Raw genomic sequence first — 57,671 nt, 5'->3', positions numbered from 1 at the left:
CGCGCGCGCCAGCCTCGTCGGCGTCCTCGTCGGCGGCATGGGCGGCGACAGCCGCCAGGGAGGCAGCCCGTGATCCGTCGCATCATCCTCTCGGGCATCGCCGCCGCGGCGATCGGCGCCGTCTCTCCGGCCCAGGCTCAGACCTGTTACGGCGTCGAGGCGCGCGTGAACATCGCGACCTCGACCCTCACCACCGCGATTACCGGCGCCATCACCACCACCGAGACGGGCCTGATCTCGCAGGAGATCGCCGAGCGCGCCCGGCTCCTGTCGGCCGTCAAGGTGCTCACCGCCCAGTCCGCGGCAGGGTCGGATCAGGTCTCGAACGGCTTCCGTGCCTCGAGCGAGGCGCTGGCCACCACCGTCGTCACGCAGGAGCAGCGCCAGGCCGTCGCGCTCGCCGCCCACCGCTACGGCTCGGTCGGCTATGACCCGTGTGGCTCGAACACCAAGGCGCAGGCCCTCTACACGGCGATGACCGGCTCCACCGCCGCCCGCCAGCAGATCGTCACACCCGTCCGGGCCCAACCCGGCCGGTACGCCGACCCGAAGGACTGGGTCAACGACGTCCGGGCGGGCGACGCCCCCGACGGCGCCGCGCTCTACGGCGGGGATGCCCAGGCAGCCGCGAAATTCATCAACACGGTCGTCGGCCCGCCGGACGAACGTCCGCGCAACGCCGCGGCCACCGCCACCGGCGATCGCGACCGGCTGGAGAAGACCGGGCGCGACACCTACCGCTCGATGACCGCCGTGGTCCTGGCCGACATCGCCGCCGACTACAGGGCCGACGGCCCGATCGCCCAGGCACGCGCGCTCTCCGGGCACTGGCAGGGCAACGATGGTGGCGCCGCGTGGGCGGCCGGCGTCGCCGGCCAGCACGACCGCGGCATCATCCAGGACGCGGTGCGGATGGAGGCGGCCAACCTCGCCCTGCTCGCCCACCAGATCAAGCGCGGCATGCGCACCGAGGCCACCGCCGCGGCGCTGCTGCTCGCCATGGTCAACGCCCGCCTCACGAACAGCATCCCGGCGCCCGGCAGCGGGATGTCCACCCCAGCGAGCTTCCAGGCACCGTGATGAAACAGGTCCTCCTCGCCCTCTCCTCCGCCGCCTTGGCGTGCGCGGCCGTCTCCCCGGCCGCCGCGCAGGTCTGTGCCGTGTTCGACCCGATCTGGTTGGCGGGGCACGAGACCGCAAAGACCACGCTCGGCGCCCGGGTGGCCACCATGGGCACCAACGTCGCGACCCAGCGCAGCATCACTCTCGAGATGCTGCTGTCCGCCATGAAGGTACAGACCGCCCAGACGTCGACCAACGGCGAGCGCGAGGTCAACGTCGTCAGCAACACCCAGCAGGCGGTCGCCTCGACCCTGTCCCAGGTCTCGCAGACCCGCGCCCTCGTCGACGCGCGCGAGCAATACTCGATCGACACCGGCCAGGGCGTGAACGCCTGCGGCTCGATCGATCTGATGAACGCGACCAGCCGCTCCGTGGGCAACGTCGCCAAGAACGGCCGGGAGACCTATCGCAGCCTGGACGTAGCGCCCGGCAAGAACACCCCGATCCAGGAGGCAGCCCGCAATCGGCTCGCGGACCCGACCAAGACCGACGCCGCGGTCTTCTTCGATCCGAGCGCCAGCGACGACGACCGCAAGGCCGTGATCGAGGCGATGGCCGGCCTGCCGATGCCCAAGCCGACCGCTGCCATGCCGGGAGCCGAGGCCGACCTGATGATGCTGCGCGCCCGCCGCGTCGAGGCCCTGCGCTCACCCGCACTCGTCTCGCTCAGCGCCGTGCGGGCGATGTCGTCCACCGACGACCACCAGGCCGGCACCACGGCCGGCTCGCCGCTCGCCCAGCTCGACGCGCTGATCGGCCAGTACGGCGGCGGGCCGCAATACGAGGCGTGGTCGGCCGGCCTCGCCGGCCAGTCCGAGCACGGGCTGCTGATCGAGCTCGCCCGCATGCGCTCGATGTCGCTGTCGCTGCGCCAGCAGCTCATCGAGCAGCAGGCCCGCACCTCGGCCGTCTTCGGCACCATGCTGGCCACCCAGGCCGGCGGCAACCTCTAGGGATTCCCGATGCTCCGCAGGATCATCGCCGCCGGCGGCAGCCTCGGCGTCCTCGCCGCCACGGCAGCCCAGGCACAGACCACCGGCAAGGAGGTGTTCACGCCGGTCCAGAACGACCTGGCGCTCATCAACCTGCGCAAGCTCCTCGGCTGCGTGGTCGACGGGGTGTGGACCGCCGCGACCTGCTCGGACGACCGCCCGCTCACGGTCGCGTTGGGGTATTTCAACGTCGGCTGCCTGATCGTCTCGACGATCCTCGCCTGCTACCTGCTCTATTCGCTCGTCGCCGACACCGCGAACGACGGCCAGGCCTTTGGGCGGAATTCCAGTGCCAAGTACACCATCCTGCGGGTGATGACCGGCGCGATCCTCAGCCTGCCGATCAAGAGCGGGCTGTCGCTGATGCAGATCCTGGTGGTGCAGATCGCCGTGTGGGGATCGGGGTTCGGCGACACCCTCTGGACCCGGGTCGCCAGCACCCAGCTCACCGGCATGTACGGCACCATCGCGCAGCCGACCCAGGCGCTCGGCGATTTCGCCCTGCGCGGCAAGCTCGCCAAGGTGCTCGAAGCACGCCTCTACGGTCACGTCTGCGCTCAGTCGTTGCAGCAATACGCCAACAACGTGTCGGGGCGCGACAATGCGGCCTCGATCGTCTCGCGCACCGCAACCGATACCGGCTTCTTCGGATCGTGGAGCACGCAGACAACGACCTATTATTTTGCCGACACGAACGGGTATTTCCGCAAATCAAACAACCTGTGCGGCTCAGTCGTCTACGAACACCAGAAGATCAACGTCAATCTTGCCAACGCGACGGACGCCAGTACGACGTCGCTCCTGATTGCGCTGGCCGAGCAGCAGAGCCAGCGCGCGTTCCAGGCCGCGATCGGCAGCCTCGACGGTGCCGCGAGCGGGATCGCCACCACCATCATGTCCGGCATCCGCGACGAGGAGGCGATCCAGATCCGCATCAAGGAGGCGGTCGACGCGGCCTATACCCGCGTCAGCCAGAGCCTAACCCAGGGCAACAACGCCCAACTCGATCAAGTCCTGCGCAACTACCTGTCGAACTCGACCGAGAACGGTTGGCTCTCGGCCGCGTTGTGGCAGCGCTCGATGAGCCTCGTCCAGGCCAAGCTCCTCGCCGCATCGGCCGGGCCGAGCGCCTCGGTGACGGCTGTGCCCCCGGCCAGCATCGCGACCTACATGCCCTCGCTCGGCCAGAGCGCGTACTGGCCGCTCGCCCAGGAAGCACAGCGCAACGTCAACTATGTCGGAAAGTTCAGCGGCTTCATCGCCGCCCAAGGCACCGGCAGCGTCGCGCGCATCACCAGCGACGATCCGCTGGCGCAGGCCGACCCGCCGAGCGTGTTCGCCCGGGCGCTCTCGGCGATCTACTCGGGCGTACTCGGGGTCATCGGCCGGCCGGAGAGCACGACCTGGAGGGATCCGATCCTCGAGGTGCAGGAGATCGGACACAGTATCGCGAACTACGGTCTCGCCGCCACGGGAATGGGTGCGGCGTCTGATTTTGTTGGGCTCGGATTAGGTTTCGTCAAGCATCCGATAGCTGAAGCTGGACAACATGCCCTCGAAAAAGCCTCTGGCATGTTCTATTTCCTAGCGACCATTCTGTTTGCAGCCGCATTCATGCTGGTCGGCCTGGTGCCATTCGTGGTCATCGTCCACTTCTTGATGGGTACCTTCGCCTGGTTCCTCGTCGTCGCCGAAGCGATGATCGCAGTGCCGATCTGGCTCCTCACAAAGTTCATGCCGGCCCGCTCGGAATCCTTCGTTGGCAACAGCGGCCAGGGCTACGTGTTCTTCCTCGGTATCCTGCTTCGCCCACCCCTGATCGTCGTCGGGCTCCTCGTTTCGCTCCTGCTGATGCGGGTCGGCATCGACATCGCCAACGTGTTCTTCCGCGGGGCGTTGGCAATGCTCTCGCCCGACGGCACCATCGCCTACGCGATGGTCGGGACCGCCGGACTGTTCGTCTACGCCGTCATCCTGTTCACGATCGTCGTGCTGTCGGCAGGCCAGATCAGTGCCCTACCCGAGACCGTGCTCTCCTGGATCGGGGCGCAGATCGAGCGGCGCACCGGCAGCAGCGCCGCGACGGCCGCGGCCGGCATCATCATGCCGAACTCGCCCAACCAGATCCCGGGCGGCAAGGTGGGCAGAACCGCCGGCGCTCTGGTCTCCGGCACGCGGGCAGGCTCGGGTGCCGCTGGCAGGACCATGCTGTCGTTGATCCGCGGCCGGACCGGACGCTGAGGGAGTGTGATCGATGAACGACGACTCCCCCAAAGAGGTTGCGTGGCATTTCGGGATAGCGACTGCTCTGTCCCTCTCGTTGATTGCTGCGCCGTTCGTGCCCGAAGCGATCCTAGCTTACGCCGGATACCGCTTCCTGCGCCATTTCACCTACGGCTTGCGCACCTGGCGCGCGCCCGGCCGCGTGCCGCACCACCTCGGGCGCCGCGGCTATCGAGACGAGACCACGCGCCGGCGCGGCGATGCTACCTGGCCGATCGGCCTCGCGACCACCGGCCAGGTCTGGCTGCGGCGCGAGGACCTGGTTCAGGGCGTGGCGCTCGAGGGTGACGACCCGGAATGGCAGGCCCTGGCGATCAACACCCTCGTCTACGGAGCCTGTATGAATGGCATGGGCGCCATCATCGTCGAGGGTATTCCCAAGCCCGTCCCACGGTCCGTCCGCCAGGATGCGGACGAGGGCGAAGACGATCGCGACGATCCAGCCTCCAACATGATGCCGGAAATGCTGACCCGGCAGATGGCCCGGGTGGCGCGGCCGTTCGGCCGGGATAACGAGGTCCATGCGATCGACCTCGCCGCCGTGCCGCAGCCTCCCCTGCGGATCGCCGCCTCGACCCTGGCAGCCGCCATCGCGGACTTGCGCCTTGGGGCCGAGGCCGAAGCCCTCCACGGGGCGCTGATGCCGCTCATTGAGCAGGTCGCCCAACTCCGGCAGAAGAATCCGCTCGAACTCTACGCGGCCTTCGTTGATGAGGTCGCGCTCGAGCACCTTGTGGCCGGCAAGTATGAGATCGACCTGCACAACGTCAGCGTCGACGAAGTCAGGTCGCCCGAGGGCGTCGCACTCCTCAAGACGATCCAATCGATCCGCACCATCCCGAAGGACAAACGGGACATCGGTCGCGAAGCGCTCGCGCCTCTCGCGCCCGAGATCGCCGGCCTCAAGAGCGTTTCGATCAAAGAGGGCTTCGAGATCCGCTCCGCCATCTCGGCGCGGGGGATCGTCTGCATCCGCCCCTCATCCCCGCTGACCGCCGCGCTCGTGGTCGCACGCTGCCTAGAGGCTCTGATCGAAGGCGAGCCTGATCACGCCGCGGACAATCTCATCCACGTCGTCTATCCCGAGGACCTGTCGGGGACTTCGGCCCGGCGCCTTCGGGCTGCCGCAGTTAAGGCGGGTGCGATCGGCACTCTCTCCCTCCCGGCGAGACCGCCTGGGCACATCCAGAAGGCCGTCCGAAAAACCACCGCCCTTCGCATCCAGGGCATGGCAGGAACCGGCAACGGAATGGAGAAAGAGGCGAAGGTCATCTCCTCGATCAAGGATTGCTCGTTTGTGCTCGACGTCGAATTGCCCGCAATGCCGAACGTTTGTGATGACCCAGGGACGTTGTGAGGGCTGCGGACGATTGCAGCCTCTTTGAGTAGGATGAGGCATCGCCCTCAAGACGTGTGATGACGGCGATGAGGGTAGCGCAGGGGATCGCCTTGGTCCTGAGCGCGGCGGTGGCGACGACCGTTCGCACGTCCGCCTCGCCCGCGGCCGCTCGACTCAGAGATCTTACGCAAACTGCGCAGGACGGACATCTTCAATACAAAGGAGCGGCGTACGAGGAGATCTGCCGCGAGTCTGTCGCGTCGACCCCGAAGTCGCCGCGGGGGCGGCCAGAGACCTTCGTCTCCACGTCGTGAGCCTGGGAGACCTCCTGCGTCCCCACGCAGGTGTGTTGACCGTATGTTGACGGTCACGGCCGCGCTGGGGATCTGACGCCAACCTGAGGCGCCATCCAGGCGGGGCGCGTGCTCGCTATCGCGCGCTCCGCAGCGCGGCCACCAGCGCGACATTCGCCGCCGCCAGGGCGAGAGCAGCAAGGCGTAGGTAGTTTTCGCGCCGCCATGGCTGATCCCCAGCGTTCTGGACGAAGGCGCGCTGGCCTTTGCGACGTGACCCGGCAGGTCGAGTCGTGCCTCGACGGCTTCCACGGAGGCCACTGAAGGGTTTCATCGCCTCAAGTCAGGCCGGGGTCGCTCCCCGACCCCGTACCGACCGGCCTGGATGCGGCGCGAGGAGGAAGCAATCTGGGTGGGTGATGGGTCGATCTCGGTCTGGCTCAGGGCGCTCTCCTTACTCCAACGCGGCTGCCCCGCGAACGGCGATCCACAGACTCTCCTCCAACTCACGCATCAACCCCGGGCTCGGCCTGACGGGCTGGCTTGCCGCATCAACCCCCTCCCCTGCCGCGCCGACGCAATGGGATCAAGGTCGGTTCGGAACCGCCCAGGGTGAAGCCGTTCTCGGGACGGATGAACCGGTTCTGCACCGCCCTGAACTCCAGGCTGGGATAGGCGTCTTCCATCCGCCCGCGACCGCGTGGCACCGCTCCGGATCCTCGTCGAAGGTCCGCGGAAACAGGATCATGAACAGGGTCGCGGCGGACAAGGGCGGGTCGGTGCGCAGCGGTGTGTGGGCCAGTCGATCCCCTCCAGCAGCATGGCGAGCTGAGCCGGCGTCAGCGCCGCCGCAGCACTGGCGGTGGGCGTCCAGACGAAGACCCTCTTCTCCGGGTGCTTGCCGAACAGGGGTAGGCCCCGGCCGTCCAACTACAGCACCTTGATCAGGTAGCCCTGGCGGCCACGGAACACGAAGGCTTGGTCGAAGAACGGTTCGCGCGCCAGGTGGTCCTGGACGAGGGCGGCCAGACCGTCGAAGCCTTTGCGCATGTTGGGCTGTCCGGCCGCCGTCACCGAGACCTGACGCCTGACCTCAGACCTCGACCGCTTTTGCCAGTGGCACGCACTTGCCGACCAGCATGCCTGGACTGCGTGGTCGGCATCCTCGAGGCTGGAGTGAGATTCTGGAAGCGAGCCATGGCCCGCTGGAGGATTCGATGAGGGCTGCCGACCTTGGCAACGCTCGGCCATACCCCCGCTGCCAGGGAGCCCCTGCCGGCCATCCCTTTGCGAATCGAGACCGCTGTGGCCGCCGATGATACCTGGCACGGTGTTACCTGGTCCTACGTGGAACGATTCGTTGGTCCGCTTCTGGTTTCCGAGGGGCTTCGCGTGCGTGAGGGTTGCGATGTCCGGAAGTCGCTGACCGATGATCTCGGGGCACGGTTCCGATCGCTCTTGGTGTCCGACCTGCCGCGGTCTGCACTGTCTCTGACCGTTCTCGCAACAAAACCTTCTTCGACGATCCCCTCCCCGCTTCCTCGCGAAGACCCGCTGAGCCCATGCCGAACGAAATCGATGTTCCGTGCTGGGACGATCGACGCTGTGCCTGTCGCTCCGAGTGGCTGCAGGCAATGCTCACGAGAATCGCGCTGAGGTATCGATCGAACTCCGTCACAACGGCATTCGCCGATTGGCTCGAATCCCGCTGCGTTTCGCGGTTCTGCCGAAACGCTCGATCGAGCATCGCCTCAACCCCGAGAGCGGGAGCCCGGGGCTGTGCCGGTGGTGATAGCTCAGCTCCGGGCTTTCGCGCCGTGAGCTGCCCTGCTGATCGCGATCCAGAGGCAGGCTCCCCGGTGTTCACAGCCTCGGCGTAACTCGTTTTAGATTCTTCCTTTATGGGTTTGGTGGGCGCAGATTCCTGCGCCCCCGTTTCGTGCAGGGACGTGACCGGTGCGCCGGCGCATTTGAAGCGCGGCGGTTCGATGGCTTCGGTCAGACGGATCGGGGTCGCGCCGGTCTTCGGGTCGACAGCGCCGCGGACGATAAACCCGGCCTTTTCCAAGGCGGCGTAGTGAGCCTGGACGGTTCGCTGCGCGATCCCGAGGTCACTGGCGACGAGGCAGGTCTGTTTCTTGAAAATACGAAGCTTCCCGCAGCGCGCGATCAGATACAGGAGCGTCGTGCGTGCGCCCGGCGACACGAGTTGGCTGATGAATGGGTCGAGTGCGTGCCTGCGGACGTAGCGGATGCCGACGATCCGGGTGCTTCTGGTGCGTTTCTCAGGCGAAGACCGTCGACCGCGCGGCTTCACGCGCGTGTCGCCGAAGCGCGAGGGGATCCCGTCGAACACTCCGCGGACCGCACACCGGACGGCAGCGACACTTTCGTGCTCGAAGGCACTGACCTCGTCCTCAGTGCAGCGTCCGGCCTCAAGCTCCTTGTAAAGCGTTTGACGCCAGAGATTGTGGGTCCACGCTTCTTCCGGAAGCTCGTTCAGCAGCCGAAGCAGCTCTGGCTTGAAGGCCTGGGAGATGAGCACTGTGTCCGCTCCGAAGACGGATTGATCGTCTTGAACGCATCGGGTGCCGGTTCGTCGTTCGATAGAAAGCACTTCGCATGAGGTTTTCGGGGCGCTTCGTAAGGTATTCGGGGCGTATTGCAGTTCACGACTTAAGACGCTGAGTTTTTTGGGGCGTGATGTGAGGTTTTCGAGGCGTGATGATGCGCCGTCGGCGAACCGATTCGGGTGACGATCGGTGGGGAAATGACGAGTGGGTGGACCGATACTTGGCGTGTGAGGTGCGTGCGGCCTGCTCGCAGGTTACGAAAGCCGGTACCGGGCGCGGTCTCGCGCTCCGACCGCCTCGGTCGTGGCCCGTGGATGCCGAACGCTCTCGCAAGCTGAGGTTTTCGGGGCGAGGTCGTGTCCTCGGCGGGGCGCCGACGACGATGGTTTCGCCGCCTGACAGAACTGCCGCGACCGAGGTTTTCGGGGCGCGGCGGTCGGCGTGACAAGGACGTCCGTGCCTCGCCGCAAGGCCGGGGAAAACGCCAGCAATGTCAGCGATCTGGCCGGATACCGCGGATCGCGCCCGAAATGACTCAGGCCAGCCAGCCTGATCGCGCCCCGAATACCTCAAGGGTATGACGGGACCGATAGTGCCCGATCTACCTCAGAGACCCCTGGCTTCAGCGGTTTGACGAAGTGGGCGGTGATCCGGTTGTTCCGACCGTGAAAAGCTCGTCACACTCTGTCCTGGTGTCCTACCAGGCGTCATCGCTGCGGCATGACCATCGCGCCCGAAATACCCCAGCCGTGGCAGGGCGCCGGCGGCCAGCCCTCGGCATCGCTGGCACACATCGGCAGCGCCCCGGATCACCCCAACTTCGTATGGCGCTGCCGATCGCGCCCCGAATTCCTCACCCTCGGTCCCCGATCGCGCCCTGAATACCTCGGTGAAAAACATGCATAACGACCGGCTGTAGGACATTTGGCTTTGACTCGGCGGATGTCCCCCGATCCATTCAGTCTCGGAGGTTTGATCCGATGAGCCTGAGTCGTGTTCCCGCCAAGCGAGCCAAGAACGGTCCGGACGCAGAGCAACCGGCCCAGTTCGCGTTTCTCGACAGCCCGTCCGGTCGGATGACGAAGAGCTTCGGCTTGTGGGATCTGACACCTTGGCAGGTGATCTATACGAGCGCCGAGCTGCGGCAGGGTAATTATCTTGCATCGGTCGAGCGGACGTTCGAAGCGAGAGGGCATACCTATCGTCTCACGCTGAACCCCGCTCGTATCAATCGCAACGGCGTCAAGGTCGAAGAGTATCCCGGCGAACGCGAACACCTGATAGAACTTGCGATCCGAAAGATTGCCATCCAGCAGCGCAAACTTAATCTTGAAGTCAGTGACAAAGACGTCGTGGCCATTAATTTGCAATTTTACGATCTCTATAAAGAACTGCAATCCACAGGACACACTTTCGGATATAAGGAAATTGAGGAAGCCCTCGTCATCCTCAACACTGCCAAGGTAACTATTCAACGTACCGATTACGATGGCGACGGGGAACCTTGGGACCTCATGCTGGGGTCCGCGATCCTGCCCGTCATGAGATTGCGAAAGGCTGGAGCTGCGAACAAGGAGGAGCGCTCTTCCGTATATATCCAGGTCAACCCGCTCCTGGCTGAGGCGATACGCAACCTCGATTTTCATGACTTAAATTACGAAACGTTAATGTCGTTAAAGCCAGTGTCGCGGTACATCTACAAGCGGCTACAGCACGCCTTCGTCTTCGGCGAGAACAACGGATCGCCGACGCTGACGTTGGCAGCGTCGGCCGTGCGCGATGCTTGCGGGCTCAACTACTCCCGGTCTCGCAAGCTGTTCGAGGTGCTTGCAACCTGCTTCGAGGATTTGAAGCGAATGAAGCTGATCGAATCGGTTACGGAAGAGGGAGTTTTCCAGGGCGAAGGTAAGCGGCGCTCTAAAATCGACGCGATGTATTGCATCCTTCCAAGTGCCGATTTTGCCGCGCAGGCCCTTCAAGCTCAGATGAACGTAGTGCGTAATATCGAGGCATTCGAGGTCATCAGCGGCGGTAAGCGTCCCAGCCAGGGATGGATCCAGTCGGCCGATGACCCCAAGCAGGTCCGCGCCAGTCTGCGTACGAAGCGGACAAATCCTGCGGCGCAGACGTCACTTCCTCTTCTCGAGCTCGTTGTCGCTGATCAGCCGACGACATAGATTTTTGTGCCGACGATAAAATTCGCACTGAACTTGTGTCGTGTGATGCACCTTTGAGATCGGACTGCTGGGTGCAGTCTGCGCGGCAGGCGTCATAACTCACGGGTAATTGTTGGTGTGGGCGTTCGTGCTCCCACCCGATTCGGGATGGGGTGATAATGTCGATCAGACGGGCGAAGAGCGTCGCCTTGGTCCTGAGCGCGGCGTTGGCGATGACGGTGCGCACATCCGCCTTGTCTCGGGCGGCCTACATCCCCCGATAGCCGTTCGTCATCTTGCGCTGGACTACCGCTGGCCGCGTTTCGCGCTCGCAGCGTTGTTGGTCTCCACGGTCTCTGTCTGGGGATGGTAGTCGGAGGTCAGGAGTTGGTTGCGCGCCATACATGCGGGTCTGGAGCGCCCGGTCCAGATCACACCTCTCTGGACCTTTCAGGAATGCGTCGAGGTTCCACTGCAACTCGCGCCGCTTGCGCGCCGGGTCGAGGCCGCCAGTTCGGTGAGCCCGCGGGCCAGCCCAAAGGCCTTGTAGAGCCATTCACTCGAGGCGCTGGGCGATCAGGTCGTCTCCCGCCGCGACCGCATAGGCCACGTCGCGGGCGAGGTGCGCCCGGCAGGTCTGTTGACGCTCGCCGTTCCCCCGCTGAACTAAGTATCTGCCGGATGTCCGCACCGCGGGCCGATGCCTGGCCATTGATCAGCCCCCATCGGAGTGCTCCGCTATGAGGTATGGCTTTGAGCTGATGGAGGGCGGACGCGATAGTAACCAAGAAGCACAAGTCGGAAGAGGTCGTGGTCAAGCTGCGGCAAGTGAACGTGCCAGCCTCTTAAGGCCAAAACATGGCTAATCCGATCCTATGAACCAGCGCCGAAGCGAATTCCATCTACTATTTTACTTGTATCATTGATTTAAATTCAGGCGCCCACTCCTGGTCTAGCCTGGGTCCCAATTCGACGTTGATCCACATCGAGGCGATGCCGGGACCAATTATCTCCGCGCCGATCACGGTGGCGCAACCTCCCGATGGTGTGGCGTCGGTCATCGCGTGCGTAGCGGCGCCCGAACCCCATGAGCCTGGTCGCGACGAGGGCCAGCCCGAGGGCGATCGGACGCTCCGAGAGCCCGCCGATAAGGTTGCCGTCGGTGATCAGCAGCCATTGCCGCAGCAAGCGCTCGAAGGTCTGGCCGAGGACGAAGGCGAAAATCCTAGCCGACAGGTCGTAATGCCCGCGCCACAAACGCCCATCACGCCATCGGGGCGCTGATGCCGTACTTCCCGGTCAACCAACGCCTTCACCAAGCGATCGTCGACGGCGCAGGCAACCCGGTCCTGTCGCGGCTCTATGCGATCGAGAGCCGGCGCATCCACCGCTACCGCTTCGCCGGCAACCTCGAGCCGGTCCGGTAGGCTGAGGCCGTGCGCGAGCACGAGGACACCCTATAGGCGCTAACGGTGCGCAACGGACCGCCCATGCGTGTGATCCCGCGGGCCCATCTCGGCAAAGGCGGTCAGGTCGCACGAACGATGCTGCAGTTCGAACTGACCGAAGCCCCCTCCCTGGCAATGTGGCGTCGGCGGTGAGGACCATCGCACGCGCCTACCTGACACGTGCAACCAATCATATTCCTGTATGCAGCATTATTGCATGCAGGTGGCTTCAGTGGCATGACGGACCCGTGGCGCTCAGCCGTTGCGGCGGCTAGTTTCGTCGTAGCCGGCGAGAGGCACCGCCCCGGTCGTGCGAGCCGAGCTGCCGGCCGATCCTCGTTTCTCGACGCATCACGACAGGCCGGACATGGATTACGCGAGCGCTCCCTTCTGGATAGCGGTCCTGCAGGTCGTCTGGATCGACATCCTGCTCTCGGGCGACAACGCCGTGGTGATCGCGATGGCGTGCCGCTCCCTGCCCGAGCGCCAGCGGCGCATCGGCATCCTGCTCGGGGCCGGGACCGCAGTCGCCCTGCGCATCGCGTTCGCCCTCGCCGTGTCGACCCTGCTCGGCGTGCCGTTCCTGCGTATCCTCGGCGGGGTCCTGCTGTTGTGGATTGCCGTCAAGCTGGTGACGGGCGAGGATGAGGAGGCCCACGATCTCGAGCCGAGCCAGACGCTCTGGAGGGCCGTGAGGACGATCGCGATCGCCGATGCGGTGATGAGCCTCGACAACGTGGTGGCGATCGCCGCGGCGTCGAAGGGTCATCCCGAGCTGTTTGTGATCGGCCTGCTGCTATCGATCCCGCTCATCGTGACGGGGGCCTCGCTGATCACTGCGCTTATCCAGCGGTTCCCGGCGGTGATCTGGGCCGGTGCCGGCCTGCTGGGCTGGATCGCCGGGGAGATGATCGTCACCGACCCGCTTATCGCGGGCCGAGTCGCGGCCTTCCCGAACCTCGCCCATTACGGTGCCGCAGCGGCCGGAGCGGTCCTGGTCGTGCTTCTGGGCGCCGTGCTGGCGCGCCGGCGACCCGAGAGCGCCGCGGCGGCGGAAACGGCGGGCTGAGTCCCATTAGGTACAGCGTTTGCCAACAGTGTCGGGCGGTCGGTTCGGGCCGCCCGGGCTTTTCCGAGCGGGCGACCAGGCGGCCGCCCCCCTCGCTGCTCACAGCACGTCCTGCACCCTGTCCCAGGTCGCGTCGAGGTGGCGGGCGATGACCTCGGCGAGGCGGTCGGCATCGCGGGCCTCGAGGGCGGCGATCATCTCCTCGTGCTCGGCCACCGCGCCGGCCCACTTGCGAGGCTCCTCGTTGCCAACGAACCGGATCCGGCGCAGGCGCGACTGGATGCCCTCGTGGGTCGCCGCCAGGAAGGCGTTGCCGGACAGGGCCGCGATCGCCGCGTGGATCGCCTGGTTGCGCTTGTAGTATTCGAGCCTCTGGCGCGAGGCGTAGAAGGCCATCATCTCGTCGTGCAGCCGGCGCAAGGCCGCGATCTCGGCCTCGGTGGCGCGCCGGCAGGCGAGGCGCGCGGCGGTGGTCTCCAGAGCCGCCAGGACGTCCATCATATCGCGCACGTCCCGGGGTGTCAGGCGCCGGACCACCGCGCCTCGTCCCGGCACCAGCTCGATCAGCCCCTCGCTCGCCAGGAACTTCAGCGCCTCGCGTAAGGGAGTGCGCGACACGCCGAGTGCCTGCCCGAGCTGGCCCTCATGGATGCGCGTCTCCGGCGCGAGCTCGCCTTCGATGATGAGATCACGGATCTGTCCTACGAGGTCGTCGTGGAGGGTGCGCCGGCTGACCGGCACGACCTTCGCCAGATGTCCCGTATCCTCGCTGGTCACATCCATCGTCCGCCTCTCGACCCGTGCCCGTGTACCATAGCTGCATACACGGCTGCTATCTGCGTGCATGTGAGGTCCGCCACCGCTGCGGGAGGGCATCGGCATTCTGGTGCTCTGCAACCACACGCGGGATCGCACGCGCCAGCCTCAATTGCATCTTTTATTCCTGCATACAGGATACTTGCACGCGTGAGAGTACCGCGGTATTCCGAGATTGACAGCAGGAGCCATCATGTCCCCGTTGACATTCACCGCGCCGATCCTGGCCGTCGCGATCGGCGATCCGGCCGGCATCGGCCCCGAACTCGCCGCCAAGGCGGTGATGGATCCCGAGATCCGGGCTGCCGCCAGGCTCATCATCGTCGGTGACGCCCGCGTCCTGCAGCAGGGTGCCGCGCAAGCCGGCGTCACCCTCGACGTCGAGGTGCGGCAGCCGGGTCAGGATCTGACGCCCGGCAACCGCCCGGTGCTGCTCGACCTCGGACATCTCGACCCCGAGGCCATCACCCTCGGCAAGGCCCAGCGTGCGGGCGGCGCCTTTGCCCTTCGCAACCTCCGCGAGGCGATCCAACTGGCGGCCTCGGGCGAGGCCGATGCGGTCTGCTTCACGCCGTTCAACAAGGCGGCGATGCGGATGGAGCACCCGCCCTACGACGACGAGATCGGCTACACCGCCGAGGTGCTGGGCTTGGCCGACGTGCCGGCCAAGGAGTTCAACATCCTCGACGGGCTGTGGAACGCCCGCATCACCTCGCACGTGCCGCTCTCGGCCGTGGCCTCGCTCATCACCTACGATGCCGTGCTCGAGGGCCTGCGGCTCACCGACCGCTCGCTCAAGGACAGCGGTTTCCCCACGCCCCGCATTGCGGTAGCGGGCCTCAACCCGCATGCGGGCGACGGCGGCAATTTCGGCCATGAGGACGACGCGATTATCGCGCCCGCGGTCGAGGCCGCCAAGCGCGAGGGGATCGTCGCCGACGGACCGTTCCCGCCCGACACCGTGTTCGTGCGCGCCACCAAGGGGGCCTTCGACGCGGTGCTGACGATGTACCACGACCAGGGCCAGATCGCGATGAAGCTCATCGGCTTCGACCGCGGCGTGACCCTGCTCGGCGGCTTCCCGTTCCCGATCTGCACCCCCGCCCACGGCTCGGCCTACGACATCGCCGGCCAGGGCATCGCCGGCACCGGGGCGACACGCGCGGCCCTGCTGCTCGCCGCCAGGATGGGTGCGCAGCGGCGGGCGGGGGCTGCGGCGGCCTGAACCGCCCGAATATTGGACGGGGGCGCGCCGCCCCCTCCCCCCGAATCGACCAGTGCCGACAAGACCCGCCAACGGGCCGGCATCGACCTCATGGGAGGACACATCATGACGACTCGCGCAGCACGTCTTGCCGTCGCCGGGGCCCTTCTGGCTGCCGCATCCTTCGCGACCTCGGTCCAAGCCGACTGGAAGCCGTCGAAGACGATCGAGTTCGTCGTCACCGGTGGTCCGGGTGGGGGCACCGACCAGTTCGCCCGCACGGTCCAGGCCGCGATCACCAAGAACAAGCTCGCCGACGTCTCCCTCGTCGTCGTCAACAAGGGCGGCGGCTCGGGAGCGGAGGGCTTCATCCAGGGCAAGATGGCGGCCGGTGAGCCGCACAAGCTGATCTTCGGCACGTCCAACGAGTGGATGCTGCCGATGGTGGCCAAGCTCGCCTTCGCCCCCGCCGACCTGAAGCCCGTCGCCGCGATGGCCTTCGACGAGTTCATCCTATGGGGCAAGCCCGGAACCGCCGATGCCGCGGCCTTGCTCGCCTCCGCCAAGGCCGCCCCCGGCGACGTGAAGATGGGCGGCAGCCAGTCGAAGGACGTCGACCAGCTGCTCACTCGCCTCCTGGAGAAGGCGGCGTCCGTGAAGTTCATCTACGTGCCGTTCAAGAGCGGTAACGAGGCGGCGGTGCAGCTCTCCGGTGGCCACATCGACGCCAACACCAACAATCCGAGCGAGAGCGTCGGCCAGTGGAAGGCCGGTACGGTGCGGCCGCTCTGCGTCTTCAGCCCCAAGCGCATGGCAGCCGGCGCGAAGGTCACTGCAACCGAGGGCTGGGGCGACGTGCCGACCTGCCGCGAGGCCGGCCTACCCCTCGAGGAGTACCGGATGCCCAGGACCGTGTTCACGCCGGCTCGCGTCCCGGACGAGGTCACGGCTTACTACGTCGCCCTTCTCGAGAAGGTGCGGGCGACGCCCGAGTGGCGCGACTACATCGAGCGGACCGCCCAGACCGACCGGTTCCTCGACGCCAAGGCGCTTGCAGGCTTCATCACCGCCGACGAGGCGCGGATGCGGGCGACCTTCAAGGACGAAGGCTGGCTGGTTAACTGAGCAGAGGAGCCGTGTTTCCCGCCGGAGATGTCCCATGAACCTCGGTGAACATCCGCTCGTCTCGCGCGCCACGGCCGAAGTCGCGACCGCCGCGATCCTGTTCTGCATCGGCGCCGCGATCGTCGTCGGCGCCCTGGAATTCCAGATCGGCTGGGACGAGAACGGTCCCCAGCCCGGCTACTTCCCGTTCCGCGTCGGGCTCGTGGTGATGCTCGGCGCCCTCGGCTCCGGCGCCACCGCGCTCCTGCACCGGGAGTGGCGCGGCACGGTCTGGCTCACGAACGTCCAATTCCGGCGGGTCGCCTCGTTCTTCGGTCCGGTCGTCGCCTTCGTGGCCCTGGCGAGCGTGCTCGGCCTCTACGCCGCGATGGCGCTCTACCTCGTCTTCACCACCCGCTTCCAGGGCGGTTACGGCTGGGCGAAATCGCTCGGTATCGGGCTCGGTACCGCGGTCGCGTTCTTCGTCCTGTTCGAGTTCCTGTTCGGGCAGCCGCTCCTCAAGGGCCCGATCGAGAGCCTGCTCGGCTTCCACTGAGTCCGGCTCGCCCGGCCCCCGGGTTCCCGTCGGGAATCCCTCTGCGCCCTTTCCCGCCCAATCCGCCCTCGAAGGCACAAAGATGTCGAACATCGAATCCCTCATCCAGGGTTTCGGGGTGGCGTTCACCGCCTACCACCTCGCCCTGATGGTCTGCGGCGTCCTGCTCGGGATCCTGGTTGGGGTGCTACCCGGTCTCGGCGCCCCGAACGGCGTCACCCTGCTCCTGCCCCTGACCTTCTCGATGCAGCCGGTCTCGGCCATCATCCTGCTCGCCTCGATGTACTGGGGAGCGCTGTTCGGCGGTTCGACCACCTCGATCCTGTTCAACATCCCGGGCGAGCCGTCCTCGGTCGCGACGACCTTCGATGGCTACCCGATGGCCAAGCAGGGCCGGGCGACCGAGGCCTTGAGCTACGCGTTCCTGTCGGCCGGGTTCGGGGCGCTGGTCGGCGTCATCGTGATCACGGCCCTGTCGGGCTACGTCGCGCAATTCGCTCTGCGGTTCTCCTCGCCGGAATACTTCGCCGTCTACCTCCTCGCCTTCGCGAGCTTCGTCGGCCTCGCCGGCGCCTCGCCGTTCAAGACCCTGACGGCGATCGCGCTCGGCCTCGGCTTCGCCTCGATCGGCATGGATTCGGTCTCGGGCAGCCTGCGGCTGACTTTTGGGCTCAACGAGCTCCTGCGCGGCGTCAGCTTCCTCGTCGCGGTGATCGGGCTGTTCGGCATCGGCGAATTGCTGATCACAATGGAGGAGGGCCTGCGCTTCGACGGCGTGAAGGCGCGGGTCACGCTGGCCGGCACCCTGCGGGCGGCGGCCGACCTGCCGCGCTACTGGCTGGCACTGCTGCGCTCGGCGGTGATCGGGATCTGGATGGGAATCACCCCGGGCGGGCCGACCGCTGCCTCGTTCATGTCCTACGGCCTCGCCAAGCGGTTCTCGCGCCGGCGCGCGGGCTTCGGCCGCGGCGAGCCCGAGGGCGTGATCTCGCCCGAGACCGCCGACCACGCCGCCGGCTCCTCGGCGATGCTGCCGATGCTGGCCCTCGGCATCCCGGGCTCGGCGACCTCGGCGGTGATGATGGGTGGGCTGATGATCTGGGGCCTCACCCCCGGCCCGACCCTGTTCACCGACCAGCACGACTTCGTCTGGGGCCTGATCGCCTCGATGTATCTCGGCAACGTCGTCGCGGTGGTGCTGGTGCTGGCGACCGTGCCGCTCTTCGCCGCGATCCTGCGCATCCCGTTCGCGATCATCGGCCCGGTCATCATCGCGGTCTGCGTCATCGGCGCCTACACGGTAGCGGGTGCGACCTTCGATCTGTGGCTGATGCTGGCCTTCGGGATCGGTGGCTACGTGTTCAAGAAGCTCGACTATCCCCTGGCGCCGCTCGTCCTCGCGATGGTGCTCGGTGACAAGACCGAGGACGCATTCCGCCAGTCGATGATCCTGTCGCGCGGGTCGCTGTCGATCTTCTGGTCGAACCCGCTCGTCGGCACGCTGACGACGCTCGCCCTGTTGCTCGCCGCCTGGCCGCTGCTCACGCTCCTGGTCCAGCGCCTCGGCGGCGCCCGCCGCCTCGCCTGATCCCTCGGAACACGGACCCGATCGCCATGACCGACACGACCCCGCATAACCCTGCGACCGGGACGGGATCCGGGCGCCGCATCGCCTTCCTGGGCACCGGCCTGATGGGCGCGCCGATGGCCCGCAACATCCTGCGCGCCGGCTACCCCGTCACCGCCTGGAACCGCTCCCGCCCCAAGGCCGAGGCGCTCGTGGGCGCCGGGGTCGCCGGCAGCCCCGCGGAGGCGGTGCGCGAGGCCGACATCGTCGTCCTGATGCTGGAGAACGGCGGCATCGTCGAGGAGGTGCTGTTCGGCTCCGGCGCCGCGCAGGCAATTTCGCCGGCCGCCGTCGTCGTCGACATGAGCTCGATCAAGCCGGCGGAGGCGCAAGACCACGCCGCCCGCCTGGCCGAGCGCGGCATCGCCCACGTCGACGCGCCGGTCTCCGGCGGCACCGTCGGGGCCGAGGCCGGTACCCTCGCCATCATGGCGGGGGGCGAGACCGAGGCTTTCGCAAAGGCCGAGGCCGTGCTCGCCGCGATGGGCCGTCCGGTCCATGTCGGGCCGCACGGCGCAGGCCAGCTCGCCAAGCTCGCCAACCAGATCATCGTCGGGGTGACGATCGGCGCGGTCGCCGAGGCCCTGATGCTCGCCGCCCGCGGCGGCGCCGACCCGGCCAAGGTGCGCGAGGCCCTGCGCGGCGGCTTTGCCGAGAGCCGGATCCTCGACCTGCACGCCGAGCGGATGATCGCGCGGGACTTCACCACGCGGGGCCGCTCGGTCACCCACCTCAAGGACCTCGACAACGCGCTCGATGCCGGGCAGCGCCTCGCACTTGCTAAGACCCCCTACACCGAGCTCACCGCCGGGCTCTTCCGCGATCTGCTGGAGCATGCCGGCGACCTCGACCATTCCGGCCTGCTGGTCGAGTTGGAACGGCGCAACGACCCGGCCCAGGCTTGAGCCTTCCGACCGCCACCGACGAAACGGCCCCCGGATCCCCCGAGACGACCATGATGCACGACGACGACACGCCCCGCGATGGCCGGAAGCCCCTGCGCAGCCAGGCCTGGTTCGGCCGGCAGGACAAGATGGGGTTCTACTACCGCTCGTTCCTCAAGAACTCGGGGCAGCCGCACGACCGGTTCGAGGGCCGGCCGGTGATCGGCATCTGCAACACCTGGTCCGAGCTCAACCCCTGCAACCAGCACTTCCGGGCGCTCGCCGAACATGTCCGCTGGGGCGTGCTCGATGCCGGCGGCTACCCCCTCGAGTTCCCGGTCTCCTCGCTCGGCGAGGTCACCATGCGGCCGACCGCGATGCTGTTTCGCAACCTCGCGGCGATGGACGTCGAGGAGGCGATCCGGGCCCATCCCCTCGACGGCATCGTGCTGCTGATGGGCTGCGACAAGACCACCCCGGCGCTCCTGATGGGCGCGGCCTCGGCGGATCTCCCGACCATCGGCGTGTCGGGCGGGCCGCAGCTGCGCGGCGTCTATCGCGGCCAGCTGATCGGCTCGGGCACCAACATCATCTCGATGTCCGAGCAGCTGCGCGCCGGCGAGGTCACGCTGCGCGATTTCCACGAGGCCGAGGCCGGCATGAACCGCTCAGCCGGCTCCTGCATGACCATGGGCACCGCCTCCACCATGGCCTCGATGGTCGAGGCGCTCGGCGTCAGCCTGCCCGAGAACGCCGCGATCCCCGCCGCCGATGCCCGCCGGAGCCTGCTGGCGCGGCTGTCCGGCCGGCGCATCGTCGAGATGGTCAACGAGGACCTGACTCTGTCGAAGATCCTGACCCGCCAGGCCTTCGAGAACGCGATCCGCACGCTTGCCGCCATCGGCGGCTCGACCAACGCGGTGGTGCATCTCCTCGCCATCGCCGGGCGGATCGGGATCGACCTCACCCTCGACGACTTCGACAGGCTCGGGCGCGACGTGCACTGCCTCGTCGACCTGATGCCGTCCGGCCGCTTCCTGATGGAAGATTTCTACTATGCCGGCGGCCTGCCGGTGGTGCTGCGGGAGCTGAGCGAGCGCGGCCTCCTGCACAAGGACGCGCCGACCGTGAACGGTCGGCCGGTCGGGGAGAACGTCCAGTCGGCGGCCTGCTACAACCGCGAGGTCATCACGCCGTACGAGGCCCCGTTCAAAGCCGAGGCCGGCATCGCCATCCTCACCGGCAACCTCGCGCCGAACGGGGCCGTCATCAAGCCGTCGGCCGCCTCGCCGGAGCTGATGAACCATACCGGCCGGGCCGTGGTGTTCGAATCGGTCGAGGCGATGCACCGCGCGGTCAGCGACGAGGACCTCGACATCGACGCCTCCTGCGTGATGGTGCTCAAGCATTGCGGCCCGAAGGGCTATCCGGGCATGGCCGAGGTCGGCAACATGCCGATCCCCCAGAAGTTGCTGCGCCAGGGCGTGCGCGACATGGTGCGGATCTCCGACGCGCGAATGTCCGGCACCGCCTACGGCACCGTGGTGCTGCACGTCGCGCCCGAGGCCACAGCCGGCGGGCCACTCGCCTTCGTGCAGAATGGCGATCTCATCACCCTCGACGTCGCTGCCCGCTCGCTGCACCTGCATGTCGACGAGGCCGAGCTGGCGCGCCGGCGCGAGGCTTGGGTCCCCCCGGTGCCGCATGCCGAGCGCGGCTATGCCAAGCTCTACATCGACCACGTGCTGCAGGCCGATCGCGGCGCCGACCTCGACTTCCTGGTCGGCCGCACCGGCTCCCCGGTGCCGCGCGACAACCACTGAGAGAGCGACCATGACGATAGCTCCCCGCCCCTATCGCGGCGTCTTCCCCGTCGCCCCGACGATCTTCCACGAAGACGGCACCCTCGACCTCGACGGGCAGCGTCGGGCGATCGACTTCATGATCGAGGCCGGCTCGCACGGCCTGTGCATCCTCGCCAACTTCTCCGAGCAGTTCGTCCTCACCGATGCCGAGCGCGACGCGGTGATGACGGCGGTGCTGGAGCACGTCGCCGGGCGCGTGCCGGTGATCGTTACGACGACCCACTTCGCCACCCATATCTGCGCTGAGCGCTCGCGCCGGGCGCAAGACCTGGGCGCCGCCATGGTGATGATCATGCCGCCCTATCACGGGGCGACGATCCGGGTGACCGAGGCGGGAATCGAGCGGTTCTTCCAGGCGGTCTCCGACGCGATCTCGATCCCGATCATGATCCAGGACGCGCCGGTCTCCGGCACCACGCTGTCGGCCGCCTTCCTGGCGCGGCTCGCCCGCGAGGTCGAGAACGTCTCGTACTTCAAGATCGAGACCGCGCAGGCCGCGGCGAAGCTGCGGACCCTTCTCGAGCTCGGCGGCGACGCGATCGAGGGCCCGTGGGACGGCGAGGAGGCGATCACGCTGCTGGCCGACCTCGATGCCGGCGCGACGGGTGCGATGACCGGCGGCGGCTATCCGGACGGCATCCGCCAGATCCTCGATCCCTACCTCGCCGGGCGGCGCGACGAGGCGGTGCAGGCCTACGGCCGCTGGCTGCCGCTGATCAACTACGAGAACCGCCAGACCGGGCTCGCCGCGGCCAAGATCCTGATGAAGGAAGGCGGCATCATCCGCTCCGACGCGCTGCGCGCGCCCCTCGAACCGGTCCACCCGGCGACCCGAGAGGGTCTGATCGAACTCGCTCGCGAGCGCGATGCCCTTGTGCTGCGCTGGGGCCGCTCACGATCCCTCACGAAATGACCGGTGCCTACGAAGCCGTCCGCCGCCCTCCCCCGTATCTGCCGCCGAACCACATTCGGTCCTGGTGGTGGATGTAGAGCGTCGGCAGCAGGTCGCCGGTGCCGAGTCGGCACACGGCCGCATCCGACTTGGCCGAGAGGTCGAGTACGTCCTCCCGCGTTGGGATCGGTTGTCCCAGAGCCCCAAGGAGCGCTTCACGGTCCGTCTCATTCTTGACGGCCCACAGCTTCCATGAGCTGTCGACGGCGATTCCGAACGGCCAGCAGCCGACGTATAACTTGGGCGAGCCTGGACGGAACGCGGCATGTTGAACGGTCGGCAATCACGACTTCACAGGTTCGCATAGGTCAATCTTTGCGGTCCCACTAGGTCTCAAGGCTTATGGCCGCCAGCGAAGAGTGCTGTTTCCAGGATATCATGATCGATACTGGCACGTGCCGTGCGTGCTGCATCAGCATGATGTGGGCACGATCCAGCAATTGGTCGCGTGGAACTGCCTCACCAAGGCGATGTGTGGCATGCTCTTTAGCGAAAATCTTCGCGAGTTCGGCCACGAGCTCTGAGATCATTTCGAAGCTGTCGTCAGCCTCATGGGACGGAGGAATAGCGCCCATGGACGCGGTGGAGCATGTCAGGTTCTCGAAGTAGTGATGCTGGCGCCGTCTTCGTGGTAAAAAACGGAGAGCCCCGCCGGCCAGAGGCGCAGCGGGGCGATACCGTATCCATACGGCGAAGGACCCAACGCAACGCGGCCCGTGGCGCACCATGAATGAGCGTGGTTAGCAGATCCTCAAGCCGCACCGTGGATCGCCCCGGGTTTCCGTGGAGGCTCCAACTTCTGAGAGGATGGAGCCATGACGAAGCGAACGGCCCCGTTTTCCCTGAGGTGCGCGAGCGCGCGATGCGGATGGTGAACGACCATGAGGGCGAGCACGGCTCGCGGTCGTCGGCCGTTCAGTCGATTGCGGCCAAGATCGGCTGCTCGGGTGAGACACTGAGGAACTGGGTGCGCGAGTCAGATCGTGATCAAGGTGTGTGACCCGCACAGAAGACGTCGTGTTCCTTCAAGTGGTGCAGCTGACCGAAGGCGGGAGTTCCCGCCTGCGCACCCTCACGACGCTGTAGCGGGCGTGATCTCCCGCGGGGGTGGCCATCGGCAGTGACGGGTTAGGATCGGGTTGCCGACACCCACCCCGAACTCAGGAGACCCCGATGACCGATGCCGTTATGAGCCTGCGGGCGCTGGCTGAGACGAGTGCGCACGTAGACGTTCTGCGCGAGGTGATCGGCTTTGCCGCGCAACGTCTGATGGGACGGGAGGTGGGTGGTCTGACCGGCGAGGCCCACGGCGAGAAGAACCTGGAGCAGTCGAGTTGCAGGTCCCGAAGCTCCGGACGGGGAGCTACTTCCCGAGCTTCCTGCAGTAGCGCCGCATGACCGAGAAGGCGCTCACGGCGGTGATCCGAGAGGCCTCCGTCCACGACATCTCGACCCCGCACGGTCGACGACCTGGTCCGGGCCATGGGTGGGACGGGCATCGCCAAGATCTAGGTCAGTCGGCTGTGCCAGGAGATCAATGACCGCGTGAACGCCTTCCTGAAATGGCCGATCGAAGGCGAGTAGCCCTACCTTTGAATCGACGCCACCTACGTGAAGGTGCGCCAGAACCACCGTATCGTCTCGGTCGCCGTCACCGTGGCGGTCGGCGTCAGCACGGGTGGACGACGCGAGGTGCTGGGTCTCGACATCGGTCCATCCGAGGCGGAGACCCCGGATCAAGTCCGGGGCAAGCTCTTCTGGACCTATTTTCTCCGCAAGCTGGCCCGGCGAGGCCTGCGCGGGGTCGAGCTGGTGATCTCGGACGCTCACGAGGGCATCAAGCCGTCGGTCGCCACGATGATGACCGCCTCCTGGCAACGATGCTGGGTGCATTTCATGCGCAACGTGCTGGCCCATGCCGGCCGCTCGGGCCGGCGCGTCGTCTCGGCCTTCATCGCCACCGCCTTCGCCCAGAAGAACGCCGAGGCCGCCCGCCTGCAGTGGCGGCGGGTCGCCGGTCAGCTCCGGCCCAAGGTTCCGAAGCTAGCCGCCCTGATGGACGCTGCAGAGACTGATGTCCTGGCCTACACGGGCTTTCCAGCGACGCATCGCGCCAAGCTGTACTCGACCAACCCGTTGGAGCGCCTCAACGGCGAGATCAAGCGGCGCGCCAAGGTCGTCGCCATCTGCCCCGACGAGCCTGCAATCTGCAGGCCCGAAGGAGCGATTCTGCTGGAGTAGAACGACGAGAGGGCCGTGCAGCGTTGCCGCATCAAGATACTGGAAAGCATCGCCCGGATCGGCGATGATCCCCTCGTCAGCCTACCAAACCTCGCAGTCCGGCCCGGCCGGTCATCGTGGTGGACCACACCAAGCTAAACCACGCCCTGGGACACGACCTGGTTGCTCCCGCGAATCCATTGAGGTCGGGCGGCTGATCAACAGGTGCCGGCTGGGCCGCCTATCGCCTGAAATCAGGTTATCTACCGCCTTGCCATCCCCAGACGTCATACGAATTGGCTCGATACGGCGCGTGGTTGCGGCGTGGTTCGACGTTCGAGCCCCTCTCGTCCGACCGACGAGCCCGCCTAGGGAATCGGTGGTGTGATGGGAGATTCCGCAGCTCGACGGCGCCGCGGGCATCGCCGAGTGGGCTACCGACGCGCGAGAGCGCTCTGACGTACCGCCCCAACGTCCCGAGCCGCGAGAATCCACACGATCGCAGCAGGCACGGAGAGAGCTTTTTGACAGCCGTGCAGATCGCCAAATAATGCTGTTGGATGAACGCCTTATTGGGATCGAGCCTCGACGCGGGGCCCAATCCCAGCGTTAACCACTCATCAACCGAAAAATCATTGCCGCAACCTGAGAATCGCACATAATAACGCTTGGAACGGGCGTAGCCTGGAAAAAGCGTTACTCGGGAACCATTGCGGATGGATATGTCGGCGCCATCAGAGGGAATGGAGGTTGCCAACTTCCATGACACCATCCTGCGTCAGGGTGGTCTTATCTCCGACAAGTTGAGCATGCTCCGGATGGAGCATTATCCACCTAACGCCACCAAGGGGCTCCGGCCCTTCTCGTTGGCGGAGGTTGCGTATTTTCTGGGCGTTACGCCGTCGAACATCAAGAAGCTTCACCTCGAAGGCAAGGGTCCCATCCCGGCGACCTCGCCGTCCGGGCGGCGCTCATACACCGCCGACCAGATGCTCGAGCTCAGAAAATACCTTGATCGTCACGGACGATCCGACCTCAAGCAATACGTGCCCCACCGCCGGGCTGGCGAGAAGATGCAGATCATCTCGGCGGTCAACTTCAAGGGTGGCAGCGGCAAGACGACGACGGCAGCGCACCTGGCTCAGTTCCTCGCCCTTACGGGCCATCGCGTTCTGGCGATCGATCTCGATCCGCAGGCTTCTCTCTCGGCTCTGCACGGCATCCAGCCGGAACTCGACAAGGCTCCGTCCATCTACGAGGCCCTGCGCTACGACGACAAGAAGCTCCCGCTGTCGGAGATCATCCGGCCGACCAACTTCCCCGGTCTCGACATCGTTCCCGCTAGCCTGGACCTGCAGGAATACGAGTACGACACGCCGCTGGCAGCCTCGAACAGGAACGCCGAAGGCCGGACGTTCTTCACGCGCATCTCCAGCGCGCTGAAGGAGGTCGATGACCGCTACGACGTGGTCGTCATCGATTGTCCGCCGCAACTCGGCTACCTCACGCTGACTGCGCTGACGGCCTCGACCTCCGTGCTCGTCACCATCCACCCTCAGATGCTCGACGTGATGTCGATGAGCCAGTTCCTATTGATGCTCGGCGGGATTCTGAAGTCGATCGCGGATGCTGGAGCTACCGTGAATCTCAAGTGGTTCCGCTACCTCGTGACCCGCTACGAGCCGACGGATGGTCCGCAAGCCCAAATGGTCGGGTTCATGCACGTCCTGTTTCCGAAGAACATGCTGACGCATCAGATGGTGAAGTCCACCGCGATCTCGGATGCGGGGATCACCAACCAGTCCCTGTACGAGGTCGATCGCAGCCAGATGATCCGATCGACTTATGATCGCGCCTTGGAAGCGGTCAACGCCGTCAACGAAGAGATCGCCAGTCTCATCCATCAAGCCTGGGGGAGGCGGGTTTGACAGCCGTGCAGAACGCCGAATTTCACTGGCCTACCAGGCGGATAGGGGCCTGACGCGATGCGCAAGAACCTTCTCGCCAACGTGCTCGGAGCCCCGATCGGGGAGCCCAGTACCGACTTCACCCGGCGCGGCGCCGCCCGGTCGATGACGCGGTCGATCGAGGAGATGGCCGAGAACACCAAGCGCATGGCCGATGGCGAGGCGATCGTCAGCCTCGATACCGCGCTGGTCGACGATTCCTTCGTTGCCGATCGCCTCGATCAGGATGACGAGGACTACGTCCGGCTGCGCGATGCGATCGCCGAGCACGGCCAGTCTACCCCGATTCTGGTCCGCCCCCACCCGAACCGGGAGGGGCGGTTCATGATCGTCTACGGACACCGCCGCGTTCGCGCGGCGCGCGAACTCGGGCGTGACGTGCGGGCGGTCGTGAAGTCCATCGAGGACATTGCCCACATCGTCGCGCAGGGACAGGAGAACGCTGCCCGCGCCGACCTGTCCTTCATCGAGAAGGCGCTGTTCGCCAAGAAGCTGCTTGGCATGGGTCAGTCCAAGGCGACGATCAAGGCGGCCCTCGCGATCGACGACACGCTCCTGTCCCGGATGCTGTCGGTGGCCGAGACCGTGCCGGCTGGCATCATCGATGCCGTCGGTGCCGCCAAAGGCGTCGGACGTGATCGATGGGAAGAGCTGAAGAAGCTGGTAGCCGTTCCGGCGAAAGCCGAGATCGCGTTCGACGCGATCCTATCAGAAGAGTTCCTGGCGAAGGATGGCCCGGAACGCTTCAGCCATCTCCTCGCGGCGATCAAGGCGGGTCGCCGAGCACCGGGTCGCCGACAGATCTCGCAGCAGACATCCTACTGGGCCCCACCCGGCAAGGCCGTCGAAGCGACGTGCCGCCGCTCCGGCAAGACATTCAGCCTGTCCCTGACATCCAGGGATGCCGGGGAGTTCGGCGAATATATTTCGTCCCACCTGGAACAGCTTTACGGCGCGTTCCTGGAGGCGAAGACCCGCAACGTCCAGGGAGACTGACGCGACCCGCGCACCACCGGCTGGGTAATCTCGCCCAGCCGGCTTCAATCAAAGAGCACGCAAAGAGCACGCGGCAAAAAGAAAAAGCCTCCCAGAACGTTTGTCCCGTAAGACCTTCTCGGGTTCGGCGACGAGAGAACCGCACTTCCGTCCATGGCCGTCACGCGTCGGACGCCGTTCCAGCGAGCAGATTTCCTTTGCCTGATGACAGCAAGGAACATGGCATGCCCACCGGGCAGTGGACGGTCCTGCTTGGCCAGGCGACGGCACGAGCGAACGCGCACGCATGCTCGTTCGCCCGCTCGCGAGCTAGGCGGACCCCCGACGATCCGGCTCCTCATTGAAGGAACGCCCGATATCCCGCGCCGTGAAACGCTGATCCTGCCGAGGATCGATGCGCCACCGCATGGTCACCCGTTTCCTCCACCGGTCCGTGCGTCCTCGCGGCCTCTCCTTCACCGTCGGTACCCGGCCGAGCGCGAGACCCTGCCGGGCTCGTGTCCTGAACGTTCCCGGCAACGCGTTCGGGGGAGGGGCCGATGATCCATCAGGCCACCTCCTCGCTGGTGCGCGATTATCACCTGCGCGCTGCGGCCAAGATCTCCGGGGACGGTCGGCGGCCGGTGCTCGACACCCTCAATGCGCACCCGATCCAGGCTTACGGCGCCGGTCAGCTTCTCGACGAGCACGTCGAGGAGGTCTTCCAGGCGGTCTACGCGCGGCGCACGCGCATGGCGGCAGCAGCCGCCCTACACCAGGTCAAGACCGGGGCCGGGTCGGCCAAGGGCTGCGTGACGCCGCTCGGCGCCTTCGCGTCCGACCGGCTCGCAGCGCTCGGCAACGCCCGGCCCGGCTCCCTACCGGCGCAGCCACCACTCGCCGAGATCGTCGCTCCTCGGGGCAAGGCATCCCCCACGCCGTGTTCTGGACCTCGGCGACGCCTGACCCTCGCTGAGCGGGCAACAAGCCAGCCCGCCGCCCGGCGGCGTTAGTGCACCTCACAAAACTCCCGCCGCGATGTCGCCACCACAGCGAGCCGAGGCGGTGATCGGGAGTTTTGTGAGAGACACTTAATACACTGGCCATCGGCTACCGTGGCCGGCCACCGTCAAACAGAATTTCCATCCGGCCGAACTCAGCGCGATCGGCGTCATCTTCCGGGAGATCCGCGAGCACGAACTCTGCGAGCTTGCCCTCGGCACGATCGCGGCCAGGGCCAAGCGCTGCAGCCGCACCGTCCAGACGGCGATCCGCTGGGCGGCCCATCGTGGCTATCTCGCGATCGAGGAGCGCGTGAAGGGAACTCACGTCATCCGGATCGCCAGCGACGCCATCCGGGCTTGGCTGGCCACATCGGCACGATCAGCGTCAAAAAGTTCATAATAAGAAGAAAACCGTAATGTCCCTGCCAAGGTGGCAACCGGTCACCAGGACCAACGACCTCCGAAGGAGAACGCCACCCCGGATCCGATCGACGAGCCGCCGCGACCAGCCTGCAGGCCGCATTCGAGCGCGCAGACACCGACCACTGGCAGGGATGGGGACGAATCGGGCGCCGACGCGCCTCTGCCGACGCGCCTCGATGCCACCATCTCCCGAAGGCGTGAAAAAATTGCGTCCCGCCGGGGCCCACGGCCGCCAGGGGAGGGGCGGCCCACCGTCGTCGTGATCTGCCGTGTGCCTCGTCCGCGGTGAGCCGGACAGGTTCGCGTCGGACGCCTCCAGATCTCGGCGGGACCGGCCGCGTTGGCTTATCGTGCGGTGCGGCTTGGCGGTTCGCTGGCCGGTCGCCTCTCCAAGTCCCGACGTAACGCCGGCCGCGTTGCGCCTCTCTGGCTCGACGAGATTCGACCGGAGGTGTCTCGCGCCGGGCCGTTCCCCCGCGGCTTGCCGGATGCCCGATTGTCCATGCTTGGGACCTCGCCGGCCGGCGGGGGAGCTTGCCGATGATCCGGGCCGCCCGGCTGTCGCTCAAGACCGGTCATCACGATCGATGAGGCACCCCCGTCCCCTGAGGCGACGCGTTCCCCCGGTCCCGCGGCCGCGGCGTAGGCGGGGCCCCCATCCAGGGCAAATGGGGCACGAGAGCGTGTCGTCGGGCGCGACCATGCTGCTGCGCCGCCACGCTTGGCCGGGAGAAGGGGAGGGTGGTCTCGAGCCAAGCGCCGCGGCGCTACCGCCTCGATCTTATCGACGAGGATGGCCGATGCGGCTGCCGGCAGGAGGCGAGCGGGGCCTGGACAGTCCGGCGAGACCTTCGCACCGATCCGCGCCGTCACTGCCGGAAGCGACCGTGACGGGAGCCAGCCATCGGGCATCAGGGCAGCACTGTCGCCGACTCCACTCGCTCGCGGATATGCCGCTACGGCATACCAGTACATCATTGCTGCATTTGCTGAACGCAGTGGCACGGAGCGAAATGCGGAGGGCGATTTACCCCTGCCAGGAGTTCAAGGCTTGCCTCCCGCCACCCTTCAACTCGCCCGGACTTTCAGTGCCCTGACCTGGGCCGAGGTGCCCGAGCCCGTGCGCCGCGAGACCGAGCGCCTCCTTCTCGACACCCTCGGATGCCTTCTGGCGGGTGCCGACACCGAAATCGGGCCGATCGCCCGTAATGTCGGATTGGCCCTCGGTGGCGGCATCCCCGTCTTCGTCGCCGGCGGAGCCGATCTCGGGCTCCTCGGAGCGATCTACGCCAACGCGCGCCTCGCGAATGCCCTCGATCTCGACGAGACCTTTCCAGTCGGCGCTCATTTCGGGATCGGTGCGGTTGCATCCGCCCTCGGTCTGGCCGAAGCGCAAAAGCAGTCCGGCGCGGCGTTCCTGACCGCGATTCTAACCGGCTACGAGCTCGGGGCCAGGCTCGCAAGCCAGATCGGCCCGGTGATCGAGATCACGGACGGGCGAGTCACGGGTTTTCCGGTGATCTGGGGCGTCGCCGCGCCGGTCGTCCTGGCGGCAGCCGGCGCGGCGGCGCGGCTCCTGGCGCAGGACCCCGACACGTTCGCCCAGACACTCGGCGTGGCCGGTGCCAACACGCCGATTCCTGCCGGAGCGCACTGGGCCGCCGCAGTCGACCTGCCGAACGCGAAGTACTGCGATGCGGGCTGGTGCGCCGTCACCGGGGCCGGAGCCGCACTGGCGGTCGAGGCGGGCACCACGGGGTTCCCATCCATTCTCGATGGGCCAAGCGGGCTGGCGCGCGTCTCGGGCGCGGTCTCGCCCGGCGTGGCGCACCTGACCGAGGGGTTGGGCGAGCGCTGGCTCATCGCCGACATCACCTACAAGCCCTGGCCGAGCTGTCGGTTCACCCATCCGGTTCTCACCGCCCTCGGAGCGATCCTCGCAAACGAGCGTCCTGCCGTCGACGGCATTACGGCGATCGTGGTCGAGACGGGGCCGCTCAACGGCTCGGCCCGGTTCACGCTCGCCACGCCCCGTACGTTCGCCAGCCGGCAATTCAGCTTCCCCCACCTCGTGGCGATGCAGCTCCTCGCCGTGCCGCCGGGGCCGGCTTGGAGCGATCCGCGCTGGGTGGAGGATCCCGTCGCGACCGCACTGCGCGCCAAGGTCAGCTTCGTGTCCCATCCCCGAGGCGAGGACTTCGTGCACAGCCTCACCCGCAACCAGATGCGCACGCTCCCGGGCGGCATCCAGCTCCACCTCGCCGACGGACGTGTCCTGCGGGCCGAGAGCGACACTGCGCAAGGCGACCCCTGGGACCCGGGGACCCTCCTGTCGGACGAGATGCTCGCTGCAAAGGTCCGTGGTCTCGTCCCCGGCCCGGCCGAGCCGTTGATCGAGGCGGTGGAGGGTCTCTCCCGTGCGCCCTCGGTCGGGCCGCTGATCGCTGCCCTCAAGGCCGCCGGCGAGAGGCAGTGAGGATGCGCACTTCTCTTTCCCATCTCTCCGGGCTCACGGTCGACGTGCTGGTGATCGGCGCCGGCATCAACGGGGCGAGCGCCGCCCAGCACCTTGCGGCGGCCGGTCACGACGTGCTCCTCGTCGACAAGGCAGATTTCGGGGCGGGAGCCACCGCTCGCTCCAGCCGCCTCCTGCATTGCGGCCTGCGCTACCTCGCCCCGGGCCGTTCGATCACCGAGTTCCTTGTCCGCCCCGATCGGCTCCTCACGGCCTTGCGCATGGCGCGCCAGGCCATGGCGGCGCGGGCCGAGCTCGTGCAGACCGTGCCGGAGCGGGTGACCGCGATGCGGTTCTGCTTTCCGGTCTACCGGGACGGACCCTATCGGCCCTGGCAGATCGACGCAGCCTTCGGGATCCTCGCCGGGCTCGGCTCCGGGGGCCGCATCCCCCTCGATTACGAGCGCCTGTCGCCCGGTGTCGCCCTCGCCCGCCCGCTCCTGCGCGCCCTGCGTGATCCGGACCGGCTCGAGGCCGTCGCGTGCTTTCGCGAGTACCAGATCGACTGGCCCGAGCGGCTCTGCCTCGACGCGGTCCTCGACGCGGAGCGCTGCGGCGCCCGGGTGCGCAACTACACCTCCGCGGCCCTCCTCGGATCGTGTCCCGAAGGCTGGCAGGTGCGCCTTGTCGATACGCTCGGCTCGGAGCCGCCGGCCCACGTCACGGCACGACGGGTCCTCAACCTCGCCGGCACCGGGATCGACGCGGTCACGCGGACCGTCGCCCCGGATGCCCGCCGTCGCGTCGTTGGCACCAAGGGCGCGCATCTCCTGGTCCGGCTGCCTCCCGACTGCGCCGGGACGGGGATCGCCGCGCTCAGCCGCCGGGGCGAGCCGTTCTACTGCATCCCCTGGCGCGGCCTGCACTTCTTCGGGCCGACCGAGACCCTCTACGACGGCGACCCCCACGACGTCCGTGTGACTCCGGACGAGGCCGCCTTCCTGCTCGCCGAGGCGCGCCATCTCCTGCCCGGCTGCCACCTCGGGCCCGACTCCGTCGTCGCGAGCTGGGCGGGAATCCGGCCGTTGACCTACGATCCCGCGCTGCCGCTCGGCCGGCGCTCGCGTGAGCTCCACGACCTCGCCGCGGACGGCCTGCCGGGCATCTTCGCCCTCACGGCCGGTCCGGTGATGAGCCATCGCTCTGCCGGACGGCTGCTCGCCCGGACGGCCGCCCGCGGCCTCGTGCCCCGACGCCCCGCACAGGCCGTGCGCTACGCCGGACCGGCCGTGGCACAGGATCCGACCCGACGGGGCCAGTGCCCCGGCACGCCCTGCGCCCCGGCCGAGCTGCGGCGCGTGGCAGAGCGCGAGCACGCCGCGACGCTCGCCGACATCCTGTTCCGGCGCACGGGCGCCGCCTGGGGTGAGCCTCTCGGCGAGCGCGAGATCGCCGCCGTCGCCGCCGCGGTCGGCGACGCCCTGGGCTGGGATACCGCCGCCCGGCAAGCCGCCATCGCCGCCTACACGAACGAGGTCGCCAGTCTCTTCGCCTCGCCGTTCGCCGTCTCGTCTCCCCGCCCACCGCTCCTCGTATCCCCGGCTCCCGATCCCCTAAGCCTTCCAGCCGGGACCGCCGCGCTCAGCCAAGGAGATCGCCCGTGACCCTGCCCATCCTGACCCGGCGCAGCCTCGTGGCCGGCGCCGCCCTCGGCTCGCTTGCCGGCGCGGGCCTCGTCCGCGCCGAGGCCGCCGCGACGGTGCGTGCCGCGATCGCGGGCTTCTCGGTGCTGAACACCCTCGATCCGGCGAAGGCGAGCCTGCTCTCGGAATCGTACGTCATCTGGGCGGTCTTCAACGCGCTTCTGCGCTTCAACGCCCGCATGGAGATCGAGGGCGATCTCGCCGCGACCTACACGGTCGTCGATTCGACGACGCTCGAGTTCAGCCTCAGGCCCGACGCGCGCTTCCACGACGGAGCGCCGGTGACTGCCGACGACGTCAAGTTCTCCCTCGAGCGCATCCTCGACGCGGCCACCGCCTCGCCGAACCGCGGCAAGCTCGTGGCGATCGAAGCGATCGCTACCCGCACCCCCCTGACCGTCCGCATCACCACCCGGGCGCCGTTCGCCCCCCTGCTCAGCGCCCTCACCAACACCCGGACGGGGACGCAGATCGTGTCGCGCGCTGCGCTGCGCGACCTCGGGCCCGAGGCCTTCGCCCGTGCCCCCGTCGGCAGCGGCGCCTACCGGGTGCGAGCGTGGCGCTCCAACGAGCGCGTCGAACTCGAGGCCGCGCCCCATCGCCTCGGGCCGCCGCCCCGCAGCCCGCGGGTCGACGTCCTGCTCATCCCGGAAGAATCGAGCGGGCTCACCGCTCTTCTCGGCCAGGCCGTGGACCTGACGAGCACCGCACCGTTCGCCGATGTTCGCGCCCTCGAGGCGCGCGCCTCCCTGCAGGTCTTCAAGCAGCCTGGACTCAACACCCGCTACGTCGCGCTCAACACCCGGCAGGCGCCCTTCGACGACGTCCACGTGCGCCGCGCTCTCTCGATGGCCTTCGACCGCAACACTCTGGTCAAGGCCGTCCTGTTCGGCGAGGGTACCGTCACGCCGGGCCTGCTGCCGCCCGCCCTGCTGGCGCATCAGGGTCCGCTCCCCGATCTCGTGACCTACGACCCGGCCCGCGCCCGGGCCGAGCTCGCCAAGGCGCGCTACCGGCCCGAGGCCGTCGCGGCGACCGTCCTCGTCTGGGGCTCGTCCTGGTGGCGGCGCTTCGGCGAGATCGTCGTCGCCCAGATCAACCAGACCTTGGGAACGCGTCTCAGCGTCCAGTCCGGCGACACCAACGCGGTCTTCGCCCAGCTACGGTCCGGCGCCTACCAGGCCGCCGTCTGGGGCTGGCTCGGCCTCGTCGACTACGACGAGTATCTCGGCGACATCCTCGGCGCCGAGGGGGCCCGCAACTTCCAGGGCTACGCCAACCCGGCCTTCGAGGCGCTGCTCGCGGAGGGCCGCACCACCCTCGACCCCAGCCGCCGGGCCGCGATCTACGCCCGGGCCGATCGCCTGATGCTCGAGGACATGCCGGTCTGGCCGGCCTTCTGCTCGAACGTCCATCACGTCGCCACGCGCCGGCTCGCGGGCTTCACCCAGCTGCCCTACTCGAATTTCGGCGATCAGTTCAGCCACCTGGAGCTGCGGGCATGAACGCGGGTCTCTTCCGTCTGTCCGGCCCGATCCTCCGGCATGCCGGCGGGGCCGCCCTCGTCGGGCTCCTCGGCGCCTTGTGCATCTTCGCGGCCCTGCGTCTCGGCCCGGGCGACCCGGCGCTCACCGCCCTCGGCGAGGGCGCGACGCCCGCCGCCGTGGCCGCCTATCGCGCGCGCTGGGGCCTCGACCAGCCCTGGCCGGTCCAGTTCGAAGCCTGGCTCCGCCCGGCATTGCAGGGCGACTTCGGCACCTCGATCGTGGTCGCAAGCGGGATCCCGGTCTCGCGCCTCATCGCCGACCGGTTGCCGGTGACCGCCTTCGTCGGCGTCTACGCGCTCGTCCTTGCGACCGCGACAGCCCTCGTCGCCGGCGCCGTGGCGGCCCGCTGGCGCGGCCGCTGGCCCGACAGCCTCGCCACGACCCTCGCGGTCCTCGGTGTCGCGATGCCGGATTTCTGGGTCGCCTACCTGCTGATCGGCAGCCTCGGCTTCGGGCTCGGCCTGTTCCCGAGCTTCGGCTACGTTGCGCCTTCGGTCTCGCTGAGCGGGGCTCTTTCGTGCGCGACGTTGCCGGCGCTCGCCATCGCGGCGCCGATGGCGGCGAGCTTCACCCGCATCCTGCGCGCGGCGCTGATCGACGAAGCCTTGAGCGAGCACGTGCGGGTCGCACGCGCGCTCGGGCATCCCGGCGGATTCATCTTCCGCCACCACATCCTGCGCAACGCGCTGATCCCGTTCGTCACGGTGGTCGGGCTGCAGGTTCGCTACCTTCTCGGCGGCACCGTGGTGATCGAGCGCATCTTCGGCCTGCCCGGTCTCGGCGCCCTCATGGTCGATGCGGCCTTCGCGCGCGACTACCCGCTCGTGCAGGCCTGCGCGCTGGTGTTCCTGCTCGGTGTCCTCGCGGCGAACCTCGCCACCGACGGGCTCTGCGCCCTCCTCGATCCGCGCCGGAGCTAGACCCCTCGCATGCGCGCCTTCCTCGCCCACCGCCTCGCGCCGCTCGGCGCCTTCGTCACCGGCCTCGTCGCGCTGCTCGTCGGCTTCGGGCCCGCCCTGTCGCCCTACGATCCCACGCACATGGACGTCCTCGCCTTTCTCATGCCCCCTGACTGGCAGCACCCGTTCGGCACCGACGCCCTTGGGCGCGACGTACTCACCCGCGTGCTCGCCGGGGCCAGGCTGTCGCTGGCCGTCAGTGCTGCGGGCGTTGCCCTCGCGGCATTCGCCGGGACCCTCGCGGGTCTGATCGCAGCCGAGCGTGGCGGGCTCCCCGCCGCCGTGCTGCTTCGCCTCTCCGACCTCCTGTTCTCGTTCCCGAGCTTCGTCCTCGCGTTGTTCCTCGTCGTCGTGCTCGGATTCGGCATCGGAACCCTGATCCTCGCCATCGCGCTCGTCTACACACCGATCTTCGTGCGCCTCAGCCGCAACCTTGCGGCGAGCGCCCGCGGCCAGACCTACGTCGCTGCCGCACGGGTGATCGGCCAATCGAGCGCAAGCATCCTCCTTCGCGAGATCCTGCCGAACATCGCGGGCCCGCTCCTGGTGCAGGCGACCCTCGGGCTCGCCTTCGGCATCGTGATCGAGGCGGGCCTGAGCTTCATCGGGCTCGGCGTCCAGCCGCCCCAGCCCTCGCTCGGCACCATCATGGCGGAAGGCCGCGAGGTGTTCGGCCAGGCCCCGTGGGTGCTCACGCTCACCGGCCTGTTCATCGCGTTCACGCTCCTCGGATTGAACCTGCTCGGAGACGGCCTGCGCGAGCTCGCCGATCCCAAGCTGCGGGGCCGCTCATGATCACGCCAACCCCTCTCTTGACCATCGCCGATCTCGCGGTGAGCGTCCCGGGTCCCGCCGGGGCCTGGACGGCGGTCGCGGGGATCGACTTCACGCTCGCGCGCGGCGAGACCCTCGGCCTGATCGGCGAATCGGGCTCGGGCAAGACCCTCACGGGCCTTGCCCTCCTGGGGCTCTTGCCATCCGGGGCGAGCGCCACGGCCCGACGGCTCACCTTCGACGGCCACGACCTGCTGCGCGGCGAGGCGGTGCTGGCGCCGCTTCGCGGGCGGCGCCTCGGGATGATCGTCCAGGATCCGGTCGGTGCCTTCAACCCGGCCAAGCGCATCGGCTGGCACATGCGGGCTGTCCTGCGCCGACGTGGGGACCGGCGGCCCGACGCCGCCGCCCGTTGGCTGTCGGAGGTCGGCGTCCGGGCGGCCGACCAGGTCCTCGCCGCCTATCCGCATCAGCTCAGCGGCGGCATGCTCCAGCGCGTCCTCATCGCGATGGTTGGGGCCCTCGAGCCCGACCTCATCGTGGCCGACGAGCCGACCACGAACCTCGACGCCGTGGTGGCCCAGCAGATTCTCGACCTCGTCCGCGAGCGGCAGCGACGCACCGGCTGCGCGATTCTGTTCGTCACCCACGATCTTCCCGCGGCGCGCCGCCTGTGCGACCGCGTCGCCGTCATGGTTGCCGGCACGATCGTCGAGATCGGTCCGGCCGACACCGTCCTCGACACCCCCCGCCACCCCTACACGCGCGGTCTGATCGCCACGGTCCGTTCGCTCGCCGCGCGCGATGCCGTACTCGTCGAGATGGCGGGCGAGCCGGGTCGCCCGCCGACCGGCGGCTGCCCGTTCCTCGGTCGCTGCCCGCGGGCCGACGCCCTGTGCCGCTCGGATCCGCCCCGCCTTTCCGCCCTGCGTCCCGGCCATCTCCTGCGGTGCCATCATCCCGATGCCTGATCGTCCAGCCGATCCCCTCGTCATCGATCGCGTGAGTCTCGAGATGCGCCTGCCGTCGCGCTGGCGCGCCCGCCGGATGCGGATCCTCGATGACGTCGATCTGACCCTCGCGCCTGGCGAGATCGTCGGCCTCGTCGGTGAGTCCGGCTCGGGCAAGACGACGCTCGGCCTGACCCTCGTCGGCCGGCACAGCCCGACGCGCGGGGCGATCCGCCTCGGCGGAGCGCCGCTCGCCCCCGGCACGCCGACGCAGCGGCGGCTCCAGATGGTGTTCCAGGACCCGCTCGGCTCCTTCAACCCGCGGCGGCGGGTCGGCGACGCGGTGCGTCTCGCCCTCGACGTCCACCGCATCGGGCTGCCCTCCGCGCGCGAGGACATCGTGGCGGCGCTGTTCGCGCAGGTCGGGCTGGCGTCAGAGCACGCCGTGCGCTTCCCCCACGCGCTGTCGGGCGGCCAGCTCCAGCGCGTCGCGATGGCGCGGGCACTCGCCACCCGCCCGGACTTCATCGTGGCGGACGAGCCGGTCTCGAAGCTCGACGTGTCGGTGCGCGCCCAGATCCTCAACCTCGTGCGTCGCACGAACGCCGAGACGGGGGTCGGGCTCCTGTTCATCACCCACGACCTCGCGGCCGCACAGTTCCTCTGCCACCGCATCGCGGTGATGTATCTCGGCCGGATCGTGGAAGTGGGGACGCCCGAAGTGGTGCTGGGTCGCCCCCGCCATCCCTATACCGCGCGGCTCGTCGCCGGGGCCGCCTATGACGGCGCCGCCGGGACCGATCCCCGGCTCGGTTCGCGCGAGGCTTGCTTCTACGCGCCGGCCTGCCGCCGCCGCCAGCCCGGCTGCTTCGAAGCCCGCCCGCCCCTCGACGAGACCGGGCTTGCCTGCTTTCATCCCGAAGGAGCCCTGGCCGAAGGAACCTTGCCCGGCACGGCCTCACCCGAGAGGACCTTGCCCAAGGGGCATCGGGACGCCGTGACCGCCCGGGCGTGAGGCCGGGTCATCCCGCCGCTGTCGGCGGGCCGGCGCTCAGCACCTCGGCGAGGGCCTTAGCGGCCCGCGCCGTGTCCGCCGGCGTGAGCGCGCCGATGCAGCCGAGCCGGACGGTGCGCGGCACGGCGAGCCGGCCCGGCACGAGCACATAGCCGCGGTGCGCCATCGCGTCGGTCACGCCGGCAGGGGAGGGGCCATCCTCCGGGAGCGCCACGGTCACCACGATCGGGGCCGCGTGCGGCGGCCGCAGCAGGGGCGGGAAGCCCGCCGCCGTGAGGACGGCGGCGGCGGCCACCCAGTTCTCCCGGTATCGCGCCGAACGAGCCGACAATCCCTCGGCTTCGAGTTCCTCGAGGGCGGCGGCCACGCCGCAGAGCACCTGGGTCGGCGGGGTGAACCGGAACGTCCCGGTGCGCTCGACGTGCTGGTGCTGATCGAACAGGTCGAGACTGGAGGAGGCCGCAAACCCCCGCCCCCGCTCGAGCGCGGCGCGTTCCGTCACCACCCAAGCGAGGCCGGGCGGGCCCTGCAGCCCCTTGTTCGAGGACAGGACAACCGCTTCCGGCCGGGCGTGCGCGACGTCGAGCGGGACAATGCCCGCCGCGGCGACGGCATCGACGATCAGCCCGCGACCGAGGCGGCGGCAGATCGCGGCGATCTCCGGTAACGGATTGAGCAGCCCCGAGCTCGTTTCGACGTGGACGAACGCGACGTGGCTGATCGCGGTATCCGCCTCGAGGACGGTGGCGACCCGTTCGGGCGGGATCGGCCCGAGCGGTGCGCTACGCAGGACGCGATGCCCACGGCCCATCGCCACGCACAGGCTCGCGAGCCAGTCACCATAGGCGCCGTTCGTCACGATCAGCACCGTGGCGCCCGGTGGGGGCAGGGCGCGCAGCACCATCTCGTTGGCCTGGGTGGCACTCCCCGGGACCGGGATCACCGCGTAGGCCGCGTCCGCCCGGACGAGAGCGCCGATCCGGGTCTGCATCTGCCGGAGCGCCGCGATCATCCCGGGCTCGGCTGCCGAGCGGTCGACGGTCATCGCAGCGCGGACGGCCGGGCTCGTCGCGACGGGGCCTGGCGTCACGAGGAGGGAAGGGGAGGGGGTCATGCCGCGCACCCCGCACCCGTCGACCAGGCCGCCAGCACCGCGTCGACGGGCGTGGCCGAGAGGCCCTTCCGGGCGGCGCTGCGGGCGTCTGTGAGACGGCCGGCGCCGCAGGCGATCGCTCCGCGGAGCGGCGTGTCGGGGCCGAGTGCGCCCCCCACGCCCTCGTCGGCCAGAGCGATCACGAAAGGCAGGAGAGCCGCCGCGTACAGATCGCTCGCCGTGCGCGGCACCAGGGCCGGAATGTGGTCGGGGCTGTAATGGACGATCCCGTCGATCGTCTCGATCGCCGCGAGATCCGGCGAGGACAGGCAGGTCTCGATCAGGTCGCGGTCGCAGGCGGTGGCGTCGCACACGATCGAGCCGGGAGCGAGGGCCGCCAGCATCGGCCGCGTGATCAGGTGGGGCAGCCGGTCGGGCGGCAGGCTGGGACGGCGGACCGCGGCGTTGAGGACGATAGCGACCGACGGGAGCGCGGCCGCGAGCGCGGCCTGGGTGCGGGCCGGATCGGTCACGTCCATCCGCAGGAAACGGACCGCGTCGGCCGGCAGGTAGTCGTGGTTCCGCGTCCCGAAACGATGATTGGCTTGCGCGTTGACCGCTGCGCGGTCCCGGTTGGCGAGCACGGTCAGCTGCAGCCGCAGGGCGTGCCAGACCTGGAGCACCGAGAGACCGATCTCGCCGGTCCCGATCAGGAGCGCTCCGACCGGGCCGAGCGCCGGGTCGAGTCCCGAGGCCAGGCGGCCGGAGTGGTGCGTGCAGAGCTCGATTGCCCGCTGGGCGAAGAGCTGCCCGGTGAGGCGGCTCATCGGCTCGAGGATCGGCGCGCGGCCGGATACCCGCACCGCTTCGCAGGCAATGCCGAGAAACCCTCTGGCGACCAGGCGTTCCAATGACACCGGGTCGATGTTCTCGTCGAAATGCAGGAAGGTCATCAGGATGTGGCCTGGGCTATAATCCTCGTACTCTTCCGGTAGCGGTGCCTTGACCTTCAGGAGGAGCTGGCACGCCCCAAGAATTTGCTTCTTTGCCGACACGACAGCACCGGCCCTGACGAAGGCTGCGTCGGGATGGCCGGCAGCCTCTCCCGCGCCGGGCTCGACGTCGACCGCGTGACCGTGCCCGACCAGGACGGCGACCTCGCGCGGGGTCAGGGCGACCCGCGTCTCGTTGGGCTTGCGCTCGCGCAGAACACCGATCCGCATCACTACCTCCCACCGCGTCTGATCCGGGGTTTGGACGAGGTCAGCCTGCGGGATTGAGTGCGCCGCGAGCCATTGCCGTTCCGGCAACTCGAATTTCCGTAACGGCAATGGCGGCGATCGCCTTGCGGCGCGATCGTTCGCGCCCGGCTGCGGGGCGGCGGTCCGCCCCCGCGTGACGGGCCACTGAGCGTCTTATGGAGGTCGGGTGTGATCCGGGCAGCAATCGTTGGTCTCGGCGGCTGGGGCCGCCGCCTCGTCGCGTCGGTGCAGGAGGACGGGCAGCCCCGCGGGTCCGAGATCTATTTCACCCACGCCGCCGTGCGCTCACCCGCGCGTGCGCAGCCATACGCGAACCGCCAGCGTCTGCAGCTTGCATCCTATGAGGCGTGCCTGGCCGACCCGAATGTCGACGCGGTGGTGCTTGCGACCCCTCACAGCCTTCACCCCGGCCAGGTTTGCGCCGCGGCCGGGGCCGGAAAGCACGTCTTCGTCGAGAAGCCTCTCGCCTTGACCCTCGCGGAGGCGCAATCCGCGATTGCGGCCTGCGCGGCGGCCGGGCGCGTGCTGGCGCTCGGCCACAATCGCCGGTTCCTGCCCGCCTTCCGGGCGCTGCGCGACCTCCTGCGCGCCGGCGAACTCGGGACGATCCTGCATGCCGAGGCCCTGTTCGCCGGCGCCTTCGGCCTCGCCTACACGCCGGATGCCTGGCGGGCCGGCGATGCGGACGCGCCGGCCGGCGGCCTGACCGCGATGGGCATCCACAGCCTCGACGCCCTGATCGACGGCCTCGGACCAGTCGAGGAGGTGACGGCCCAGAGCATGCGGCGGGCCGTCGCGATCCCGATGGACGACACGACGAGCGCGATGCTGCGCTTCCGGTCGGGGCCGTCGGGCCATGTCGCGACGCTCATGGCCACGGCCTGGACCTGGCAGCTGCGCGTGTTTGGCGTCCGGGGCTACGCCGTCATGCCAGACGAGACGAGCCTGCAGATCGTCGAGCGCTCCGGCGTTTCGCGCCACGTCGCGTTTCCCGTCCTCGACACCGAGCGGGCCGAGCTCGAAGCGTTCGCCCGGGCCGTGCGGGGAGACGAGGCCTACCCGGTCCCCCTCGACGAGGTGGCGCACGGGGTGGCCGTGCTCGAGGCCACCATCGCGTCGATCCGCTCCGGCGGCGTGAGGATGACGGTGCAGGCTCGAGCACCGAGCTGCCGGGAGACTCGCTGCGCCGACCGGCAGACGGCCTGAGCCGGGCCCCGCGATCCCCTCTCGTGAAGCTCGCAGGGCGCCGGCCTGCCCCGACCTCCCGGCGAAGCCTCAGGCCTCAAGGCGCAGCCAGGCGATGAACTCGCGGCACACTGGTACCAGTGCGGCAGGCATGATCGCGTTGTCGCTCGGCACGATGCCGACGCGACGTCCGAGCGGCCGGAAGCCGGACGGAGCGATCAATCGGCCGTCAGCGAGCTCCGGCCGCACCAGCGCTTCGGGAACGATCGTACGGCCGAGACCGACCTCGGCGCCGCGAACGGCGAGGGCGAGATCGGCCATGAATACCTCGCCCGCCCGACAATCGGCGATCCCTCCGGCGGCGCGGTCCCAGCGCTCCCAGGCGTCGGGCCACGACCGGGCGTGGATTCGGGTAATTCCGGCCCACGGCCGGGTCGGTTCCACTGCAAGGGGGCGATGGACTGGGCCGAAGGCGTCCGGAAGCAGTGACGTCGATGTGGGTGTTTCCTCGTCGACGTCCTGCCACGCGATCCTCAGGTGGGGCACGGCGCGACCGCTGCCCATGTCGAGCGAGGTCAGCTCGACCACGACCGCCCTGGGTGGTGGAGCTGCAGCGAGAAGCGGGATCAGCCAGCGTTCGGCGAGCGCCGGGTCGCAGCCGACGGTGAGGCGGGGTGCCCGGGGATGTATCCGCAGCCGTTCGGTCGCGCTCTCGAGACTGTCGAGGGCGTGCACCACCACCGGGAGGAGGTCGGCGCCTGCTGCCGTGAGAACGAGGCCGCTGGGCAGACGGAGCAGGAGCGGCGTCCCCAAGTCGATCTCGACCGCCCGGATCTGCCGGCTCACGGCACTCTCGGACAGGTGCAGGCGCGCTGCCGCGCCGGTCACCGTCCCGGCGGCCGCGACCGCCTCGAAGGCCTCGATCCCACGCCACGGGGGGAGCCGTCGTCTCATGACACTGCCTGTCGACGGCCGGAAGCCGCAATAAAACCTACTAGTTAATCGTAACAAATAGAAAAAATAATGTAAGATAGAAAAATTAGAAATGTGTTTTTCACATAAATACGACATGATCTAATAGGGATGACGTTTGTTTGTTCTGAGATTTATTAATTTTGACCGTAATAATGCCGTAGAAAAAGAGTCATCAATTTGGAATAGGGCATCATTGCAATCAATGTTAGGACTGAGTGGTGGGGTCTTGCATCGACGTCGGACACGGCTCCTGTCGGGAAGACGGTTTCTGCGTGAGGTCGAGACCGATGGCGATTGGGCGCACCGCGTCGTCGGCGAGGATCAAGCGGGATCCAGAGAAAGCATCGGGGCCGGCGACGCGTCACGCCGCCACGCTCGATGGATCAGGCACGGTGCCGATGGCGGGGGCGCCAAGATCGTGTCCCAGGGGCGCAAATCCGCGCCGGCGGTCGGGAATGGGCCGCGAAGTTCTCGGCCTGGGGCGATGCCTTCAACGACCCCGGAACCGAGACCGTCCGCCTGGATATCGCGGATGCGGCCGGACTTCCTGTTTTTCGGACGAGGTATTCTCATGGTCAGGAACAAGACCGATTTCGTCGCGTCGATGTTCGACCATTCCGCGGGGGTGCACGCGTTTCGATTCTTGCTGGGGAGACGCTGCTGAACGAACCCACCGAAACCCATGGGACTCGGTTCCCCTACATCGACCTCGTCGCGGAGGCCAGACCGATTGCCGACTGGACCCGGCCGGCGGAGCCGATCGACTTGCCGCCGAGCTCATCTATCGCTCGGACCCGCAGCAGCCTAGCCGCAGCGCGAGCCTTGGTGCGAGCAACTCACCGAAGTGCTGGCGAAACCCTCCGAGGCCGCGCTGGCTTGAGTTCTCTATAGTCCCCAGCTCAAGAGCTTCTTTCTACCACTCAAGGTTGGCCTCTTCCACCGGCGACGCTGCGATCAGGGGCGGCCCGATGCGGGCCGCTCGCTCGACATCAAATCCTCCTAGAATCGACGGCGCATCCGCTCGGCTGACGGCGGCCTCGCGCCCGGGCAGAGCGCAAACAGTCCCGGTGTCCCGCGGGAACGCCGGAGGATCAGACAGTGAGCCTTGGACGCCCCTGCCGGTCGGGCCGGTGGTCGAGGGCCGCATCCTCGCCCAGCAGGGCGGCGAGTTCGCGGGCGCATTTCGTGGCAGCCGCCGTGCAATGCATCGCACAGCGATATCCCGGCAAGTCGTTGCCCCGCAGCCGCATCGCCGCCCCGAGAGGAACGTCGCAGAGAGCTCTGCACATTCCGCCGCACAATCGCGGACCATCTCCGCCGTTCCGTAGGCCGGATGGTTCGGTTCGTCGTCCATCTTGACCGATCGTTCGCCTCCGCAGAGCCTCCGATGGCCGCTGCATTGAGCCGTACCCGATGTTGCTTTGGACAAGGAGCCGGTTCTCGTAAGAACAGCGTCAGCCTCCCTCGCACCCCGGAGCCACGGCGGTATTGCCCGGGTTCCTCATGGCGACCCACCGCGCCAGCTCCGTGGCGGCGGCGCGTCCGGCGCATATGAATGACGGGCGAGCAAGCCCGTGCTGCTGGGCGAACCCCCGACGGCATTCGCCGTCAAGATCGCAGCACGCTCTGCTCGTGCCGATCGGGCGCCGTCGTCCGTAGTCGCACCGCGCCAGGAGAAGCTCGGCCTTGACCGGGAACCGCAAGCCTGTTTGTTCTCTTTTCGTTCTAACATGGAGGGCGCGCGTGAGTCTCTATCGGGTCGGTGCGGAGGCGGCGGACGACAGCGGGCTCGTGCGGATCCCGTTCATGCTCCCGACGCTCTGCGCCGGGTTCCCGAGCCCGGCCGAGGACTTCATCGAAGGGGCGCTCGAGCTTCCGCGCTGGCTCGTCCCGAACCCGCCCGCCACCTTCATCTGGCGGGTGCGCGGCTGGTCGATGAAGGGGGCCGGCATCCACGACGAGGATCTCGCCGTCGTCGATCGCTCGCTCTCGCCCTCGTCGGGCGCGGTCGTCGTCGCGGTGGTCAATGGCGAGATGAGCCTCAAGCGCCTGGTCGCCCAGGGCAACCGGCTATCCCTCTCCTTCGACAACCCGGAGATGGGCGAATTCGTCCTGGAGGACCTGGAGGAAGGCCTGCTCTGGGGCGTGCTGCTGTTCTCGGTACGCTGGCACCACGTGAAGGCGAGAGCGAGCATCAAACGATGAGCCGGGCGATCGCGCTCATCGACGGGAACTCGTTCTACTGCTCCTGCGAGCGCGTGTTCGATCCGAAGCTGACCGGCGTGCCGGTGATCGTGCTCTCGAACAACGACGGCTGCGCCATCGCCCGCACCTCCGAGGCCAAGGCGCTCGGGATCCGCATGGGCGAGCCCTACTTCAAGATCCGGCAGCTGTGCCGGTCCAAGGGCGTGCGCGTCTTCTCCTCGAACTACGCCCTCTACGGCGACATGTCGGCCCGGGCCAACACCGTCTACCGGCAGTTCGCGCCGGACGTGGAGATCTACTCGATCGACGAGAGTTTCCTCGACCTCTCCGACGTGCGCGAGCGCGACCGGGTGGCGCTGGCGAGGGATCTTCGATCGACGGTGCGGCAGTGGACTGGCCTGCCGACCTGCGTCGGGATCGGACCGACGAAGACGCTCGCCAAGCTCGCCAACCACATCGCCAAGTCGGTCCCCGAACTCGGGGGCGTGTGCGACCTCTCGGACGAGGCAGAGCGCGCTGCCTGGATGGTCGGGATCTCGGTCGGCGAGGTCTGGGGCATCGGGCGTGCCTCGCGGGCGCGCCTGGAGGCCATGGGCGTCGACACGGTGGCGGACCTGCGCGACCTCGATCCCCGACCGGCGCGGGCCTCGCTGACGGTGGTGGGCGAGCGCATCATCCACGAGCTGCGCGGCCGCGCCTGCCTGCCGCTCGAGATCGTGCCGGCCCGGCGCAAGGGCTGCGCGGTCACCCGATCGTTCTCGTCCCGGATCACCGAACGGACGGTGCTGGAGCAGGCGGTGGCGGCGCATGCGACACGGCTCGGCGAGAAGCTGCGACGCGACGGGCTCGCCGTTTCCGCCGTGACCGTCTTCTACCACACCAGCGAGCACGACCGGGGCGACCCGATGCGCGCGGTCTCGACGGTGGTCCATCTGCCCGAGGCGACGAACGACAGCCGCCACCTGATCCAGGCGGCGCTGCACGGCGTGGCGAAGACCTGGAAGGAGCAGGGACCGACGCCCTGGCGCTACAGCAAGGCGGGATTGGTCACGAAGGATCTCGTGCCGCTCGACGGGGCGCCCCGCCCGCTGTTCGGCGGTCTCGACCGGGAGAAGTCTGGTGCGCTGATGGCGGCCATGGACGCCTGCAACAGCCGGTTCGGGCGCGGCGCGGTGGTGCCGGCACGGGCGGGGCTAGTCGAGAAGCGCATCTGGTCGACGAAATTCGAGATGCGCTCGCCGCGGTTCACAACGCGGTTGACTGAAGTTCCTGCAGTCAGTGCAACTATGTGAAATTATGTCTAGCATGTAATCAAATAATATTTGTCTATCTCATTAATATAAGTAATTTACATGGCAAAATTCGCAGATATATGGCTGACTCTAATTTAGAGCCAGCCATAATCCTCATGATTCCTTAAATCCGTACTCGGAAACGCCCTCTTCGTTGCCATAGTACTTGTATGGTAGGAACTTTCCCGACAAGCTCATCTTGACACGGTCGCCCTTGTTGTTGGGCTCGCGCTCCATTGTCATGTTGAAGTCGATCGCCGACATGATGCCGTCGCCGAAATCTTCCTGGATCAGCTCCTTCCAGGTTGTGCCGTAGACCATGACCAACTCGTAGAAGCGGTAGATCAACGGGTCGGTCGGTGGCATCTGCGGAATCGAGCCGCGATAGGGCGCCTCGTTCAGCATCCGCTCCTCGGCCTGGGTCAGGCCGAACAGGGTGGCCGCTTTCGCCGCTTGCGCCTTCGGCAGCTTCATCTGGCCCATGCAGGCGGCGGTGATCAGGATCGGCGAGATGCCGCCGATCTCCTCCTGGATGTGCTTCCAAGTCCAGCCCTTCTCGCGCTTGATATCGAGCAGCTTCTCGGTGAGGTCTTCGCGCTTCATGAGGTTTCTCCGTGGATCAGCGCCGTCCTGCGGGCAGCGCGTGTTAGGGCTCGGCATCGGACGGGGAGATTCGTTTCCCCACGCCCTATCCCGTTCGGCACGGTCCCGGGCGCCGGTCGTCGAAAGCGGCGCGGCGTCGTGCCCGGGATCGGAAGGGGTTGCGCGGGTCAGGCCCGGCGGGGGGGCGGCTCGGCCGCGATCGTGGCGGCGTCGGCCTCGCTCAGCGTCGGGCGGACGACCGGCGGGTGGCGCTGGTCGTAGCCGGCCGGCATCGCGTCGCGCAGGGTCCTGGAGCGCGACACGAGAAAGTCGATCAGGTGGTTGCGCAACGCGTAATAGCCCGGCGCGTGATGGAGCTGGGTGCGGTCGCGGTCCTTTGGCAGCGGGTTCTCGACGATCTCGGCGACTTTCGCCTCCGGCCCATTCGTCATGAGGACGATCCGGTCGGCGAGGTAGATCGCCTCGTCGACGTCGTGGGTGATCATGAACACGGTCTGGCCGGTCTCTACGCAGATGCGGCGCACCTCGTCTTGCAGAGTGCCTCGGGTCAGTGCGTCGAGAGCCGAGAACGGCTCGTCCATCAAGAGGATCTTGGGTTCAATCGACAGGGCGCGGGCGATGCCGACGCGCTGCTTCATACCGCCCGACAATTCGGACGGCTTTTTGTGCTCGGAGCCGGCAAGACCGACCGTGGCAATCGCTTTCTTCGCCCGCGCCTCTATCTCGGCCTTCGGTGCCTTGCGCCAGCGTGACGACACCGCGTAGGCGACGTTGCCGAGCACGCTGCGCCAGGGCAGCAGGGCGTGGCCCTGGAAGATCACCGCCCGGTCGAGGCTGGTGCCCTGGAGCGCCTGCCCGTCGACAATCACCGCACCCTCGGAGGGCGCCTCGAGCCCGGCCAGGATATTCAGTACTGTGGTCTTGCCGCAGCCGGAATGCCCAATCATGCAGACAAACTCGCCGCGCCGCATCGGCAGCCACAGGTTCTCGAAGATCGTTGTTGTCTTACCCATCGGCGCCGGATAGCGCCGGGCGATCCCCTCGATCGAGATGAATTTTTCGGAGGTGGACATGCGACCGGTCCCGGGTTTCTGGTCGGGGACGGCATCGGAGACGCGCCGCACGAAGGGAAGGAGCTTGTTCATGGTCTTGCGCCTCACTCAGGGAAGGTGACGAGGCGCTGAGCGCGGGCGAGCAACTGGTCGAGGATCATGCCGACGAGGCCGATCAACAGGATCGAGGTAATCACGTTGGTGATCGAGAGGTTGTTCCACTCGTTCCAGACGAAGTAGCCGATGCCGGTGCCGCCGACGAGCATCTCGGCCGCAACGATGACGAGCCAAGCGATGCCGATCGAGATGCGCATGCCGGTGAGGATGGTCGGGGCGGCGGCCGGCAGGATTACCGTGAAGGCGCGCCGGACCGGCCCAACCTCGAGCGTGCGGGCGACGTTAAGCCATTCCTTGCGGGTGCTCGATACCCCGAACACCGTATTGATCAGCATCGGCCACAAGGAGCAGATGAAGATCACGAAAATTGCCGACAGTCCCGAATCCTTGATTGTGTAGAGGGCGAGCGGCATCCAGGCGAGCGGCGAGACCGGTTTCAGGATCTGGATATAGGGGTCGAGCGCCCGGCTCATCAAAGGCGACATACCGATCAGGAAGCCGACCGGTATTGCGACCAGCACCGCGAGCCCGTAGCCGAGCGCGACGCGCCCGATCGAGTAGGCGAGCTGGATGCCGAGCCCCTTGTCGTTCGGGCCGCGGTCGTAGAACGGGTCCTTCAGGTGCGTCCAGATCGTCGCGCCGACGTCGAGCGGACCCGGCATCGCCGACTTGCCGGTGGTGGCGGTGGCGCCCATCAGGGCGGCGTATTCGGGGTCCATCGCCTCGGTCTTTGCGGTCCCGCTCACCGCGACCTGCCACACGAGCAGGATCGCGGCGAGCAGCGTCAGAGCGAGGACCGCGGCGCGGAGGTTGAGTGAGCGCGTCATGGTTTTAGCCCGCCCGCTTGATCTGGAAGGAATCGAGGTACTCCTTTGGTTTTGCCGGATCGAAGGTCTTGCCCATCACCGAGAAGCTCTTGGTGGTGGTCTCAGGGGGTGTGAAACCGTCCTGCTTCATCAGCCGAGCGGCGTCGGTCGCGAGGTAGACCTGACGCGCCACCGCCGCGTAATCGACGTCGCCCTTGAGCTGGCCCCAGCGCTTCATCTGAGTCAGGATCCACACCGCAAAGGACTGCCAGGGGAAGGCGTCGAAATCGACACGGTCGGGTACGCGGCGCACCTGGCCCAGGCCGTCCGCGAAGGTGCCGGTGAGCACCTGCTCGACCACGGTCAGCGGCTGGTTGAGGTAGTTCGCTGGGGCGATCGCGGCTGCGATCTCCTTGCGGTTGTCCTTGTTCGAGGCATAGGCCGTCGCCTGGATGACCGCCCGCAGCAGTGCCGCGTAGGTGTTCGGCGTCTCCTTGATGAAAACCTCCGAGGCCGCGAAGGCGCAGCACGGGTGGCGGTCCCAGATCTCCTTCGACAGGATGTGGATGAAGCCGACGCCGTCGTAGACCGCGCGCTGGTTCACCGGATCGGGGGCGAGGAAGCCGTCTATGTTATCGGCGCGCAGGTTCGCCACCATGTCGGGCGGCGGCACGGCGCGGATCTGCACGTCGGTGTCGGGGTCGATGCCCGCCTCCGCCAGGTAGTAGCGTAGCAGGTAGTTGTGCATCGAGTAATCGAACGGGACGGCGAGCTTGAAGCCCTTCCAGTCCTTCGGGTTGCGCCGTTCCTTATGCTTCATCGCTAGGGTGATCGCCTGGCCGTTGACGTTCTCGACCGCCGGCATCGTGTAGGCCTGCGGGTTTGAGCCGAGCCCGAGCGAGATCGCGATAGGCATCGGCGCCAGCATATGGGCGGCGTCGTATTCCTTGTTCAGGGTCTTGTCGCGGATCACCGCCCAGCCGGCGGTCTTCACAACCTCGACGTTCAGGCCCTGCTTCTCGTAGAAGCCCATGGGCTTGGCCATGATGATCGGCGTAGCGCAGGTGATCGGGATAAAGCCGACCTTCAGGTCGGTCTTCTCAGGCTTCGCGCCCTGCGCAAAGGCCTCGGTGACGAGCTTGGTCGGGAAGAACTGGCTTACGGCGGCGAGCGCCGTGGCGGCCCCGACGCTGCGCAGGAAGGCGCGGCGCTCGGCATCGTGGGGGAAGAGCGCACGCATCACAGCGCCCTCCACCGCCCGCTCCATGGCTGCTTCGCCCGTCGAGGCTGCGTCGTGAGCTGCCTCGCTCGCATGGGCGCCGCAGGAGCAGCCGCCGCGGGCGAGGCGGCGTCTGGCATCGAAGGGGTTGTCGAACAGGGCCATCGGCGCCTCGCGCAGTTCGGGACGCGAGAGAGTTGGCAAAGAGTATGCCAAGCCGGGCGGGAAAAATAAAACACGCTCGATCAACCACTTGGCTGGAGTGTGCGCAATCACGACATCTCGTGTAAACACGAGATGTCGTAGCTTTTTGACGAGATCTCGTGATGCTCGAATCTACACGGGAGACCACGGCTGATCGCAGCGGTGTGGCCGGCTTCGGAGCTGTCTTCGAGGCCAGCGCGGAAGCCATGCTGGTGCTTGATCCGGATGCCGACCGGATCGTCGACGCCAACGGCGCCGCCTCGCGCCTCCTCGGCCATGCGCGCGATGTGCTGGTCGGCATGGCGGCAAGCACAGTGCATCCCGGTCAGTTGCCTGCCCTGATCGTGTTCACGCAGGGCGTCCAGGCCAAGGGCCGCTGGTGGACCCACACGCTCACGCCCCGACATGGGGCGGGCCGCGTCCTCTCCGTTGAGACCGTCGGCACGGTACTGCCAAACCGGCTCGTTCTCTTCACCCTGTTCGACCTTGACGAGCGACGCCAGCGCCAAGTCGACCGCGAGGCCGACCGCCACATGCGCGCAGGCCTGTCGGAATGGCAGCGCATGGAGCGGATCTTTCGCGATATCGAGCGCGAGAACCAGCTGATCCTGCGCGCCGCAGGCGAAGGCATCTACGGCGTCAATGCCGAGGGGGTGACGACCTTCGTCAACCCGGCCGCCGAGCGCATGCTGGGCTGGGCTGCCGCCGACCTCGTTGGCCGCGACATGCACGCCGCCGTGCATCACACCCATCCAGACGGCTGCCACTACCCGCATCGGGACTGCCCGATCTACGCCGCCTTCCGGGACGGCGCGGTGCATCAGGTCGACGACGAGGTGTTCTGGCGCCGCGACGGCACCTCGTTTCCGGTCGAGTACACCTCGACCCCGATCCGCGACCGCGGCGCGCTCGTCGGCGCCGTCATCGTGTTTCGCGACGTCAGCCAGCGCCGCGAGGCGGACGAGCGCCTCCGCCACGCGCTGGCCGAGGTTGTATCTCTACGCGAGCGCCTGGAGCTCGAGAACGCCTACCTCAAGGAGGAGATCCGGGCCGGCAGCCATCACCAGGGCATCATCGGGCAGAGCCCGGCCATCGAGGCGATCCGGCGACAGATCGACCTCGTCGCCGGCACCGACGCCACGGTGCTGGTCACCGGCGAGTCCGGCACCGGTAAGGAGCTGATCGCCCGCGCGATTCACGAGGCGAGCCGCCGCCGCGGGCGCCCGCTCATCCGGGTGAACTGCGCCGCGGTTCCGCGCGAACTGTTCGAGAGCGAGTTCTTCGGCCATGCCCGCGGGTCCTTCACCGGGGCATTGCGCGACCGCGTTGGACGCTTCGAACTGGCCGATGGCGGCACGCTGTTCCTCGACGAGGTCGGCGAGATTCCGCTCGACCTCCAGGGCAAGCTCCTGCGGGTGCTTCAGGAACGCTCCTTCGAACGCGTTGGCGAGGAACGCACCCGAGCGGTTGACGTGCGCCTCGTCGCGGCTACGAACCGCGACCTGAAGGAGGAGGTCCGCCAGGGCCGCTTCCGCGGCGATTTGTACTTTCGCCTCAACGTCTTCCCGATCAGTGCGACCCCCTTGCGCGAACGGCCAGAAGACATCCCACTCATCGCTCAGCATATGCTCACCGGGGCGGCGCACCGCCTCGGTGTCCCCGAACCCCGCCTGACGGAGGGCGATGTCCGCCGCCTCATCCGCTACGGCTGGCCCGGTAACGTGCGCGAACTTGAGAACGTGATCGAGCGCGGCGTGATCCTGGCCCAGCGCGGGCGCCTCCGCCTCGATCTTTCCGAAGGGGAGGTGGAAGAGTCCACCCCAGGCGAGGCCGCCGCCCGGCCCGATCACGCTGTCGCCTCCTCCGGATATCGTCCGCGCAGCGAGGCGGAGCGGCGGGCTCGCGACCGGGCCGAGATCGTCGAGGCGCTGGCCCTGTGCGACGGTAAGGTGTTCGGGCCGGGCGGCGCCGCCGAACTGCTTGGCATTCGCCCTACGACGCTTGCATCCCGCATCAAATCCCACGGGATCAAGAAGGCATGATCTCTGGACGATGCGGAGCCGCCGAGGTCATGCCGCCGGGATCTGTTACCTAAACACAACCGGGAGAGGCAACGCTGGTGGTGATGACGCGTGAACGTGGCGACGGGCCGGCCTGCTTCCCTGCGCGACTGCCGAAGCCCGCCTGGCATCGAGCGACGAACAGGGAGTAATCGGCTACGATTCGAGGCTTGCGCGACTTCTACAGCTCCGCCCGCTCTTAGGACGAGATCCGGCGTGCCTTCACAGTCGATTGCGGCGAGGCCGGCAACCTGCCACCGATGCCTGGGATCTTCCCCGACCAGATGGCGCCCGTCGTCTACAGCGCCGACGGCGCCCGGGTGCTGACGATGATGCGCTGGGGCTTCCCGCCGCTCCTGAAGGTCGGCACGCAGCCAGTCACCAACGTGCGCAACGTCGCCTCGCCCTATTGGCGTCCCTGGCTCAAGCCGGCGCACCGCTGCCTGGTGCCGGTCACCCCGTTCAGCGAGTATGACGACGCGAAGCCGCGCAAGACGCCGGTGTGGTTCGCCCTTGATGAGAGACGGCCGCTGTTCGCTTTCGCGCGCATCTGGCGGCCCTGGACCGGTGTGCCCGGGCTGAAGCGGGTTGAGCCGGTCGAGGAGGAGCACTGGCTGTTCTCGTTCCTGGCGACCGAGGCAAACGGCGTGGTCGGGCCGGTGCACCCGAAGGCGATGCCGGGGCTGCTGACGTGTGCGGAGGAACAGCGTTCATGGCTCGAGGCGCCGGCCGAGGAGACCGCTGCAGTTGCAGCGGCCCGTCCCGGACGAGTTGATGGTCGAGTTGGCGCGGGACGAGCGGAATGACGGGAACTGATGATGCTGGCGTCCCCGTCTGACCACCCCGCCGCCGCCTCAGCCCCATCAGCGCCCTCAATAGCTGGCTGCGATTCCACGACGCGGTTGAACGAGGTGCCGACGATGAGTGTATCCGTCCGGCGAAAAATATAGTTCGAGTAGTGTCTTACCGTTTGATTTTTGACTGCCACTCAGGATCGTTCCGGCCTACCGTCCGTTCGACGTAAATTTTTCTGTCTTTCGTGATATGCAATTCAGAATAGAATCCACCCTTTTCTCCGAGCATTACGAAAATATCACTCTTCTTTTCAATACCTGATAATATTTTGTAGCCACCTTCTTCGGCCAATTTTTCTGCACCATGTGCATCAAGGCTATCAGGATGGTCATTTATTTTATAGATCATGCCGCGATTTTGATGCGCGTTGCCATCGAATTGCTCTTGTTGCTGTGCGGGGACGACAGCCATTGCCACGGTTGTAAATCCCAATGCGTAAGCATTAGTTATCGCCTGCAAGAGCAGCTTATTCATCACAAGAACCTCTGCCGAACGCTCATCGAAGTGATGGATCAACGTGCCGCAAAGGGAATGGTTCGTAGGGGCTATCACCGTGGAGGCGCGATCCCTCTGCCGTCCGCGTCGTAGGTTCGGCGCGGCTTGCCGCTACGCCTCACCCTGGGTCTCTACTGCCCGTCACCTGGAAGTCCCGGGCCCAGTCGTAGCCGAGCCGGATCGGACTGGCGTGCCAGGGTCGGTCAGGTCGAGATCGTCCCAAGCGGGGAAGCACTGGTTCATTTGACGGTTGCGCTCATAGAGATCGCAGGCGACGACGTCGGTCGAACCGCGATCTGTGAAAGGATGGGTCATCGACGTGGTCTGTCCACCACGTTCACCGTCCTCCATCATCGGGCCCGTCACCGCGACCCAGGCGCAGGCCAGCACAAGGACGGAGGTAGATGCCGGCACTCATCCGACCGGCGCCAGCAGGATCGCCGTCTTGATCGCATTCCGCTCCTGCGCCCCGGTCACGCCATCCCGCGCCAGCACCTCGACGCTGCGGGCGTTCACCACGACCGCCGCGACGACCTCGGGGCGATGCTACAGGACCTCACCTTCTAGATCTGGCACTGTAGAGCTCCCTTCGGCCGCAGCAAGAAACGCATCCAAATCTGGATTGAGGAGAGCTGACATCATCGACGCGATCTTTTCCTCTGACCAGTCCCACCACGCAACGCGAAGGAGGCGGGCGATGGTAGCTGGCTCGAAGCGGTAGCGTACTATTTTGGCTGGATTGCCGGCCACGATCGCGTAGGGAGGCACCTGGCCGCGAACCAAGCTGCCCGCACCGACGATCGCGCCGGACCCGATCTGCGTGCCCGACAGGATCGTGCTGTTGGTTCCGAGCCAGACGTCGTGTCCGATCGATACGTCGCCACGGGTATCATGATCATCGCCGGCACCAACAGCCGTAGGCCAGGCCCCCGAGAGCGCACTGATCGCCCGGAACGGATAGGTCGTGACGAGGTCGGTTCGGTGGTTTCCTAGAACGATCGTCACGTTCGGGCCGATGGAGCAAAATTGTCCGATGCGCAGCCGTGCTAGATCTGGCTCCAGGATGCGCGGAACCCCATAAGTGTGGTCACCAATGTCCCATCCCCAGGTGGCAATTTCGCTAGCGAGGCGGAGGCGCGTCAGTTCAGAGAATACCGGATGGGGCCTAGTCATTATCTCATTTTGGCGCCGAAGGCTGGGCAAAGCAGCCTACATGGGAGCGGCTACCGCGGCATGGAGCTTTTATCGCCTATCTGGTTCGCAACCGGCTACGACGGGGTCCCTAAGGTAGGCCTCGCCGCCGGCCAGCGCCTGACGCCTCACACCGGCACCATGCCCGGCATCTTCACGGGCTGGTGCCAGTACTTTCGCCCCACCCCGAACGCGATCCACTCGTCCGTGGACTCGCCCACGTCGCAAGTGAACGGCATCAGCGCTCCGAAAAAATCGCCGCGGCGCGTGCCGGCGTCCGGCCCCACCGCAAAAAGTGAGAGGGTATCCCACCCGGCCGAGTGCGCCTGCATCCCCGACCACTCGATGAACTCGTCGCAGCGCCGGCGGGTCTCGGCCCATTCGTCGGGCCGCAGCTCGCGGCATCAGACGACGCCCGGGGAGGGGCTGGCGAGGCCGCGGGACCAAGTGAGGACGGTGTCGGGGATGGTGGGCGAGTCGGCTTTCATAACCCGGCTCATCCGGTTGAGCAGAGCCAGGGAAAACGTCCGCAGAACAGTCTTCGGGAGGTTGTTCGGGAGTTCTGGCGCCGATCAGCGTCGTCGGCGACCGTATCGACCATGGCCTGCCGGAGGTCGTCGAGATTCGCGTGATCGTATTTCTCGGTCATGGACGCCTGCGACAGCCGGTTCGGGCGTGGCGCGGTGGTGCCAGCACGCGCTGGGCTGATGGAAAAGCGCATCTGGTCAACGCGATTTGAGATGCGCCCGCCGCGGTTAACGACGCGGTTGAGCGAGGTGCCTGCCGTTCAAGCAGCGCATCAGGCTTTTCATATTCTCCCGGCGATGCAGATCGCGTTGGCAGAGCTATCTTAGGCGCCTTTATCTGAAGACGGCCGGCCATGACACGCAAGACTCTGGATACCACACTTGCGTTTCTGCGAGCGCTTGACCGAACCGCCAGCCCGGACGACGTAGGAAATCTCATTCGCCGAGAACTCTCAGATTATGGTGTTGAGTACATCTTAGCCGGTATGATCCCAAGTCCGGGGGCATCGGCTGGGCGTCAGTTTGTGTAGCCGCCGATGAGAAACTGGCTCTCCCGCATTTGTGGTGCAGGCGTAGCGGTCACGCCGCCAGCACCCGGGCGCGCAGCAGGTCGAGCTTGGCACGCCCATACATCGTCCGCTTCAGCGTCTTCACGCGGTTGATCTGTCCCTCGACCGGGCTCGTGCTCCAGGACAGCGCAAGCGCTGCTTCCACGGCGGCTCGATCCCGCCTCAACCCCTCCGCCAGGCCGCTCAGCGGGCCATCGCGACAGCGATCCAGCCACGCACCGAACCCGGCCTGATCCTGCTCCCGCACGATCACCGTGAAGGCTTTCACCTCCGCGAGCGCACGCTCGATCTCCGGGACGGCGGCCACCAGAGCATCGAGGAAGCGCCCGTCCATCTCGCCATGCTCACCGTCGGTCAGGAGAAGCCGCGCCGCCCGCCGCGGCGACGGGCGGCGCCAGACTGGACCAGGGGCAGGTCGCATCCGCGGCGGGCCGCCCCTGAGAGCTGCAACGCAGAGCCGGACGCTCATCACGCCACCCCGGAAGCCCGAGGCCTGCAGCTCGCGCCACAACCGCGTCGCGTTGCACTCGCCTTCATCGAGCCGCCGCACGAGGTAGGGCACGAAGGGATCAGTGATCCGCGTTCGTTCGCCTTTGTGCCAGGTCGGCGCCGTGCCGGCCCGCAGCCAGTGCCGCACCGTGTTACGCGACAGCCCGGTCTCGCGCACGATGGCGCGGATGCCCTGCCCGTCCCGAGCCAGGGCTGCAACATGCTGGAAGCGGGCCTCCCGGTCAGCCCGACCCTGCTGCTGTCGCCGCTGGGCCTTGGTGGCCGGACGGGGTTCGACCGGCGGCGCTTCCGCTTCGGCTCGGCTCACGATGGTTCGCGCGACCCGGGAGAACTCGCCGCGGTGCCGGCCGAGCACCTGCACCAGCGCTTGCGAGCCGTTGCAGAGCAGATGCCATCGATCGGCGACCTGGACCGCCCCGGGGGCGCCACGACGCACGCCATCGGCGTAGGCACCGGCGCGGTCACGAGCTACGACCTCGACGCCGGGATGCTGCTGCAGCCAGTCTGCTACGGTGGCGGCCTCGCGATCGGGCAGCAGGTCGATGACCTGGCCTCGTTCCAGATCGCACAGGATCGTGCCGTAGCGCTGACCACGCCGCCAGGCCCAATCATCGATGCCGAGCACCCGCGGTGTGCGCTCGACCTGTGCGGGCGCACGACCTCGCACGAGGCGCAGCAGCGTGTCGGGGCTGGCCGGCAGGCCGAGGCGCCCCGCCAGGCGTGCGCCGGCTTCACCACCGAGTGCGAGACTGAGGTGATGCTGCAGGTCCCCGAGGCGGTGAGTGCGGCGTGCGCCGGCCTGAGCAACGCCGGCGAGCCGCTCGGCGAAGACACGGCGGGGGCAGTGTGGCTGCGGGCACCGCCATCGCCGCGTTTGGACCGCGATGACGACGCGCCGGCCTTGCCATGGAAGGTCGGCCAGGGTGCGGGTGTAGCGCGAGTGGGGACGGGCCGAGGTCTCTCCACATCCTGGGCAGCCGGCAGCCGTCGCGCGGGGATGGGTACGGATGATGATTTGGTCAGGCTCGAGGTCGACCTGATCGACGACGAGACCGGCGGGGATGAGGGGCAGCAGGCGTTTGGGCACCAGATCAGATGTGTAGGCCGGTCCTGATGTTCACGATCCGTGCGGCCCCGTGACTCGCCGCCCGGCTGCACCACAAACGCGGGAGAGCC

At 67.5% G+C, this 57,671-nt stretch carries 40 protein-coding genes and 6 pseudogenes (1 of these 46 running past the window's edge); 34 read left to right on the top strand and 12 right to left on the bottom strand.

Features of this window, described 5'->3' with window-relative positions:
- The 5 genes in view from BMX97_RS28245 to BMX97_RS28225 are tightly spaced (at most 13 nt apart) and all read left to right on the top strand, a layout consistent with a single transcriptional unit that may run on beyond the window.
- Positions 1–73, top strand: the 3' end of a protein-coding gene (locus BMX97_RS28245) for a hypothetical protein (RefSeq protein ID WP_091754493.1). 692 nt of this gene lie to the left of the window's left edge; 73 of the gene's 765 nt are visible here — the last part of the coding sequence; its start codon lies off the left edge, out of view; the stop codon is at positions 71–73.
- Positions 70–1,080, top strand: a complete 1,011-nt coding sequence (locus BMX97_RS28240) for a hypothetical protein (RefSeq protein WP_091754492.1) — start codon at positions 70–72, stop codon at positions 1,078–1,080. The genes BMX97_RS28245 and BMX97_RS28240 overlap by 4 nt, the downstream gene beginning before the upstream one ends.
- Positions 1,080–2,075: a hypothetical protein gene (locus BMX97_RS28235; protein WP_244538677.1), complete on the top strand. Its 996-nt coding sequence runs from the start codon at positions 1,080–1,082 to the stop codon at positions 2,073–2,075. The genes BMX97_RS28240 and BMX97_RS28235 overlap by 1 nt, the downstream gene beginning before the upstream one ends.
- A 9-nt stretch (positions 2,076–2,084) precedes the next feature.
- Complete coding sequence (locus BMX97_RS28230) at positions 2,085–4,355, top strand: DotA/TraY family protein (protein ID WP_091754490.1); 2,271 nt, start codon at positions 2,085–2,087, stop codon at positions 4,353–4,355.
- 13 nt (positions 4,356–4,368) lie between these two features.
- Entirely contained in the window at positions 4,369–5,754 is a 1,386-nt protein-coding gene (locus BMX97_RS28225; protein ID WP_091754489.1) for a hypothetical protein, read from the top strand.
- Positions 5,755–6,773: 1,019 nt separating this feature from the next.
- Here BMX97_RS28225 and tnpB read toward each other — a convergent pair.
- Positions 6,774–7,280 (bottom strand): annotated as a pseudogene (tnpB, locus tag BMX97_RS28215) (IS66 family insertion sequence element accessory protein TnpB).
- Positions 7,281–8,106: 826 nt separating this feature from the next.
- Between tnpB and BMX97_RS32445 the strand changes: the two are divergent.
- From BMX97_RS32445 to BMX97_RS28200, 4 genes and pseudogenes are all read left to right on the top strand, one after another.
- Positions 8,107–8,655 (top strand): hypothetical protein, encoded by a 549-nt coding sequence (locus BMX97_RS32445; RefSeq protein ID WP_143074733.1) that lies wholly within the window; start codon positions 8,107–8,109, stop codon positions 8,653–8,655.
- Between the two features lie 927 nt (positions 8,656–9,582).
- Positions 9,583–10,779 carry a hypothetical protein gene (locus BMX97_RS32440; RefSeq protein ID WP_143074732.1) on the top strand — a complete coding sequence of 399 codons (1,197 nt, stop codon included), beginning with the start codon at positions 9,583–9,585 and terminating at the stop codon, positions 10,777–10,779.
- Between the two features lie 1,241 nt (positions 10,780–12,020).
- A pseudogene (locus tag BMX97_RS32435) lies at positions 12,021–12,185 on the top strand (GntR family transcriptional regulator); the annotation flags it as partial.
- Positions 12,186–12,573: 388 nt separating this feature from the next.
- Entirely contained in the window at positions 12,574–13,275 is a 702-nt protein-coding gene (locus BMX97_RS28200; RefSeq protein ID WP_091754485.1) for a TerC family protein, read from the top strand.
- Positions 13,276–13,374: 99 nt separating this feature from the next.
- Here the strand turns inward: BMX97_RS28200 and BMX97_RS28195 are convergent, their stop codons facing one another.
- Entirely contained in the window at positions 13,375–14,058 is a 684-nt protein-coding gene (locus BMX97_RS28195) for a GntR family transcriptional regulator (protein WP_091754484.1), read from the bottom strand.
- A 226-nt stretch (positions 14,059–14,284) separates the two neighbouring features.
- On the opposite strand from BMX97_RS28195, the gene BMX97_RS28190 reads away from it, so the two are divergent.
- From BMX97_RS28190 to BMX97_RS28105, 19 genes and pseudogenes are all read left to right on the top strand, one after another.
- Positions 14,285–15,316 (top strand): 4-hydroxythreonine-4-phosphate dehydrogenase PdxA, encoded by a 1,032-nt coding sequence (locus tag BMX97_RS28190; protein ID WP_091754483.1) that lies wholly within the window; start codon positions 14,285–14,287, stop codon positions 15,314–15,316.
- A 105-nt stretch (positions 15,317–15,421) separates the two neighbouring features.
- A complete protein-coding gene (locus tag BMX97_RS28185) occupies positions 15,422–16,420 on the top strand; it encodes a tripartite tricarboxylate transporter substrate binding protein (protein WP_091754482.1) in 999 nt (332 codons plus the stop codon).
- Positions 16,421–16,454: 34 nt separating this feature from the next.
- Positions 16,455–16,955, top strand: a complete 501-nt coding sequence (locus BMX97_RS28180) for a tripartite tricarboxylate transporter TctB family protein (RefSeq protein ID WP_091754481.1) — start codon at positions 16,455–16,457, stop codon at positions 16,953–16,955.
- Between the two features lie 82 nt (positions 16,956–17,037).
- Positions 17,038–18,543 carry a tripartite tricarboxylate transporter permease gene (locus BMX97_RS28175; protein ID WP_091754480.1) on the top strand — a complete coding sequence of 502 codons (1,506 nt, stop codon included), beginning with the start codon at positions 17,038–17,040 and terminating at the stop codon, positions 18,541–18,543.
- Between the two features lie 26 nt (positions 18,544–18,569).
- Positions 18,570–19,487 carry an NAD(P)-dependent oxidoreductase gene (locus tag BMX97_RS28170; RefSeq protein ID WP_091754479.1) on the top strand — a complete coding sequence of 306 codons (918 nt, stop codon included), beginning with the start codon at positions 18,570–18,572 and terminating at the stop codon, positions 19,485–19,487.
- 53 nt (positions 19,488–19,540) lie between these two features.
- Entirely contained in the window at positions 19,541–21,289 is a 1,749-nt protein-coding gene (locus BMX97_RS28165) for an IlvD/Edd family dehydratase (protein WP_091754512.1), read from the top strand.
- A 10-nt stretch (positions 21,290–21,299) separates the two neighbouring features.
- Positions 21,300–22,244, top strand: coding sequence for a dihydrodipicolinate synthase family protein (locus tag BMX97_RS28160; RefSeq protein ID WP_091754478.1), 945 nt, complete (start codon positions 21,300–21,302; stop codon positions 22,242–22,244).
- An 854-nt stretch (positions 22,245–23,098) separates the two neighbouring features.
- Positions 23,099–23,277, top strand: a pseudogene (locus BMX97_RS32430) (IS3 family transposase); the annotation flags it as partial.
- Between the two features lie 179 nt (positions 23,278–23,456).
- Positions 23,457–24,662 (top strand): annotated as a pseudogene (locus tag BMX97_RS28155) (IS256 family transposase).
- Positions 24,663–25,225: 563 nt separating this feature from the next.
- Positions 25,226–26,431 (top strand): plasmid partitioning protein RepA, encoded by a 1,206-nt coding sequence (repA, locus tag BMX97_RS28150; protein ID WP_091754511.1) that lies wholly within the window; start codon positions 25,226–25,228, stop codon positions 26,429–26,431.
- 57 nt (positions 26,432–26,488) lie between these two features.
- Complete coding sequence (gene repB / locus BMX97_RS28145) at positions 26,489–27,466, top strand: plasmid partitioning protein RepB (RefSeq protein WP_091754477.1); 978 nt, start codon at positions 26,489–26,491, stop codon at positions 27,464–27,466.
- Between the two features lie 539 nt (positions 27,467–28,005).
- Positions 28,006–28,458: a hypothetical protein gene (locus tag BMX97_RS28140; RefSeq protein WP_091754476.1), complete on the top strand. Its 453-nt coding sequence runs from the start codon at positions 28,006–28,008 to the stop codon at positions 28,456–28,458.
- A gap of 1,207 nt (positions 28,459–29,665) precedes the next feature.
- Positions 29,666–31,348, top strand: a complete 1,683-nt coding sequence (locus BMX97_RS28135) for an MmgE/PrpD family protein (protein WP_091754475.1) — start codon at positions 29,666–29,668, stop codon at positions 31,346–31,348.
- Positions 31,349–31,350: 2 nt separating this feature from the next.
- Positions 31,351–32,991 (top strand): FAD-dependent oxidoreductase, encoded by a 1,641-nt coding sequence (locus tag BMX97_RS28130; protein ID WP_091754474.1) that lies wholly within the window; start codon positions 31,351–31,353, stop codon positions 32,989–32,991.
- On the top strand, positions 32,988–34,535 hold the full coding sequence (locus BMX97_RS28125; protein WP_091754473.1) for an ABC transporter substrate-binding protein: 1,548 nt from the start codon (positions 32,988–32,990) through the stop codon (positions 34,533–34,535). Before BMX97_RS28130 ends, BMX97_RS28125 begins: the two co-directional genes overlap by 4 nt.
- Complete coding sequence (locus BMX97_RS28120) at positions 34,532–35,497, top strand: ABC transporter permease (protein WP_091754472.1); 966 nt, start codon at positions 34,532–34,534, stop codon at positions 35,495–35,497. The genes BMX97_RS28125 and BMX97_RS28120 overlap by 4 nt, the downstream gene beginning before the upstream one ends.
- A 9-nt stretch (positions 35,498–35,506) precedes the next feature.
- Positions 35,507–36,331, top strand: a complete 825-nt coding sequence (locus tag BMX97_RS28115; protein WP_091754471.1) for an ABC transporter permease — start codon at positions 35,507–35,509, stop codon at positions 36,329–36,331.
- 17 nt (positions 36,332–36,348) lie between these two features.
- Entirely contained in the window at positions 36,349–37,281 is a 933-nt protein-coding gene (locus BMX97_RS28110) for an ABC transporter ATP-binding protein (protein ID WP_177202380.1), read from the top strand.
- A 31-nt stretch (positions 37,282–37,312) separates the two neighbouring features.
- Positions 37,313–38,275: an ABC transporter ATP-binding protein gene (locus tag BMX97_RS28105; RefSeq protein ID WP_210187688.1), complete on the top strand. Its 963-nt coding sequence runs from the start codon at positions 37,313–37,315 to the stop codon at positions 38,273–38,275.
- A gap of 7 nt (positions 38,276–38,282) precedes the next feature.
- Here BMX97_RS28105 and BMX97_RS28100 read toward each other — a convergent pair whose 3' ends face one another.
- Positions 38,283–39,389, bottom strand: a complete 1,107-nt coding sequence (locus BMX97_RS28100; RefSeq protein WP_143074730.1) for an aminotransferase class V-fold PLP-dependent enzyme — start codon at positions 39,387–39,389, stop codon at positions 38,283–38,285.
- Positions 39,386–40,591, bottom strand: a complete 1,206-nt coding sequence (locus BMX97_RS28095; RefSeq protein WP_091754467.1) for a Rossmann-fold NAD(P)-binding domain-containing protein — start codon at positions 40,589–40,591, stop codon at positions 39,386–39,388. The genes BMX97_RS28100 and BMX97_RS28095 overlap by 4 nt, the downstream gene beginning before the upstream one ends.
- A 207-nt stretch (positions 40,592–40,798) precedes the next feature.
- On the opposite strand from BMX97_RS28095, the gene BMX97_RS28090 reads away from it, so the two are divergent.
- Complete coding sequence (locus tag BMX97_RS28090; RefSeq protein ID WP_091754466.1) at positions 40,799–41,836, top strand: Gfo/Idh/MocA family protein; 1,038 nt, start codon at positions 40,799–40,801, stop codon at positions 41,834–41,836.
- Positions 41,837–41,905: 69 nt separating this feature from the next.
- On the opposite strand, the gene BMX97_RS28085 is transcribed toward BMX97_RS28090, so the two are convergent.
- Complete coding sequence (locus BMX97_RS28085; RefSeq protein ID WP_177202379.1) at positions 41,906–42,769, bottom strand: LysR family transcriptional regulator; 864 nt, start codon at positions 42,767–42,769, stop codon at positions 41,906–41,908.
- A gap of 1,764 nt (positions 42,770–44,533) precedes the next feature.
- On the opposite strand from BMX97_RS28085, the gene umuD reads away from it, so the two are divergent.
- A complete protein-coding gene (gene umuD / locus BMX97_RS28080; protein WP_091754464.1) occupies positions 44,534–44,995 on the top strand; it encodes a LexA family protein in 462 nt (153 codons plus the stop codon).
- Positions 44,992–46,287, top strand: a complete 1,296-nt coding sequence (locus BMX97_RS28075; protein ID WP_091754463.1) for a Y-family DNA polymerase — start codon at positions 44,992–44,994, stop codon at positions 46,285–46,287. Before umuD ends, BMX97_RS28075 begins: the two co-directional genes overlap by 4 nt.
- Before the next feature lie 114 nt (positions 46,288–46,401).
- Here BMX97_RS28075 and cynS read toward each other — a convergent pair whose 3' ends face one another.
- The 4 genes from cynS to BMX97_RS28055 form a co-directional block, all read right to left on the bottom strand.
- On the bottom strand, positions 46,402–46,890 hold the full coding sequence (cynS, locus tag BMX97_RS28070; protein ID WP_091754462.1) for a cyanase: 489 nt from the start codon (positions 46,888–46,890) through the stop codon (positions 46,402–46,404).
- 167 nt (positions 46,891–47,057) lie between these two features.
- Positions 47,058–48,035, bottom strand: coding sequence for an ABC transporter ATP-binding protein (locus tag BMX97_RS28065; RefSeq protein WP_091754461.1), 978 nt, complete (start codon positions 48,033–48,035; stop codon positions 47,058–47,060).
- Between the two features lie 11 nt (positions 48,036–48,046).
- Entirely contained in the window at positions 48,047–48,886 is an 840-nt protein-coding gene (gene ntrB / locus BMX97_RS28060; RefSeq protein ID WP_091754460.1) for a nitrate ABC transporter permease, read from the bottom strand.
- A 4-nt stretch (positions 48,887–48,890) separates the two neighbouring features.
- Positions 48,891–50,249 carry a CmpA/NrtA family ABC transporter substrate-binding protein gene (locus BMX97_RS28055; RefSeq protein ID WP_091754459.1) on the bottom strand — a complete coding sequence of 453 codons (1,359 nt, stop codon included), beginning with the start codon at positions 50,247–50,249 and terminating at the stop codon, positions 48,891–48,893.
- Between the two features lie 161 nt (positions 50,250–50,410).
- Here BMX97_RS28055 and BMX97_RS28050 point away from each other — a divergent pair, with 161 nt between their 5' ends.
- Positions 50,411–52,330, top strand: coding sequence for a sigma 54-interacting transcriptional regulator (locus BMX97_RS28050; protein WP_091754458.1), 1,920 nt, complete (start codon positions 50,411–50,413; stop codon positions 52,328–52,330).
- Between the two features lie 227 nt (positions 52,331–52,557).
- Positions 52,558–53,164 (top strand): annotated as a pseudogene (locus tag BMX97_RS28045) (SOS response-associated peptidase family protein).
- Positions 53,165–53,311: 147 nt separating this feature from the next.
- Here the strand turns inward: BMX97_RS28045 and BMX97_RS32425 are convergent.
- Complete coding sequence (locus tag BMX97_RS32425) at positions 53,312–53,677, bottom strand: hypothetical protein (RefSeq protein ID WP_143074729.1); 366 nt, start codon at positions 53,675–53,677, stop codon at positions 53,312–53,314.
- Between the two features lie 567 nt (positions 53,678–54,244).
- Positions 54,245–54,871, bottom strand: a complete 627-nt coding sequence (locus tag BMX97_RS28040; protein ID WP_091754457.1) for a CatB-related O-acetyltransferase — start codon at positions 54,869–54,871, stop codon at positions 54,245–54,247.
- 659 nt (positions 54,872–55,530) lie between these two features.
- Between BMX97_RS28040 and BMX97_RS28030 the strand changes: the two are divergent.
- Positions 55,531–55,743, top strand: a pseudogene (locus tag BMX97_RS28030) (DUF4113 domain-containing protein); the annotation flags it as partial.
- A gap of 252 nt (positions 55,744–55,995) precedes the next feature.
- On the opposite strand, the gene BMX97_RS28025 reads toward BMX97_RS28030, so the two are convergent.
- The gene (locus BMX97_RS28025) at positions 55,996–57,582 is read right to left on the bottom strand and encodes an ISL3 family transposase (RefSeq protein WP_244538676.1); all 1,587 of its coding nucleotides are present in this window, start codon (positions 57,580–57,582) and stop codon (positions 55,996–55,998) included.
- Positions 57,583–57,671 lie beyond the last annotated feature (89 nt).

Origin of the sequence: Methylobacterium sp. ap11 (assembly GCF_900110515.1) — a bacterium.
GTDB lineage: Bacteria > Pseudomonadota > Alphaproteobacteria > Rhizobiales > Beijerinckiaceae > Methylobacterium > Methylobacterium ajmalii.
This window is presented reverse-complemented; position numbering and strand designations above follow the sequence as displayed.

Coding starts and splice junctions, on each gene's coding strand:
- BMX97_RS28050 (WP_091754458.1), top strand. CDS start 50,411: ATGCTCGAATCTACACGGGAGACCACGGCTGATCGCAGCGGTGTGGCC.
- BMX97_RS28140 (WP_091754476.1), top strand. CDS start 28,006: ATGATCCATCAGGCCACCTCCTCGCTGGTGCGCGATTATCACCTGCGC.
- BMX97_RS28095 (WP_091754467.1), bottom strand. CDS start 40,591: ATGCGGATCGGTGTTCTGCGCGAGCGCAAGCCCAACGAGACGCGGGTC.
- BMX97_RS28130 (WP_091754474.1), top strand. CDS start 31,351: ATGCGCACTTCTCTTTCCCATCTCTCCGGGCTCACGGTCGACGTGCTG.
- BMX97_RS28165 (WP_091754512.1), top strand. CDS start 19,541: ATGCACGACGACGACACGCCCCGCGATGGCCGGAAGCCCCTGCGCAGC.
- ntrB (WP_091754460.1), bottom strand. CDS start 48,886: ATGACGCGCTCACTCAACCTCCGCGCCGCGGTCCTCGCTCTGACGCTG.
- BMX97_RS28040 (WP_091754457.1), bottom strand. CDS start 54,871: ATGACTAGGCCCCATCCGGTATTCTCTGAACTGACGCGCCTCCGCCTC.
- BMX97_RS28200 (WP_091754485.1), top strand. CDS start 12,574: ATGGATTACGCGAGCGCTCCCTTCTGGATAGCGGTCCTGCAGGTCGTC.
- BMX97_RS32425 (WP_143074729.1), bottom strand. CDS start 53,677: ATGAATAAGCTGCTCTTGCAGGCGATAACTAATGCTTACGCATTGGGA.
- BMX97_RS28065 (WP_091754461.1), bottom strand. CDS start 48,035: ATGAACAAGCTCCTTCCCTTCGTGCGGCGCGTCTCCGATGCCGTCCCC.
- BMX97_RS28100 (WP_143074730.1), bottom strand. CDS start 39,389: ATGACCCCCTCCCCTTCCCTCCTCGTGACGCCAGGCCCCGTCGCGACG.
- BMX97_RS28170 (WP_091754479.1), top strand. CDS start 18,570: ATGACCGACACGACCCCGCATAACCCTGCGACCGGGACGGGATCCGGG.
- cynS (WP_091754462.1), bottom strand. CDS start 46,890: ATGAAGCGCGAAGACCTCACCGAGAAGCTGCTCGATATCAAGCGCGAG.
- BMX97_RS28180 (WP_091754481.1), top strand. CDS start 16,455: ATGAACCTCGGTGAACATCCGCTCGTCTCGCGCGCCACGGCCGAAGTC.
- BMX97_RS28230 (WP_091754490.1), top strand. CDS start 2,085: ATGCTCCGCAGGATCATCGCCGCCGGCGGCAGCCTCGGCGTCCTCGCC.
- BMX97_RS28195 (WP_091754484.1), bottom strand. CDS start 14,058: ATGGATGTGACCAGCGAGGATACGGGACATCTGGCGAAGGTCGTGCCG.
- BMX97_RS28235 (WP_244538677.1), top strand. CDS start 1,080: ATGAAACAGGTCCTCCTCGCCCTCTCCTCCGCCGCCTTGGCGTGCGCG.
- BMX97_RS28225 (WP_091754489.1), top strand. CDS start 4,369: ATGAACGACGACTCCCCCAAAGAGGTTGCGTGGCATTTCGGGATAGCG.
- BMX97_RS32440 (WP_143074732.1), top strand. CDS start 9,583: ATGAGCCTGAGTCGTGTTCCCGCCAAGCGAGCCAAGAACGGTCCGGAC.
- BMX97_RS28085 (WP_177202379.1), bottom strand. CDS start 42,769: ATGAGACGACGGCTCCCCCCGTGGCGTGGGATCGAGGCCTTCGAGGCG.
- BMX97_RS28075 (WP_091754463.1), top strand. CDS start 44,992: ATGAGCCGGGCGATCGCGCTCATCGACGGGAACTCGTTCTACTGCTCC.
- BMX97_RS28115 (WP_091754471.1), top strand. CDS start 35,507: ATGCGCGCCTTCCTCGCCCACCGCCTCGCGCCGCTCGGCGCCTTCGTC.
- BMX97_RS28190 (WP_091754483.1), top strand. CDS start 14,285: ATGTCCCCGTTGACATTCACCGCGCCGATCCTGGCCGTCGCGATCGGC.
- BMX97_RS28120 (WP_091754472.1), top strand. CDS start 34,532: ATGAACGCGGGTCTCTTCCGTCTGTCCGGCCCGATCCTCCGGCATGCC.
- BMX97_RS28175 (WP_091754480.1), top strand. CDS start 17,038: ATGTCGAACATCGAATCCCTCATCCAGGGTTTCGGGGTGGCGTTCACC.
- repA (WP_091754511.1), top strand. CDS start 25,226: ATGTCGGCGCCATCAGAGGGAATGGAGGTTGCCAACTTCCATGACACC.
- BMX97_RS28185 (WP_091754482.1), top strand. CDS start 15,422: ATGACGACTCGCGCAGCACGTCTTGCCGTCGCCGGGGCCCTTCTGGCT.
- repB (WP_091754477.1), top strand. CDS start 26,489: ATGCGCAAGAACCTTCTCGCCAACGTGCTCGGAGCCCCGATCGGGGAG.
- BMX97_RS28055 (WP_091754459.1), bottom strand. CDS start 50,249: ATGGCCCTGTTCGACAACCCCTTCGATGCCAGACGCCGCCTCGCCCGC.
- BMX97_RS28135 (WP_091754475.1), top strand. CDS start 29,666: ATGGCCGATGCGGCTGCCGGCAGGAGGCGAGCGGGGCCTGGACAGTCC.
- BMX97_RS28160 (WP_091754478.1), top strand. CDS start 21,300: ATGACGATAGCTCCCCGCCCCTATCGCGGCGTCTTCCCCGTCGCCCCG.